Genomic DNA, 41233 nt, shown 5'->3' with positions numbered 1-41233 from the left:
GAGCCGCTCGGGCAGGTCGGGCAGATAGGTGGCGAGATCGGCCGGGATCGCGAGGTCGGCATAGCGGTCGCGCACCCGCTCGATATCCTCTTCGCGGCACTGCTGGGTAACCTGCATCCGGCGGCGGAAGGACAGCGGTAGCAGCGCCAGCCCGTCGGGCACGACCTGCGAAAGGACGCTCGCGCCCTGGCTCCCGCCGGTGACGAGCACCCGGAATATGCCGTCTTCGCTGAGCGCGGGGAAGGGCTGGGACCGGAGGGCCGCCACCTCGTCGCGAACCGGATTGCCGATCAGGTGCGTCTTGGCGAGATGCCGCTCCCTGAGCCGGCCGACCTGCTTGTAGGCGGTCGCGATCGCGTCGACCCGCCCTGCGAGCAGCCGGTTGACCCGGCCGAGCACGGCATTCTGCTCATGGATCGCGCAGGGGATATCGTCCGCCAGCGCCCCGAGCAGCGCGGGCAGCGCCGGATAACCGCCGAACCCGATCACCGCCTCCGGATGGAAGCTTTCGTACAGCCGCCGCGCCATCGCCCGGCCGCGCCAGATATTCTTGGCCGCACCGAACCAGCCGAGCGGGTTCCGGGTGATCCGGCCCGCCGGCAGGATATGCTTTTCGTCCCCCTCGAATGTGCCGGGGATCGCCGCGCCCCGTTCGTCGGTGATCAGCGCGACGTAATGGCCGCGCTTCTTGAGCTCGGTCGCCAGCGCGAAGGCCGGGATGATGTGCCCGCCCGTGCCGCCGGCCGCGAGAACGAAGTGCCGCGCGCCCATCTACAGCCTCCGGTCCAGCGCCGGAAGGTGCGGGTTGCGCCGGGTAAAGGCGAGCAGCAGACCGAAGCCGATCGACAAGGCGATGATCGACGAGCCGCCATAGGAAATGAAGGGCAATGTCATCCCCTTCGACGGTGCCATATCGAGATTTACTGCCATATTAATGAGCGCCTGAATTGCGAACTGCGTGGCGAGCCCGGCCGAGGCGAGCAGGTAGAAGATGTTCTCCTCGTTGATGAGCTTGACGAAAACCCGGACGACGATCGCGCCGAAGATCAGCGCGATGGCGAGACAGGCGACCAGCCCGAACTCCTCGCCGATCACCGAGAAGATATAGTCGGTGTGCGGTTCGGGCAGGCGGTATTTCATTTCGCCATCGCCCGGCCCGGTGCCGAAAAAGCCGCCATTGGTCAGCGTGCGCATGGCATTGTCGACCTGATAGCTGTCGCCCTCGGCGAACAGGAAATTGTTGATCCGCGTCGTCGCGACCGGATAGAAAAAATAGGCCGACCCGATGCCCGCGATCCCGAGCGCCGACAGCCCGCCCAGAATCTTCGCCGACACGCCCGAGATCATCAGCATGACGATCCAGACCGAGCCGAAGATGACGGTCTGACCGAAATCGGGCTGGCGCATCAGCAGCAGCGCGATCACGCCGGTCAGGATCGCCGTCGCCCAGACCACCGGAAGGGTGGGATCCTGCGTCACCCGCAGCGAGAGCAGCCAGGCCGTGGCGACGATGAAGAAGGGCTTGAGAAATTCCGACGGCTGGAGCGTGGCCATGCCGTAGCCGATCCAGCGCCTCGCCCCGTTCACCTCGTTGCCGAGAAACGGCACGAGCAGCAAAAGGACGAAGCAGCAGACGGCGCCGGCAAGCGCGAAGCGCTTCGCGAATTCCTTGGGCATCGTCGAGATGACGAGCATGACCGGCACGCCGACGCTGAACCAGACGATCTGGCGATAGAAATAATGGAGCTGCTGGAACTGCAGGCTGTCGCCCGAATAGCGCCCGGCAGCGGCCGGCGACGCCGCGGCGACGGCGATCAGGCCGATCGAGATCAGGATCGTGACGAGCAGCAGGAGAACGCGGTCGATCTCCCAGAACCATTCGCCGAGCGGCCCCTTGTGCGACCGGCCGATATAATCGCCAAAGGCCCGGCGCTGGGCTTTCGGCGCGGCGGTTTTGGCGATGGCGGATTCCATGTTCATGACAGGCTCCCCACGGCAGAGCGGAAATCGTCGCCGCGTTCCTCGAAATCGCGATACTGGTCGAAGGACGCGCAAGCCGGAGAGAGCAGCACGGTTTCGCCGGACCTGGCGGCCAGCGCGGCCAGCTTCACGGCCTTGCGCATCGTTCCGCAATTGCTGACCGGCATTTTCGGCGCGAGCAGTTTTTCGAACATGTCCGCCGTCTCGCCGATCGTATAGGCCGCCTGGACGTGATCGAAATACGGTTCGCACGCATCGAGATCGTCGGACTTGGCGCGGCCGCCCAGGATCCAGTGAATCGCCGGATAGGCGGCCAGCGCCGGAGCGGCGGACGTCGGGTTGGTCGCCTTGCTGTCGTTGACGAAGAGGACGCCGTTCCTGTCGGCCACGCGTTCCATGCGGTGCGGCAATCCGGGGAAGGTCCGCAGTCCCTGTTCGATCGCCTCTTCGCCGATACCGAGGCGGCGCGCGGCGCTCATCGCGGCGATCGCATTCTGGGCGTTATGCGGCCCCTGCAAGGCGGGCCATTCGGACTGGTCCAAGCAGCCGCCGGCCGAAATCTGGATGACGACGCCATCGGCCTCGGCGGCGATCTTCCGGCTCGGCTCGTCATCGATCGCGATGATTTTCGCATGATCGGCAGACTGCATTTCGAAGAGCCGCGCCTTGGCCGCCGCATAGGCGTCGAAATTCTCGTAGCGGTCGAGATGGTCGGGCGTGATGTTGAGGAGGATCGCGACGTCGCAATCCAGGCGCTGCGTCAGGTCGATCTGAAAGGAGGAGAGTTCGAGCACATAGACGCCGCCCGCTTCCAGCTCGCGCTCGCCCAGGATCGGCTTGCCGATATTGCCGCCGAGCCGCGCGGGAATCCCGGCGGTCTCGATGATGTGATGGATCAGCGCGGTCGTCGTCGACTTGCCGTTGGTGCCGGTGATCCCGACCACCTTGTGCGGCGGCAGCTCGGGACGCGCCTGGGCGAACAGCTCGATATCGCCGATCAGCGGCACCTCCGCTTCGCGCGCCTTGTCGGCGATCGGATGGCGGTTGATCGGCACGCCGGGCGAAACCACCACGCCGGCGAATTTCGACAAGTCCAGTTCCAGCGGATCGGCCAGCGTGGCCTTGCCCGCGACCTGCTCGCGCGCTTCCTCGCGATCGTCCCAGGCGGTTACGCTCGCGCTCGACCGCCACAGATAGTCGACGACCGAAAGCCCGGTCCGCGCGAGACCGAGCACCGCATAGCGTTTACCGGCAAAGGCGCGGGCGGGCTTCATCTGAGCTTCAACGTCGACAGGCCGGCGAGCGCCAGCACGAAGGAGATGATCCAGAAGCGGATGACGACGGTCGGCTCCGACCAGCCCATCTGCTCGAAATGATGGTGGATCGGCGCCATCTTGAACACGCGCCGGCCGGTCCGCTTGTAGAAGAAGACCTGGATGATCACGGACAGCGCCTCGAGGACGAACAGCCCGCCGACGATGCCGAGCACGACTTCATGATGCGCGGTCACGGCGATCGCGCCGAGCGCGCCGCCGAGCGCCAGGCTGCCGGTGTCGCCCATGAACACGGCGGCCGGCGGCGCGTTGAACCAGAGAAAGGCGAGCCCCGAGCCGACGATCGCCGCGCAGATGATGGCGAGATCGCCGGCGCCCGGCACGTGCGGAATGCCGAGATAGGTCGCATAATCCTCGCGGCCCACAAGGTAGATGATCATCATGAAGGCGACCGAGGCGATGATCACCGGCATCGTCGCGAGGCCGTCGAGCCCGTCCGTGAGGTTCACGGCATTGCCCGCCCCCACGATCACGAGCATCGCGAATATGTAATAGGCATAGCCGATATCGGCCACCGGGCCGTTGACGAAGGGCAGATAGAGGTCGGTGCCCGTCTCGCCGAGGATGATCCAGCAGGCGATGCCGGCGATCGCGAACTCGGCCAGCAATCGCAGCTTGCCCGAAATTCCCGCATGATGGCGCTTGGTGATCTTGTCGTAATCGTCGAGAAAGCCGATCAGGCCGAAGCCCAGCGTCACGAACAGCGCCGCCCAGACCAGCCGGTTCGAGAGATCCATCCAGAGCAGCAGCGAGATGGAGAGCGAGGCGAGGATCATCAGGCCGCCCATGGTCGGCGTGCCGGCCTTTTTCATGTGCGTGATCGGCCCGTCCTCGCGGATCGGCTGGCCTTTACCCTGCTTGATGCGGAGCCAGCCGATGAAGCGCGGCCCGATCAGCAGGCCGATGAGCAGCGCGGTCGCCGTCGCCCCGCCGGCGCGGAAGCTGAGATAGCGGAACAGGTTGAACGGTCCCGCATAGTCGAAATAGCTGGCGATCAGGTCGAACATGCTGTCTTTCCGCCGGCCAGCGCCTCGACGAGACGGGCCAGACCAATATAGTTGCTTCCCTTGACGAGTACCGCGTCGCCCGGCCGAATCTCGCCTTCGAGACTCTCCAGCGCCGCCGCGGCGTCGGGCACATGGACGATGGCGATCATATTGCCAAGCGCGTCCGCCAACACTTTCATCGGCTCGCCGACAAGCACGGCCAGTTCGACGCCCGCATCGCCGAGCGGGCCCGCCAGTTCGGCATGATAGCGATCGCTGTCTTCCCCCAGTTCCCCCATCGCGCCGAGCACCGCGATGCGCCGCTCCGCCCGTTCCTCGCCGAGCGTCTTGAGCGCCGCGCGCATCGAGACCGGGTTGGCGTTGTAGCTTTCGTCGATGAGGAGCGCCTCGCCATCTCCGGCCGGGATGGCGGACCGCGCGCCGCGGCCCGGCAGGCCCGCCATCTCGGCGAGCGCGAGCCCGGCCGCCGCGAGATCGCCGCCGACCGCCTCCACCGCGCCGATCACCGCCAGCGAATTGGACACCCAATGTTCGCCGGGAAGGCCGATCGTATAAGTCAGTTCCCCGGCCGGCAGTAAGGCGCTGACGATCGTGCCCGCGATCTCGGGAGAGACTTCGCAGGCCCGGATATCCGCGCCCTCGCCCCGGCCGAAGGTCCAGATGCGCGCCGCATGCGGCTCGGCCCATCCGATCAGCCGGTCGCGATGCGGACTGTCGAAGGGGATCAAGGCCGTGCCGCCCGGCTCGAGTCCCTCGAAAATCTCGCCCTTGGCGTCGGCGATACCCTCGATGCTGTCGAAGAACTCGATATGGGCGGGCGCGATGGCGGTGACGATCGCGACGTGCGGCCGGACCAGCTGCGTCAGCGCGGACAGTTCGCCGGCATGGTTCATGCCCATCTCGAACACGCCGTATCGCGCGCCCCGCGGCATGCGCGCCAGGCTGAGCGGGACGCCCGTATGATTGTTGTAGCTCTTGACCGAGCGATGCGCCTGGCCTTCGGCCGGCCGGTCGAGCGCAGCGAACAGCGCTTCCTTGACGCCCGTCTTGCCGACCGATCCGGTGACGCCGACGATCTTCGCTCCGGTTCGCGCCCGCGACGCCGCGCCCAGCGCGTTGAGCGCATCCATCGTGTCGGCGACGCGGACATGCGGATGCGCGCAATTCCCGCTGACGATCGCGCCGGCCGCACCGTTGCCGAACGCGCCGTCGAGAAAGCGATGGCCGTCGGTCGTCTCACCCTTCAGCGCGATGAACAGATCGCCGGTGCCGACTTCGCGGCTGTCGAACGCAACGCCCTGAACGCTGAATTCACCCGACGCTTCGCCGCCGACGGCCTCGGCGATCTCGGCCGATGTCCAGAGCGCGCTCATGCCGCGCATTCCCTGGCGACTTCGACATCGTCGAAGGGCAGGATCCGGTCGCCGATCTCCTGGCCCTGTTCATGGCCCTTGCCCGCCACCAGGACGATATCCTCGGCTTTCGCCGTTTCGATCGCGGCGGCGATGGCCGCCCGGCGGTCGGCGACCTCTGCCGCATCGTCCGTGCCCGCCAGGATGGCGGCGCGGATCTTCGCCGGCTCTTCGGACCGCGGATTGTCGTCGGTCACGATCACCCTGTCGGACAGGCGCGAGGCGACGGCGCCCATCAGCGGGCGCTTGCCCGTATCCCGGTCGCCGCCCGCACCGAACACGGTGATCAGCCGTCCCCTGGTGTGCCAGCGCAGCGCATCGATCGCCGCTTCGAGCGCATCGGGCGTATGGGCATAGTCTACGTATACGGGCGCGCCGGCCTTGGTGATGACCGCGCGTTCGAGCCGCCCGCGCACGGGCTGGACCCGCGAGAGATTGTCGAGCGTGGCTTCGGGATCGCCGTCCGTGGCCCAGACGAGCCCGGCCGCGACCAGCGCGTTGTTCGCCTGATAGGCCCCGATCAGCGGCAGTTTGATCGTGTACGCCCTGCCCTCCGCTTCGACCGCGAGAGTCTGACCGAGCTGGCTGGGCGTGCGATCGACCAGCCGGATCGCGTCGCCATGCGCGCCGACCGACAGCGTACGCAGTCTCCGCGCCTCGACCGTGGCCAGCACCTCCGCGCTCGCCGGATCGTCCGCCCAGACGACGGCGGTGCCGTCGCCGTCGACGACTTCGGAAAACAGCCGCATCTTGGCCGCGAGATAGGCCTCCATCGTCCCGTGATAGTCGAGATGGTCGCGGCTCAGATTGGTGAAGGCCGCCGCCGCGACGGGCAGCCCCTCGGTACGGTACTGGGAGAGGCCGTGGCTCCACGCCTCGAAGGCGAGATGGGTCACGCCCTCGCGTTTCAGGCCGGCGGCGTTGGAGAGGAAGGTGACGATATCGGGCGTCGTCAGACCGGTCTTCACCTGGTCGTCGGCCGTCGTCACGCCGAGCGTTCCGATGGACGCCGCATGATGGCCGGCGATCCGCCACAGCTGGCGCGTCAGTTCCACGGTCGAGGTCTTGCCGTTGGTGCCGGTGACCGCGACGCAGGTTTCGGGAAAGGGCGCGAAGAATTTGGCCGCGAGCTGGGCAAAGGCGCGGCGCGGCTCTTCGTCGGCGATGCGCGGCACGCCCTCGACCCGGGCTTCGGGACGGGAGACGATGGCGATCGCGCCCGAACCAATGGCCTCGTCGATAAAGTCCTCGCCGTTGAAACGCGCGCCGCGGAACGCGCCGAAGATCGTGCCCGGAGCCACCTTGCGATGGTCGATCGCAAAGCCCGTCACGACCGGGCCGTCGCCCGCGCCGGATCCGATGAGCGTACCGAGCTTCATGACCGCTCCGAGGGCGGGCGCCACAGCATCGCGCGCAGACGGGCGGTGTCGATGTCGCGATGTTCGCTGGGGATGACGCCGAGCAGCGGCCCGATCCGCGAGACGACCCGGCGCACGACGGGCGCCGCGGTCCAGCCCGCCGACGACGCACCGCCGGTGCCCGCATCGCCGCGCGGTTCGTCGAGCATGATCACGATGACATATTGGGGATCGTCCATCGGAAAGGCCGCCGCGAAAGTCGTTACCAGCGCATTGCGCCGATAACCGCCGCCCCCGGCTTTCTCCGCCGTACCCGTCTTGCCGCCGACGCGATAGCCCTCGGCATCCGCGTTGCGGCCCGTACCTTCCTGCACGATCAGCCGCAGCAGCCCGCGCATCTCCCGGCTCGTCGACTCGCTGAACACGCGCTCGCCGGCCGGCACGTCCTCCGGCGACAGACGCATGAGCGTCAGCGGGCGGTAGAGACCGCCATTGACGAGCGTCGCATAGCTGTTCGCCAGATGGAGCGGCGTCACCGCGATGCCATGGCCATAGCCCGCGGTCATGATCGTCGTGCGCGCCCAGTAATCGGGCCAGATCGGCCGGCCGCGCACCGGCAGTTCGAAATCGACCGGATCGTCGAAATGAAGATCGCGGAACACCGCTTGCATCCGCTCCGCGCCGAGCTGGTCGGCAATGCGCGCGGTGACGATGTTCGAGCTGTGGACGAGCGTTTCGGGCACGTTGAGATAGCGGCGCTGCGGGTGATCGTCGTTGATCGTGAACCGGCCCACTTCGAGCGGTTCTTCCGCATTATAGCGCCGCGAGATATCGGTGACCACGCCCTCTTCGATCGCCGCCGCGATCGTGATCGGCTTGAAGGTAGAGCCGAGCTCGTAAAACCCCATCGTCGCCTGATTGAACCGCGCCCGGTCGCTCGACCGGTTGGCGGCGTTGGGGTTGAAATTGGGCAGCGACGTCAGCGCGAGCAATTCCCCGGTATCCACATCGAGGACGATCCCGGCGGCGCCGATCGCATTGAAGCGGCGCATCGCGGTCGCGAGTTCGCTCTGCACCGCGGCCTGGACGCGGCTGTCGATCGAGAGCGCGACGGGCTCGGTGCGTAGGGCGGGATCCATGAGCCGCTCCTCCAGCACGGCTTCCATGCCCGTGACGCCTTCGCCGTCGAGATTCACCCAGCCGAGCGCATGCGCGGCGAGATTGGTTTGCGGGTAGAGGCGCTCGGGTTCGCGCAGATATTCCATCGCCGGTTCGCCGAGCGCGTTCACCTGAGCCACGAGTTCGGGCAGCGCGCGGCGGCGGAGATAGGAGAAGGTGCGGCCGGACGTCAGGATATCGATATATTCCTGCGTGCTGCGTTCGGGCATCAGTTCGTGGAGACGCGGCGCCAGCTCTTCGGGATCGCTGATGATCCGCTCGGGATGGATGGCGATCGACCAGGCGTCGATCGTCCGCGCCAGGGTGACGCCGTTGCGATCCACGATATCGGCGCGCGGCGGCAGGTTGACGTCGGTGCCCGCCGCATAGGCCTCGCCGCCGCTCGTCATCGTCAGCCACCCGATGCGCACGGTGACCGCGACGACGCCGAACAACAGCAGCAGCATGACGATCATCAGCCGCTGCTGGACGATGGGCTGCATTTGCCGCCGCAGGCTTACCTTGCGCACTTCAGCCGGTTTGGCGACGGGCGGCCTCATCGATCCGTGTCGTCCTCCCCGGCCTGCTCGCGCTCCGCCTCGCCGGCGATCGCGCCGCGCAACTGATCGTCGAGAAAGGCGATCCGCTCGCCCCGGGCCGCTTCCGCAACACCGCCGGGCACGAGATAGGCGGCCTGCTGGATCTGCGGCCCATCATCGGCGTCGGGCGCCTCGAAGATGTCGGGGTCAATCCGCCCTTCGGCCGGCGGCTCCTCGGTCGCCGACGCCTGCCGGACCGGCGCCTCGATCGCCGGCGCGTCGAGCAGGCTGGCGAGCGCCAGCTCGCCTTCCAGGAACTGGCGGGCATCGGGTGCGATCAAGACGAAATCACGCCGGTTCCACAGCTCGATCTGGCTCATCCGGCTGCGCGTCTGGAATTCGGTGTTCAGCGCGAGGATATCCTCGCGCGCCTGCTGGATATCGCGCTCGACCGCCTCCAGCGCGTTGCGCTCGGCGGCGACGCGGTGCGAGATCAGATAGCAGCTGAGCGCCGCCGTCGCGACCGTCGCGGCCCAGGCAACGGAGCGGAATTTGCGGGTGATCGTCATGCGGTTGCCCTCCTCGTGAGCGGCCAGGGCGGCGCGTCGTTGCGGCGCGCGCTGCGCAGGGTCGCCGAGCGCGCACGCGGGTTGCGGGCGAGTTCGGCCTGGCCGGCGCGCTGCGCCTTGGCCGGCTTGTCGAAACTGGCCGCCGGGCCGGCCGGGCCGGCATCGGGCAGGTGGCGCGAACCGCCCGGCGTGCGGCCGCTGCGCTCGCGCAGAAACTGTTTGACGATCCGGTCTTCCAGGCTGTGAAAGGTCACGACCGCCAGCCGCCCGCCCGGGGCGAGCACGGCCTCCGCCGCCGCGAGCCCGTCGCGCAGTTCGTCGAGTTCGCGGTTGAGATGGATGCGGATCGCCTGGAAGGTTCGGGTCGCCGGATCCTTGGGCGCGCCGGGCCGATAGCCGACGGCCTTGCGGACCACGGCCGCCAGCTCGCCCGTCGTCGCGATCGGCCGCGCGGCGACGATCGCGCGTGCGATCCGGCGCGAACGATGCTCGTCGGCATAGGCGTAGAGCGTATCGGCGATCAGGCTCTCGTCCGCATTGTTGACGAAATCGGCGGCGCTTTCGCCCTCCTGCTCCATCCGCATGTCGAGCGGCCCGTCGGCCTGGAACGAGAAACCGCGTTCGGCGCGATCGAGCTGCATCGAGGAGACGCCGATATCCATCGCGACGCCGTCGACCTGCTCCACACCCTGTTCGGCAAGCGCGTCGCGCATTTCGGAAAAACGGCGCGGCAGCAGATGCAGCTGGCCGCCGCTTTCCTCGACCAGCGCCGCGCCCTCGGCGATCGCATCGGGATCGCGGTCGAACGCGTACACCTCCGCGCCACAGGCGAGCATCGCCCGCGTATAGCCCCCGGCGCCGAAGGTCGCGTCGACATGGATCTCGTCCGGCGCGATCTCGAGCGCGGCGATCACCTCGTCGAGCAGGACGGGTTCGTGACGCGGATCTGGCCGGGGGTCGGTCGCGACGGTCATAACGTCACGCCTTTTTCGCGGCACAGATGCTCGAGCACCCGGAGCAGCCGCTTGTCGCCCATCGCCATGTAATGGGAATAGGCGCGACCCGGCGACCAGATGTCGAAATAGGGGCCGTTGCCGGTAAAGAAGGCGAAATCCTCGATCCCGCCGATCTCGCGCAGCAGCCCGGACAGCACCATCCGCCCGGCCTTGTCGAACACGACGCGCTGGAGCGGCGCGAAGGTCTCGGTGCCGCCGCCGTCGCGCCGGATCAGGCTCCTGCGGCCGCCCTGGGCGGTTTCGCGCGCGCGCTGCTCGCGCAACTCGCCGGCCAACGCAAAATACTCGGTCTCGTCGAAGCCCGTGAGGCAGGGCAGCTCTTCGTCTTCGGCGATATAGAGTAGTTTGTCGTCGACCGGCATGTTGGCGGCCTTCGCCTGTACGGCACGGCGTTCGACGGTGGCGCGCAGATCGGCGGGCAGCGATACGCGGCCTTTCGCGTCGACCGCGTTCAGCGCCTGTCCGCCAAAGGGAATAGAAAATTCCACGCCGATCCTCTCTCGCGGCGCAAAGCAGCCCCTTCGCCGAATCCCCTGAATTCAGCGCGCATAATCAGATGCGGGGAACGCCCTGCCCCGTGTCTCCAAGGCATTTTGCGTATCAAGGTTAAGACGGGGTATCAATACCATTTCATGGGTATTTTATGGGATTTTATACCATAAGATGGATGTTGCGCGCACTAAAGCCGCGCATTTGCCCCGATGTTCTTCTTTTGTTTTACTTGAAGAGGGACATCCCGGTCTCGGCGCGATCATGGGTCGCCAAGCGCGAATCCCCGCCGGAAGGCGTGCCTGGCCGGCGATATCGTCGAATCGCGGACGCCGCGGCGCCCGATTCGCGCGAATCAGTTGTCGGGAGAATCCCCGGCGGGGAACTCCGGAACGGGCTCCACCTCGCTATCGTCGACCGGCCCGGTGCCGGGTGCGACGCCCAGTTCGGCGAGCGGCTCCTGCGGCTGCTCGGGTTCCGCGGTCAGGTCGGCCTGGTCCTGATCGGCCTGTTCGGCGATCGCCTCCGGCGTCAGTTCGGGCTCGTTGCTCGCCGTGCCCGAAAAGCTCGCGGCCAGCAGCACGATGACCACGATGGTGGCGAGGCCCGTGGCGCCGATGCGAATCCGGTTCGCCCGCTCCTGGCGGGCGTCGGACAGAGTATCAGCAGGCTTGTCGGTCAACGCTAGGCTCCTGGACCAGCCATGGCGGCACGGTCAGTCCCTTTTCGGTCAGCCAGTCGGCATTGTACAGAGTCGAGAGATAGCGCAGCCCGCTGTCGCAGAGGATCGTGACGATCGTCTTGCCGGGGCCCAATTCCCTGGCCAGCGCCATCGCCCCGGCCACGTTGATCCCCGAGGAAAGGCCGAGACACAGTCCTTCTTCGGACAGCAGCCGGTGCACCCATTCGAGGCCCTCGGCATCGGAGATGCGGAACTGCGTATCGACGGGAGCCCCTTCGAGATTGGCGGTCACCCGGCCCTGGCCGATCCCCTCGGCGACCGACGATCCTTCCGACTTGAGTTCGCCATGCGCATAATATTCGTAGAGCGCCGCCCCATGGGGGTCGCTGAGCGCGATCTGCACATCCTCGGAATATTCCTTGAGGCCCATGCCGACTCCGGCCAGCGTTCCGCCGGTGCCGACCGCGCAGGTGAAACCGTCCACTTTGCCCCCGGTCTGTTCCCAGATTTCCTTCGCCGTCGTTTTGATATGGGCGCGTCGGTTGGCGATATTGTCGAACTGGTTGGCCCAGAGCGCGTTCTCGGTTTCCTCGGCGATCCGGCGCGACTGGTGGACGAAATGGCAGGGGCTCGAATAGGGCGCGGCGGGCACCAGCACGAGCTCGGCGCCGAGCGCGCGCAGCGTATCCATCTTTTCCTTGCTCTGCGTGTCGGGCATCACGATGATCGACCTGTAGCCCTTGGCATTGGCGACCAGCGCGAGGCCGATCCCGGTATTGCCGGCCGTGCCTTCGACGATCGTGCCGCCGGGCCGGATCTGCCCCTGCTCTTCCGCCTCTTCGACGATATACAGCGCCGGCCGGTCTTTCACCGAACCACCCGGATTGGCGAATTCGCACTTGCCGAGAATTTCGCAGCCGCTGTCGTCGGACGGACCCGTGAGGCGAACGAGCGGCGTATTGCCGATGAGCGCGAGGGGATGGGATATGATGGTCATGATGGAGGACTTACCCCAGCCGGGTTTCGCCGGGCAAGCAATCTTGGCTTGGGCGGCGGATAGCCGGGGCTTGGCGGATGGGGACGGCCGCGCCTATCGAGGGAGCGCATGACTCGCAAAGCCTCCTTCCCCCCAGTGGTGGACGGGCATGTCCGCCTGCTGATCCTCGGCAGCCTGCCGGGCGAGGAATCGCTGCGCCGGGCGCAATATTACGCGCATCCCCAGAACCGCTTCTGGGAGCTGCTGGGCGCCGCGATCGGCGTCGAATTGCGGGCACAGGCCTATCCGGACCGCCTCGCGGCGCTGCTGCGCCATCGCATCGGGCTCTGGGACGTCATCGCCGATGCGCGCCGGACGGGCAGTCTCGACAGCGCGATCCGCGACGCGCGGGAAAACGACCTCGTCGATCTGGCCGGATCGCTGCCGAAGCTCGAAGCGATCGCCTTCAACGGCCGAAAGGCGGCGGCGACCGGGCGGAAACGGCTGGGCGAAGGCGGCGCGCGCTACCGGCTGATCGACCTTCCCTCGTCGAGTCCGGCCTATGCCGCGATGCCTTTTGCGGAGAAGCTTTCGCACTGGGCTGTGATCGGCAGCATAGCGGGGCGGCCCGAAAAGGCCGAAAACTGACGGCCTAACGGAATGGGTGTATGATGATGAGCACCCGCGGAGAAAGGCCATGACCGACGTCTTCATTTCCTATGCGCGCAAGAATCGCGACCGCGTCGGGACGCTCGCCGACGGACTGACCGATGACGGCTACTCCATATGGTGGGACACCGCCCTCAAGGCGAGCGACAATTATGCGATCAAGATCGAAAAGGCGCTCGAGGCGACGAAGAGCGTCGTCGTCTGCTGGTCCCAGGAGGCCAAGGAATCGCTGTGGGTCCGCGCCGAGGCGACCGAAGCGCTCGACAATGACAAGCTGATCCAGCTCAAGCTCGACGAGAGCCGGATGCCGCTGCCGTTCAACATACTCAACATGATCGCGTTCGACGGCTGGAACGGCGAACGCACGGCACCCGAATGGACCGAGCTGGAACGCGCGGTCGGCGAAAAGGCCGGACGCCACACCTGCCATACGGGCGGCGCAGCGGACCGGACACATGAAGCGCCGGCCGAACTCGGACAGCGGCTGCAGGGCCTCGGCCCGGTCGCGACGATCGGGTTCGGGCTGGTCGTGTTGACCGTACTGGTCTCGGCCATGACCGTCATGCTCGGCGAGGATCTCGTCGAGCTCGGCCTCTACCGCAGCCTGACCCTGGCCGGCTTCGGCGCCGCCTGTCTCGGCGCGTTCCTGATTTTCTGGCGCTTCACGCGCACCGCAATCGCAACGAGGCGATCATGACCGAAACACGCACGCATCCGATGGGACCCAATGTCCGGCGATTCGTCCGCAGCGCCTGGCTGCTCCTCTTCGCCCAGCTGATCGCGGCGCTCTTCGCCGTCGGTGCGACCGGATGGGCCGCCTTCTATGTCGCCGACCTCCGCGCCGAACGCGATGCCCTGCGCGCACAGCTGGACGAATTCACCGGCGGCGAGGTCGTCGATCCCGTCTATCGCGATCCGCCGGCGGATATCGTCGAGACCGTCGACGAAGAAGCGGTCGGCGGGGATTCAAGCGGCGTCGCAGACGAACCGCCCGTCGCACCTCCGCCGACTCGCAGCCCCGCCTCCGACCGCGCATCCGGGCCCACGGTCCAGCGCGTGCCCGCAACGACAGCGCGTCCGGCTCCGCCGCGACCTGACCGACCCGAGACCGAGCAGCCCGGACCGTCGACCCAGGCGCCGCCGCGCCGCAACCGCACCTATCCCGGCGGGCTGCCCGGCGATGGCAGCGGCAATGCCGAACCGCCCATCGTTCCGGGGCGCTATCTTCCCGAGGCGCCCCGCGGACGCGCGCCCGCAATTCCGGATGTCGACCTGGACGGTCTGGTCGGCCGGCCGGATCGGCGCGAGCCCGCGCAACGGCCCAACGAACCGGACACGACCCCGGTCGACCGGAACAATCGGACCCCCCAGATCCAGCGCCTGAGATGACGACGTTCGTCGAAGCGGGCGGCGCGATCATGGAATTGTCACAAAAACACGGTTGACGAACCATACTGCAATCGCGAGAAGCCGCGCCACTATGCAGAAAATCATACCCCCCCTCGCGGTCGCACCGCTCGCCGCCATTTTCGCTCTCGCTGCCTGCGGAGAGGCTGAACCCGAAATCGTGGGCGGCATGGCCGACCCCAATGCCGAAGAGATCGAGGAACTCGATCCCGCCGAGCTGCCGCCGATGCGGACGCGCGAAGCCAGCTTCCGCTGCGCCGACAACAGCGTCGTCTATGTCAGCTTCTACACCAACGACACCCAGGTCGGCGTTGCCACGGAACAGGACGCCATTCAGACGATCCTGCCGAACGAAGCGCTGGCTGCGGCCGACGAGGCCACCGAAGGCGATGCCGAAGAGCCGGCGGAAGAGGGCGGCACGCCGCGCTATTCGGGCGAAGGATACACGCTGGTCGGCAACAGCGATGCTTCGAGCATCCAGTTCGCTCGCCCCGGCGGCAGTCTGCAGACCTGCAACAGCTAAGCCTACGCTTTCCCAGCATTCACAAGGGCCGGTGGCTATGATGCCGCCGGCCCTTTTTTATCGTCCGGTCCGCGCTATGACGGGATTTTTGGGCGCAAGCGGGGGATCGAGTTGACATGTTCATAGGCCATTTCGCCCCGGCGCTCGTTGCCGCTGCGCATCCCAAGGCGCCCAATCTCGGCCTTCTGTTCGTCGGCGCACAGCTCGTCGATTTCGGCTTCTTCGCCTTCGTACTCGCCGGGATCGAACATCTGCGGATCGTCCCCGGCATCACCGCGATGAACGGCCTCGATCTCTATCATATGCCCTATACGCACAGCCTGGCCGGCAGCCTCGTATGGGGGGCGGCATTCGCGCTGCTGATCCATGCGCCGACGAAAAACGCGGTTGGCGCCTGGATCGCGGGCGCCGTCGTCGTCAGCCACTGGCCGCTCGACCTGCTTGTCCATCGTCCCGATCTGACGCTCGCCGGCAGTCCGCCGATGCTCGGCTTCGGATTGTGGAATCATCCCGCGATCGCGATGCCGCTCGAGATCCTGGTGATCGGCGGGGCTGTTCTGTTCTACCTGTCGCGGACGCAGGCGAAGGCCGGAAGCGGTCGTCTTCCGCTTGTCCTGCTCGTCGTGCTGCTGGCCGCTTTCCAGGCGATCGACTGGTTCGGTCCGCCGCCGGAAGAATTCGATCCGAGCATCGCGGTCATGGCGCTGCTGTCCTATTCGATCGCCGCGCTCGCCGCATGGTGGCTGGGCCGCAGTCGCGAACCGCGCAAAGATGCCCAGCAAAGCGCCGCAACACTCTAGCGGGATCGTGTCGCCGCCGCTAAGGCGCTTCGCATGTCCGATACCGCCCCAGAACCGCATCAGGCAATCACGCCCGAAATCGTCGCCGAGCACGGTCTCAACGACGAAGAATATCAGCGCATCCTCGCCGCGCTCGGCCGCGAGCCGAACCTCGTCGAGCTCGGCATTTTCTCGGTCATGTGGTCCGAGCATTGCAGCTACAAGAGCTCGCGCCGCCACCTGAAGAAGCTGCCCACCGAAGGCCCGCAGGTGATCTGCGGCCCGGGCGAAAATGCCGGCGTCATCGACATCGGAGACGGGCAGGCGGCGATCTTCAAGATGGAGAGCCACAACCACCCGTCCTACATCGAGCCCTATCAGGGCGCGGCGACGGGCGTCGGGGGCATCCTGCGCGACGTCTTCACAATGGGCGCGCGGCCGGTCGCGAACATGAACGCGCTGCGCTTCGGACGACCCGATCATCCCAAGACGCGCCATCTGGTGTCCGGCGTCGTCGCGGGAATCGGCGGCTATGGCAATTGCGTCGGCGTGCCGACGGTCGGCGGCGAGGTGAATTTCCATTCGGCCTATGACACGAATATCCTCGTCAATGCGATGACGGTGGGCATCGCCGATACGGACAAGATCTTCTATTCGGCCGCCTCGGGCGTCGGCAATCCGATCGTCTATGTCGGCTCGAAGACGGGCCGCGACGGCATCCACGGCGCAACCATGGCGTCCGCCGAGTTCGGCGAGGATAGTGAGGAAAAGCGCCCGACCGTGCAGGTCGGCGACCCGTTCACCGAGAAGCTGCTCATCGAGGCCTGTCTCGAGCTGATGGCCTCGGACGCGATCGTTGCGATCCAGGACATGGGCGCGGCGGGGCTGACCAGTTCCTCGGTCGAAATGGCGACCAATGGCGAGGTCGGCATCGTCCTCGACATGGACAAGGTGCCGTGCCGCGAAGAGGGCATGACGCCGTACGAGATGATGCTGTCCGAAAGCCAGGAGCGGATGCTCATGGTGCTCAAGCCCGGCCGCGAGGATATGGCGCGGGCGATCTTCGAGAAATGGGAACTGGATTTCGCGGTGATCGGCGAGGTGACCGACACCCGCCACATGGTGCTGACATGGCAGGGCGAAACGGTGTGCGATATTCCGCTTGGCCCCCTCGCCGCCGATGCGCCCAATTACGACCGGCCCTATGTGCCGACGCCGAAACCCGAACCGCTGACCGATATTCCCGAGAGCGAGGATATCGGCGCGGATCTTCTGAAGCTCATGGCCTGCCCCGACCTCGCCTCGCGCCGCTGGGTCTGGGAGCAGTATGACCACATGGTGATGGCCGATACCGTGCAGCGCCCAGGCGGCGATGCGGCGGTGGTCCGCATACACGGCACGAAGAAGGGCCTGGCCATATCGACCGATTGCACGCCGCGCTATTGCAAGGCCGATCCGGTCGAGGGCGGCAAGCAGGCCATCGCCGAATGCTATCGCAACCTCACCGCGGTCGGCGCCAAGCCGCTGGCGACGACCGACTGCATGAATTTCGGCAACCCCGAAAAGCCCGAGATCATGGGGCAGTTCGTCGGCTGTATCGAGGGCATGGCCGAGGCCTGCGCGGCGCTCGACATGCCGATTGTGAGCGGCAACGTCTCGCTCTACAACGAAACCACCGGCGCGGACGGCAAGGCGACGCCCGTGCTGCCGACACCCGCCATCGGCGGCGTGGGCCTGCTCGACGATATCGAAAAGATGGCGACGATCGGATTCAAGGCGGAAGGCGATTGCCTCGCGGTAATCGGCCCCAACTATCCGGAGATCGGCCAGTCGCTCTGGCTGCGTGAAATCCATGGCCGCGAAGACGGCCCGCCGCCGCGCGTCGATCTGAAAGCGGAAAAGCTCCATGGCGATATCGTCCGTCGGCTGATCCGCGACGGTGCCGTGACCGCCGTTCACGACATTTCCGATGGCGGTCTTCTCGTCGCAGTCGCGGAAATGGCGCTCGCGGGCGATCTGGGCGTCGAACTCGACGCGATGGACGCCGCCTTCGCCTTCAACGAAACGCAGGCACGCTATCTCGTGACCTATCGCGCCGACGCGCCGCTCGATCGGGAGGCGGTTCCTTTCGAGAAAATCGGGACCGTCGGAGGGAATGCGATCCGCGTGAACGGCGCGAGCATCCCCCTCGCCGACTTGCGCGAGGCCAATGAGCGCTTCTTCCCCGATCTGATGGACCGCTAGCGAGCTTTCCGCCCGGCATGTCGCCATCGATGGATATCCTCCAGCCGCTGCTCCACATCAGCGGGCACGCGATCGTCCCCTTCCTGCTAGGCTGGATATTCTGGCGGGAGAATTGGTGGCGGGCCGGGCTGATCATGGCGGCGACGATCCTTATCGATATCGATCATCTGCTCGCCGATCCGATCTACGACCCGAACCGCTGCAGCATCGGTTTCCATCCGCTGCATACGATTTGGGCAGCGCTCGCCTATCTCGCGATGCTGGCGATCCCGAACTGGAGGATACGCGCCGTGGCGGTCGGATGCCTGCTCCACCTCGCCACCGATGGCGGCGACTGCCTGATGCAGGGATATGGTTGAGAGCCCCTCTAAAAAGTACGATCTAGTTTTAATGGACCGTCATTGCGAGGAGCCGAAGGCGACGACGCAATCCAGAGCTGCAAGCGCTTATCGCCAACCGCTCTGGATTGCTTCGCTGCGCTCGCAATGACGGTGTTTCGATCTGATATGATAATGGCCTAAGCGGGCTGCGCAGCTTCGGCTCCGTCCTGCGCGGCATTCCTGCCGAGTATGTCATAGGGATCGCGCCCCTCTTCGCGCAGGATCCGATGCGCTTCGTGATAGTGGGACGGCGTCCCGATGCCGAGCCGCGCCCGCGCCGCATCGAGCGGCTCGGCCAGCAGATCGGTAATCGGCATTTCCCAGATGCGCGGGCCGGCCTTGCCGTGCCGCTTCGCCTCGTTGATCGCGCGGAAGATCGGCGCTTTCGTCCCCGTCACCTTCTTCATGTTCATGCCACCGGCATAGGCGATGAACAGATGCGCGAGCGAGGGATCCTGGCCGTAGGTGAAGGCGAGCACGCATTGTTCGCCCAGCCCGTCCCGGCCATAGCCGGTGAGCACGTGCAGCAGGTCGTGCGTGTCCCGGTTCCGGTTGCCATACCATTGGATCAGGTCGTCATAGCGCGGCTTGCCCATCTTCTCGCCTTCGGCGACGAGGCCCGCGGCAGTCAGCCCCTCTTTCTCCATGAAATCGCAATAGGCATGGGCGACGCTTCCTTCAGGCATCGCACGGAGCCGCTCGTGATCGTCGAGAATGGCGGGAAGGTAGGGCTCGCGCGCATAGATGGCGCGCCCCTGCTCGCTCGTCCCGAAACGCAGGGCATCGTCGCGGAAAGACTGGCGCGGCAGCGCTTCGAAGATCCAGAAGACCTGTTCGGTATCTTCCTTGTCCTTCAGCAACTCGCGGAAATGATGCAGCGCCTTGAACGGCCGCTTGCGGAGCCTGGGCCGATCGGGATGCACGGCTATCGGCATCTCGGAACTCTGTGCAACGCTCGCCATGAAGAAGAACTGCTATCTGCTGACATTCATGTCAATAGCGAGCGCCCCTTTGCGCGCCCCGAAACGAACGGCTAAGGCGCGCGGCATGACCGATCATGACACCGTCCCCTATACCGATTTGCCCGACTATTCCGACGACGAGCGGATAGCGCGCGCCAAGGCCTTTTACGACGCGATCAGGACGCGGCGCACCTGCCGACAGTTCAGCGATGCGCCGGTGCCCCGCGCCGTGATCGAACAGGCGATCCTCGCCGCCGGCTCCGCGCCCAATGGCGCCAACCACCAGCCCTGGCATTTCGCCGTCATCGCCTCGCCGGACCGCAAAAAGGCCGTGCGCGAGGCCGCCGAGGCCGAGGAGAAGGAATTCTACGAAAACAAGGCGAGCGACGAATGGCTCGAAGCGCTCGCGCCGCTCGGCACGGACGAGGTAAAGCCCTATCTCGAAACCGCGCCCTGGCTGATCGTGATCTTCGGGCAGCGGCGCGGCGGGCCCAAACCGGGCGACGACAAGCAGAATTATTATGTCACGGAATCGGTCGGCATCGCGACGGGTTTCCTGATCGCGGCGCTGCACGACGCGGGCCTCGCGACGCTCACCCATACCCCCAACCCGATGAAATTCCTTAACCAAGTGTGCGAGCGGCCGGCCAACGAAAAACCGATGATGATCGTTGTCGCGGGAAAGCCGGCTCCGGATGCGACAGTCCCGGTGCACGCGTTCAACAAGAAGCCCCTCGACGCGATCAGCTCCTGGCTGTAATGGCGCCCTAACACACGAGGGGGGAGGAACATGGCGACACCGGCACCGATGGACAGTCGTTTCGTCAGTCTCGATGTCGTTCGCGGGATCGCCGTCATGGGCATATTGCTCATGAATATCGTCGCGTTTGCCATGCCGATGACGGCCTATTTCACGCCGATCGCCTTTGGCGGCGAAAGCCCGGCCGACATCGCCGTCTGGGCGACCAATTTCGTGCTGGCGGACGGCAAGATGCGCGGGCTGTTTTCCGTCCTGTTCGGCGCGTCGATGCTGCTCGTCATCCAGCGCGCCGAGGCCAAGGAGCGGAGCGCCGCCCTCACCCATTATTCGCGCATGACCTGGCTGCTCTTTTTCGGCGCGATCCACGCCTATGCGATCTGGCATGGCGACATATTGATGCTCTACGCGGTGATCGGATCGATCGCCTTTTTCTTCCGCAAGATGGAGACCCACAAGCTCGTGGTGCTCGGCCTGATCCTGATCGTCGCGCAGGCCGTGCTTCTCGGCCTTCTCGCCGGATCGGTCTGGATGCTGCGCGAAGCGGCGGCCGCGCCGGACGCGGACGCCGAGATCGTCCGGCAATGGCGGGAATTCGCGGTCGAATTCGGTCCCATTCCGCCCGACAAGCTCGCCGAGGACTTCGCACGATATCGCGGCGACTATGCCGGCATTCTCGCCCATCGGCTCGGGCCCGGTTTCTGGGATCCGATCGTCGCCAACCTTACCGCCGCGCTCGACACGCTGGGCCTGATGCTGCTCGGCATGGCGGGGCTCAAAAGCGGTTTCCTGACGGGCCAGTGGGAGCGCGCGACCTATGCCCGCTACGCCCGCAACGGCTATCTGATCGGCCTCCCGCTGCTGACCGCGCTGGCCATCGCCATCATGGCCAGCGGATTCGAGCCGGCCACGCTGTTCCTGCTCGATTTCGCGGGACAGGTTCTCGTCAATCCGCCGGTGATCCTCGCCCATGCGGCGCTCATCCTCTATTGGGTGAAATCGTCCGCGGGCAGCGCCGTCATGGACCGGGTCGCCGCCACCGGGCGCGCCGCCTTCACCAACTATCTCGGCACCAGCCTGGTCTGCACGACGATCTTCTACGGCTATGGCTTCGGGCTGTACGGCGAACTCAGCCGCGCCGCGCTCTATATCGTCGTCCTCGGCGTCTGGGCATTGATGCTGCTCTGGTCGAAGCCATGGCTCGACCGGTTCCGCTATGGCCCGCTCGAATGGCTGTGGCGCAGCCTCGCCCGCCGCGAGTTCCAGCCGATCCGCAAATAGCGCCGGGCGTCATTTTCACTATTGCGAATTAGTCTCAATAGCCTTATCTAATCCGCATGGTTGTCTGCATCTGCAACGCGATTCGCGAAAAAGACCTCCGCGCGGCTGCCCAGAAGGGCGCATCGACCCCCTCGTCCGCCTATGCGCAGATGGGATGCAAGGCCCGCTGCGGACAATGCGTATCGTTTGCACGGCAGATCATCCGCTCCGAAACTGCGACTGCATAGCAGAATCATCTGAAAAGCCTGGAAAACTGGGGTTTTCGGGCTTCTCCCCCGCCCCTTCTGCGACTATAGTGACCGGATCAGAACAGGGAGATCCGGTATGAAGGGCGACGAGAAAGTCATCGAATTCCTCAACGAAGCGCTGAAGAATGAGTTGACGGCGATCAACCAATATTTCCTGCATTACCGGATGCTCGACAATTGGGGCATCACGAAGCTCGCCAAGTTCGAATATGAAGAATCGATCGACGAGATGAAGCATGCGGACCAGTTGACGGAACGCATTCTGTTTCTCGACGGACTGCCCAATTTTCAGCTGCTCGGCCGGCTTCGCATCGGCGAAAGCGTCGAGGAGATCCTCAAGGCGGACCTGGAACTCGAACATGAAGCGATTCCGTTGCTGAAGGACGCGATCGAGCATTGCGAGAAGGTCCGCGACTATGTCAGCCGCGACCTGCTCGCCAGCATCCTCGACAGCGAGGAGGACCATGTCGACACCCTCGAACAGCAATTCGACATGATCGAGCGGATGGGGATCGAAAATTACTGCCAGCTCCAGTCGGAACCGGCGGAAGAGGGCTAGTTCCGGCGGTTACAGCCGGCCGAACTTCTGGTTGGCGACTTCCGGCTCCGCGCCAGCGCCGCGGCGCTGGACCAGCGGGTTGGTCGCCTTTTCGAGGCTGGCCATCGTCGCCTCGAACATCGGCCGGAGCCGCACCGCCTCGGGAACCAGTTCTTCGGGCGTCTGCTGGATCTCGACGAGATGACGCGCGGTCATTTCGATCTTCTCGGCGATGGCGCTCAGCGGCCGGGCGCCGAACTGGAGCGATTCACCCTTGAGCGTATGCGCGGGCACGATCAGCGCGACGCTGACCTTGTCGCGCATCGCCTGCTCGATCGCCTCGACCGATTTGATCCCGTCTTCGCTGAAATAGCGCAAGATGCGAGCGAAGTTCGCGCCCAACTGTTCGCGAACCGCATCGAACTCGGCCCAGTCTACCAGTTCTTCATCCTGGAACGACACCATGCGCTCCCTTTCCAACTACCCATCAAAGCCCTTACGCGCGGACTGTAAACAAGAGGTTTACCGGAAACGATAATCACGCTTGATGCGGGGTATTCTGCGGCGAACTGACGCGGAACCGGGGCTTTAGCGGGATATCAGCCACCCCGGTCCGAGCGGCGTTTCGAGCGTTTCGACCGTCCAGTCCCGATCGTCCGCCAAAGCCGCGATTTCCGCGGGCGCGACCGGATCGTCGGCGACGATTACCGCGCGATCGGCGGCCCGCATGAACCGGGCGAGACGGAGCGCCGGCCAGGGGCAGCGAAGCCCCCGCGCATCGATATCGACATCGGGAGCCGCTTCAGGACCGTTCATCCCCGCCATCCTTGTACGGATTGCGCGGCGACCGCATGGTCAGCCGCACGGGCACGGCGCCGAAGCCCAGCTCGTTGCGGATACCGTTCAGCAGATAGCGCTGATAGCTCATCGGCAGCTGGTCGACCCGGGTGCCGAACAGCACGAAGCTCGGCGGCCGGGTTCGCGCCTGGGTCATGTAGCGCAGCTTGATGCGCTTGCCCTTGGGCGCGGGCGGGGGGTTGCGTTCGACGGCGGCCCGGAACCAGCGGTTGAGTTCGCCGGTCGGTACGCGGCGCGACCAGGCGTCGCGCGTCGCGAAGGCGGTCTCCATCAGCTGGCCGATCCCCTTGCCCGTGACCGCCGAGATCGCCACCAGCGGCACGCCGCGGACCTGCGCGAGCCCCTCGCCGAGCGCCGTCTCGATCCCCTCGAACAGCGCCTTCCGATCCTCGGCAACGTCCCATTTGTTGATCGCGATCACGATCGCCCGGCCCTCGTCGATCACATGGTCGGCGATCTTCAGGTCCTGCACCTCCAGCCCTTTCGTGGCATCGAGCAGCAGCACGACGACTTCGGCGAAATCCACCGCGCGCAACCCGTCGGCGACCGAGAGCTTTTCGAGCTTGTCCTGCACCTTGGCGCGTTTGCGCATCCCCGCCGTGTCGATCAGCTCCACCGGCCGCCCCTGCCATTCCCAGGGCACGGCGATCGAATCGCGGGTGATCCCCGCCTCCGGACCCGTGATCAGGCGATCGTCGCCCAGCATCTTGTTGATCAGGGTGGATTTGCCGGCATTGGGGCGGCCGACGATGGCGAGCTTGAGCGGACCGTCCGCCGCCTCGTCCTCCTCCGTTTCGTCGATGTCCTCGCGCTCGACATGCGGCTGGACCGCTGCGAACAGATCGGCCAATCCCTCGCCATGTTCGGCGCTGAGCGGCACGGGATCGCCAAGCCCCAGGCCATAGCTTTCATACAGGCCCGCTTCGCCGGCGCGGCCTTCGGCCTTGTTGCCGACAAGGATGATCGGCGTCTCGGTGCCGCGCAGCCAACGTGCGATTTCCTCGTCGAGCGGCGTCACGCCGGCGCGGGCGTCGAACAGGAACAGCGCCGCATCGGCCTCGGCGACCGCGCGTTCGGTCTGCTGGCGCATCCGGCCCGGCAGGCTCTTCGGATCCTCGTCCTCATAGCCGGCGGTATCGATGACGCGGAAATCGAGACCGAACAGATGGGCCTCGCCCTCCCGCCGGTCTCGCGTCACGCCCGGGCGATCGTCGACGAGCGCGAGCTTCTTGCCCACGAGCCGGTTGAACAGCGTCGACTTGCCGACATTGGGGCGGCCGATAATCGCGATAACGGGCAGCCGCGCCATGGCTTATGTGCCTTTCCTTGCCGCTAGCGCCAGGCGCTCAGCCGGCCTTCGCTGTCGAGCAGATACAGCGTGTTGTTGGCGACGACCGGCGGCAGCTCGACGCCCTCGTCAAGCTCCTCCAGCCGGTTCACGGCGCCGGTCGCCGGATCGAGAAAGGCGAGATGACCGCGGCTCGATGCGAGCACCAGCTGGCCGCCCGCCAGAACGGGGCCGCGCCAGAAGATCGGGCCCTTGCGGTCTTCCTCGTCGCGATAGCGCTGCAACTGGCTGATCCAGCGGATGCGGCCATTGGTGCGCGCGATGGCCAGCACCCGCGCATCGTCGGTCACCGCGAACATCCAGTCGCCCGCAATCCAGGGGGTGGAGAGACCGCCCGCATTGACTTCCCAGATGCGTTCGCCGGTGATGAGCCGCAGCGCGACCATCCGCCCGCCCTGGCCGACGGCGTAGACGAAGCCGCTGTCGATGACGGGGCTCGCATCGATATCGGACAGGGTCGAGACCGAAGTCGAGATGCTCGTCCGGTTGAGCCCGTCCTGCCAGACGATCTGGCCGTTCTCGTAGCGATAGGCGATCAGCTCGCCCGAGGAGAAGCCCGCGACGAGCGTTCCCTGCGCCGATGCCGGAGCCGCGACGCCGAACACGCCGGAGACCTCGAGCGTGCCGGACACGCTCCAGCGCGTCTCGCCGTTCGCCGGGTCGAGCGCGAAAATCTGGTTGTCCTGGCTCAGCACATATACATTGTTGTTGGCGATTGTCGGAGCGCCGCGCAGCGGGCCGCCCGGGCGCACCTTCCAGACCTGCGCGCCGCTGGCCGCATCGAGCGCGCCGGCATAACCGACGCCGTTCGTGACATAGACGCGGTCGCCCGAAACGCTGACTCCGCCGCCGAACAAGGCCGGTTCGCCGCCGATCTCGGTACCGAACCGCGTCGACCAGACTTCGCCGCCGGTCTCTGCGTCGAACGCCCGAACCGTGGCATCGGCATCGATCGTAAACACGCGGCCATTGGCGACCACCGGTGCGGCGGCTAGCCGCGCGCGCGAACCGCCGCCGTCGCCGATCGACACGGACCAGGCGCGAACCGGCGTACGGCTCAGCGCCAGATGGCCGACCGATTTGCTGGCGCTGCCGCCGGGCTGCACCCAGCCGGCATTGACCGTCGCGGCGGGAAGGACGACCGGAACCGTCGCGATCTGCGGATCGGCCTGGACGTCATTTTCCGACACGAGGATCGGCGTGCGGTTGCCCACCGTGGGCGTCGCATCGCCGTCGCCGCGGAACAGGCCACAGCCACTCAGCGCGAGCGCCGCGCAAACGGGGATCAGAATACGCATCATGTAGTTGGTTCCTCCGCCGCATCCGCAGCCAAGGGCTGGCCGGGTGCGGTCTGTTCTTCCTGCAGTTCCACCGGCTCGTCGGGCACGGCATCCACTCCCAATACGCCGGCCATCTGAACCGCACGTGTCCGAAGCGTCTCGGGTACGCTTTCGTCATTGGCGATCTGCGCGAACAGCGCGCCGGCCTGTTCTTCATTGCCCTGCCGCATCATCGCGACGGCGCTCAACTCCGCGGCGCTGCCGAACCAGGGATTGCCGGGCACCGCGAGGCCGGCCATGCGGTCGATCACCGCCTGGGGCTCCATATCCTCGAATTCGATCGCCGTCTGGCGGATCAGGGCGAGATCGCGAAACTGACGCGGCAGGCCATCGTCGGCGACCATCGCGCCGAAAACCCCGATCGCGGCCGCTTCATCCTGATTCTGCAGCGCCAGCGCCGCCTGGGTCAGCATCGCCTCGGCGCGAATGATCGGGCGCGGCGATTGCGCGAGTGCCGCGAGCGTTTCGTCTGCATCGGCCGTCGTGCCGGCATTCAGGTCCTCGAGCAGCTGGGCGAGCTGTTCGGTCTCGCTTTCGGCCGCGACCGTCTGCTGATTGGACCAGTAGAGCCAGCCGCCAAAGGCCGCGAGGCCGACGATCACCAAGCCGGCGATCCACTTGCCCCAGCGCTCCCAGAACTGGACAGCCTGCTCCTTGCGGACCTCCTCGTCCACTTCGCGCATGAACGCGCTATTGTCTTGCGGCGCAATCGCCAACTCTCGTCTCCAGATCGTTATGGCGGCGGACCTTAGCGGCGCGCTTGGCCAAGGGAAAGTGATTGTGAACTACGGCTTCCCGCGGCTCCCCTATTTTTTGGGCTGGTAGGTTTGGGCCTCTTCGGGAAAGCTTCGGCTGCGGACCTCGGCGGCATAGGTTTCGACCGCCTTGCTCATCTGCGCGGCGATGTCGTCATATTTTTTCACGAAGCGCGGAACCCGGTCGAACAGGCCGAGCATGTCCTCTGTCACGAGCACCTGTCCGTCGCATTGGGCCGACGCGCCGATGCCGATCGTCGGGCAGGAGGTCGCGCGCGTCGCCTCGATGGCCACCGGTTCGATCACGCCCTCGATGACGATCGAAAAGGCGCCCGCTTCGTCGATCGCCCTGGCGTCGGCGACGACCTTGGCCGCCGTCGCGTCGTCGCGGCCCTGCACCTTGTGCCCGCCGAGGATGTTCACCGCCTGCGGCGTCAGCCCGACATGGCCCATGACCGGAATGCCGCGCGCGGTAAGAAAGGCGACGGTTTCCGCCATCGCCTCCCCGCCCTCCATCTTGATCGCCGCGGCGCCGGTTTCCTTCATCACGCGCGATGCCGCCCGGATCGCGACTTCAGGGGATTCCTCATAGGAACCGAACGGCATGTCGACGATCACGACGCTGTGATAGCTGCCCCGGACGACCGCCGCGCCATGGGCGATCATCATGTCGAGGCTGACCGGGATCGTCGAATCGAGACCGTACACGACCTGACCGAGCGAATCCCCGACCAGCAGCATGTCGCAGTGCGGATCGAGCAGTTGCGCGGTCCGCACGGTATAGGCGGTCAGCATGACCAGCGGTTCGCCGCTCATGCCGTCGGTCTTGCGTCCGCGGATCGCCGGAACCGTCAGCCGCTTCATCGGCTTGGGCGTAGGATGCGCGCGGTCCGTCTTCGTATCGAGGGTGTAGGTGGTGGACATGGGCGCGGTTTAGCTTTCCCGAAGGGAATTGGCCAGCTATCGGAACGAAGTCGTCCCTGGCGGGTTCTTCAGGGCGTAGCGGGCAAAGAGGGGCGTGCATTGACGGCATCGGGACAGGACGGCGGCTTCCCCTGGCGAAAGATCGGCATCTGGGCGCTGATCGTGATCGCCGATCTCGTCATCCTCGTCACGATCGCCAGCGCCATCCCCTCCAACCAGTGGTGGATCCGGGCGTGGGATTTCCCGCGGCTCGCGGTGCTGACGATCGGCGGGCTGACCCTGCTCGCGATGCTGTTCCTCCATTTCCGCTTTCGCTGGCCGATCGCGGCCCTTCTGGCCGCCGCGCTCGCCTATCAGGCCGGCCATATCTTTCCCTATACGATGCTCGCGAGCGTCGAGGCCGAGAAGATCGATATCGCGGGCGCCGAGCGCGAGGCGCATTGCTTCACGACGCTGAGCCTCAACGTGCTGCAGGACAATCGCGAATTCGCGCGGACCTTGGACCTGATCCGGCGCGAACAACCCGACCTGCTGCTCCTGATGGAAACCGATACCGCCTGGCTGGAGGCGATGGAGCCGGTGCTCGCCGATTTCCCGCACCGGTTCGAAGCGCCGCTCCCGAACACCTATGGCATGATCTTCGCCAGCCGGCTGCCCGTCGCCGGCGGCGCGATGGTCAATCTCACCGAGCCCGGCACGCCGTCCTTCCATGGCGAACTGCGCACCCGCGCGGGCGTCGCCTTCCGCGTCGCCGCGCTCCATCCGCGCCCGCCGCATCCGGGACAGGACACCGAGGAGCGGGACGCCGAGATCGCGATCGCCGCGATGATGACGCGCGACAGCGGCATGCCGACCTTCACCGTCGGCGATTTCAACGATGTCGGCTGGTCGGAAACCTCGCAGCTGTTCCGCCGGGTCGGACGCTATGTCGATCCGCGCGTCGGGCGCGGTTTCTACGCCACCTTCCCCGCCTCGCTCCCGGCCTTCCGCTGGCCGCTCGACCATGTCTTCTTCACCGAGGAATTCGGGCTTTACAGCCTGAGCACCGGCGATGCGGTCGGTTCGGACCATCTGCCGGTGCGCGCCGAAGTCTGTCTCGTGCCCGGCGAAGGCGATCGCCTGAACACGCCCGAGCAGACCGAAGCCGACGATGCGGGCGATCTCGAGGAAGTCATGCAGGCCTATCGCGAGGACCAGGTGATGGAGCGCGCGACGGGCGGGGAATAGCCGGCCTTATCCGACCTCGACGCCCTTCCAGAAGGCGATCCGGTCCTTGATCTCGGCCGCCGCCTCTTTGGGGTTAGGATAGAACCAGGCCGCGTCCGCGTTGGTTTCGCCGCCGACCGCGACCGAATAATAGGAAGCGACGCCCTTCCACGGACAGCCGCTCGTCGTATCGCTATCGACCAGAAACCCGCGATTGACGCTGGCTCGCGGGAAATAGTGATTGCCCTCGACGACGACCGTGTCGTCGCTCTCGGCGATCACCGCGCCGTTCCATCTCGCCGTCACCATCACTCGGGCTCCAGCCCAAGCGCCGTTTCATATTCGCCGCCCCTGAAGCCGACGATCAGCGGACCTTCGCTCTCGAGCACCGGGCGCTTGATCATCGATGGGTGCGAGAGCATCAGCGCGACCGCGATATCCTCGTCGACATCGGCCTTCATTTCGTCGGGCAGCTCGCGAAAGGTCGTTCCGCGCTTGTTGAGCAGTACGTCCCAGCCGACCTCGCCCGACCATTCGCGCAGCTTCTCCTCGGTGATGCCGGCCTTCTTGTAATCGTGAAACGCATAGTTGACCCCGCGACGTTCCAGCCATTTGCGCGCCTTCTTGATGCTGTCGCAATTCGGGATGCCATACAGAACGGGATCCATCTCATTCGTCTCCATACAGAATTCTCACGCACGCCGCCGCCTCGACCGCGGCTGAGCGCGCCTCCTCGACCGTGCCGTCGTCCACCCGCGCCAGCGCGACGCCCATGCGCCGCCAGGGCCGGGTCACCGGCTTGCCGAACAACCGGACGTCGATATGACAGCCATCGCCCGCCTTGCCCAGCGCCTCGTCCACACCCGCGAACGCGAAATCCTCCGCATCGCGATCGGCGAGGATCACCGCGCTGGCCGATGCGCCCCGAATGTCGACGGCCGGGATCGGCAGTCCGAGGATCGCGCGGGCATGGAGATCGAACTCGTTGAGATCCTGCGAGACGAGGGTCACCATCCCGGTATCATGGGGCCGGGGCGACAGTTCGGAGAAGATGACCTCGTCGCCCTTTACGAAGAATTCGACGCCGAAAATCCCGTATCCGCGCCCCGCGCCGCCCAGCGCCCCGACGACCTTCGCCGCCATATCCTGCGCCGCGTCCAGCGCGGCGTCGGACATGGCGGCGGGCTGCCAGCTCTCGCGATAGTCGCCGCGCTCTTGCCGGTGTCCGATCGGGGCGCAGAAATGGATGCCGTCCTTGGCGCTGACCGTCAGCAACGTGATCTCGTAATCGAAATCGACGAACGCCTCGGCGATCACCCGCTGCCGGTCGCCGCGCATGCCGTCCGCGGCATAGTCCCAGGCGGCGTCGATCCCGTCCATCGTCCGCACCGTGCTCTGCCCCTTGCCCGAAGAGGACATCACGGGTTTCACGACCAGCGGCACGCCGACGGCCTCGGCCGCCGCCCGCAATTCCTCCCGGCTCTCCGCATAGCGATAGGCGGATGTCCGGAGGCCCAGCTCTTCCGACGCCAGATCGCGGATCGCATCGCGGTTCATCGTCATCTGCGCCGCCCGGGCGGACGGCACGACGCGAAAACCCCTGCCTTCATAATCGGCCAGCACCTCGGTCCGGATCGCCTCGATCTCGGGCACGATGAAATCGGGCGCGTGCCGCTCGATCGCCGCGCCCAGCGCTTCGCCGTCGAGCATCGAGAACACCGCGCGCTCGTCCGCGACCTGCATCGCCGGCGCGTTGTCGTAGGAATCGCAGGCGATCACATGGCAGCCCAGGCGCTGGCAGGAGATGACGAACTCCTTGCCGAGCTCGCCCGAGCCCAGAAGCAGGATTTTGGCGGTCGGCGTCATTCCTTCTCGGCGAATTCGGAGACGATCCGCGACCCGCAGTTCAGCAGCTCGCCGCCCGCATGGTCGGCCAGGGCCTGTTCGGCCTCCGCGACCGTCGGGAAGGTGCCGAGCGTCTTCCAGCCCCAGAATCCCTTATATTGCGCCAGATACCAGTCGGTCCAGGAACGACCGCGGAGCAGCGCTTCCCAGATCGACTTGGTCTGATGCACGACACGATATTTTACCTTCATGGCGGCTGGTTACGCTCCCGCAGTTCCGGCCTCAAGCCCCGGTCTTCCCGTCGAGCCGGCGGCCGAGCGTTACCACATCCTGCCGGCCCAGCCCCAGCGCTTCGTAAAAGGCGATGACGTCCGCATTGTCGCTGCGCACCATCAGCTGGATTTTCGGCGCGCCGCGCGCGCGCAGCCAGGCCTCGGCGGCATCCATCATCCGCCGGCCGAGCCCCTTGCGGCGATGATCGGGATGGACGGCGAGATAATAGACCCAGCCGCGATGCCCGTCGAAACCGACCATTACGGCAGCGACGGGCGCGCCGCCCTCGGGCAGCAACAGGATATCGGACGCCGCAGTGCCGATGGCCGAATCGAAATCGGCGACCGGGTCGTTCCACGGCCGTGTCAGCGTACAGGCCCGCCACAATGCGATGACGGCGTCCCGATCGGCGGCGGTCGCGGATGCGATCTCCGTTTCAGGCAGGCCGGTCATGTTTCCCCGCGGCAAAGACGATGACTTTCGCGGCCAGCACCGTCGCGAGAAACGCGAACAGCGCCAGATCGCCCCGGGCGAGCAGGAAGATGGCCGCCGGATAGAGGGTGAGATGAACCGCGAGGAATCCGGTCCGCGCGCTGGGGCCGGTGCGCGCACGCCAGCGCGCCCGCGTCGCCTCGGTCGCGTTGGATACGAGACCGGCGCCGATATCGGCCGCGAGCAGCGCCAGAAGGACCGTCTGCCAGTCCCATTGTCCGGCGCGCATCGCGACGACCATGGCCATCGCGAGCCCGGCGAGCAGCGCCGATGCCATCGTGCCGGGATGCGGCTTGTCGCCCAGAATATAGTCGGAGAATCTAGCCATCCGATGCCCCCTCGCCCGCATGATATTGGCACAGATCGCCCACCGGGCAACGCCCGCATTGCGGACGACGCGACTTGCAGATGCGCTTGCCGAGCTGGATCAGCCAGAAATGGCCTTCCTCCTTGGCCCAGCCGGGTGCGCGTTCGTCCAGCACCTCGGCGATCTTGGCCTCGGTCGGCCCGCGCGCCAGCCCGATCCGCCGGCAGACCCGGCCGACATGCGTATCGACGGCGATCGCGTCATGGCCGAAGGTGAAGCTCAGCACGATATCGGCGCATTTGCGGCCGATGCCGTGCATGGCGAGCAGGCCTTTCCTTGTGTCGGGCACCACGCCGTCATGCTCGTCGAGCAGTTGCCGGCAGAATCTGCGGATCGCCCGCGCCTTGTTGTTGTAGAGACCGGCGGGCCTGATCGCGTCGATGATCTCCGCGTCGGACAAGGCGAGCATCCCGGTCGGGGTCTGCGCCAGCGCGAACAGCGCGCGGCTCGCTTTCGCCGTGTTGCTGTCGAGCGACTGGGCCGAGAGCATGCAGGAGATGCAGGAGCGAAACGCATCGGGCTGTCCCTTCGGACCCTTGGCGCGCTCCGACCGGCCCGGCATGGCCTCGGAGAGGCGGCGGAAGACGGTTTCGACATTATCGGGCGGGAGGAGGCCGGAGTCGGTCATCGACCGACCCAGTCGCATGCGCGGCAGCCGGTCGACCCGAGTCGACACGCGCCGGGGGTGTTCCCGCCCTCCTGTTCATCTTTCGGAGAGCGGAGCTGAACAAGTTTACATACTTTACACACAGCCGCCGATTCAATCGATGCCGATTCCGATATCATCGCCGTCCGCGCCCCTGTCCATGCTGCTGTGCTGCGCCTCCGGGCTATGCGAGATTTTCCAACATTTGAAGGGGGCGTTCCGGAGAAAGCCCTCCCCCTTGATGGGGGAGGGTTGGGTGGGGGTGAACCATCAGCTAGCGATCACCCCAGCCGATAGATCACCCCACCCCTGGCCCCTCCCCATCAAGGGGAGGGGGAGCTTCTATCCGTCCCCGTCCTGCATTCCGGCCGCGCGGGACAGGCGGCGCAGTGCAGTGCCTTCGGGCGGCAGAAGGTCTGGCCGACGCGTTTCACGAGCAGATGATGCTCGTCGACATCCTCGGCCGTCCAGTCCGGCGGGAGGATCGGCATCAGCGTGTCATAGGCCCGCGCCGTATCGGCCTTGGCGGGCACCAGCCCCATGCGCTGGATCACGCGGCGGTGGTTGGTGTCGATGACGAGCGCGCGGTGGGTGAACGTGCTGGCGTTCATCACCCCGGCGCTGACCTTGCGGGCGACGCCCGGCAGGCTTTCGAGCCATTCCATAGCCTCTTCGGTCGGCAGGTTGGAAAGATGCCGCAGATCGACCGCGCCGCGCCGCGCAACGATCTCGGTGAGGCACGCCTTCAATCGCTCGGCCATCAGTTCGGGAAAGGTCGCGGTTTCGAGGAACGGCAGCAGCTCCGCCTCCGACGCCGCCGCGACCGCCTCCCACGACCCGAAATGCGCGCGCATCGCGTCCGCCGAACGGTTCGAATGGATCGTCTTCGTCCGCGCCCCGATGACGCCCTGGACGAGTGTCCATTCGGGCGAACGGCGCTTCTCCGGCGGGCGGACGACCCGGCCGAAATGGGCGATCAGCCGGTCGTGGGTGCGCTGGAGGATGTCGGTGCGCGGGTCGGGGCCGAGGGGGAGTTGCATGACATTCAATATGGATTGTCTATCGATACACGCAACGAGCATATTTCCGTGAGTATAACCTTGCGAATCTGGAAGTTTGTAGCTACAATGACACTACAGAACGGAGAAAGACCATGGCAGTCGAAGAAAGCGTCCGCGCCCGGATCGATGGCGACACCAAACAGGCGGCTACCGCCGCGCTGGCGGCGATGGGATTGTCCATGTCCGATGCCATTCGCCTGATGCTGCGCCGCGTAGCGGAGGAAAAGCGCCTGCCGTTCGATGTGGCGGTTCCGAATAGCGAAAGCCGGAATGCGATGGCGGAGCTTGAAGGCGGCGGGGGCAAGAAGCTCGGCAGCGCCGAGGAACTGTTCGACGAACTCGGCATATAGCCGGTGACCATGTGCAATATCGGCGCTCACCCTGAGCTTGTCGAAGGGTCGGGCAAACACCCTTCGACAAGCTCAGGGTGAGCGCGGTTGGGTACTGACTTCATGCTGACCCCCGTCCGTTCGACGGCGTTCAAGAAGGACGTCAAGCGAATGATGAAGCGCGGCAAGAAGATGGCCAAGCTCAAGGCCGTCATCTCAATGCTGCTCGAAGGCGCGGAACTCGACCCGCGCCTGCGCGATCATCCGATGAAGGGCGAATGGGCCGGCTGGCGCGACCTGCATATCGAGCCGGACTGGCTGTTGTTGTATCGTGTGAGAGAGACGGAGCTGTTGCTGGCGCGGACTGGGACGCATTCGGATTTGTTTGGGGAGTGAGTAGCAAAAGCGTCATTGCGACCCCGGCCTTGCGCCGGGGGAAGCAATCCAGAACGGCTGGCGACGCGCTTTGTGGCTCTGGATTGCCGCGTCGCCTTCGGCTCCTCGCAATGACGTGGAGAACTGATTCAACTGCGAGGCCGGAAGCTGAAGGAAAAGCCGTATTCGATAAGCTCGAGCGTTGGAACCATCCTCGCTGCCGAAATCGCCCGTGCATCGAATTCAGGCGCAACGAGAAACCCTCTTACAGGCGCATCAGAGTCCATGCTGACATCGCCCATATATGCCAGAACCTGGGCGACGGCATCTCGGCCAGCCTTAACGGCCTTTAGCTCGATCACTACGGGCTTCGCCTCGCCATCCTTCGCAAGAATATCAATCCGTCCCGAAGGCACGGAACGCTCGACCCCGCCATCAATGATCTCAAGTCCGGTTTCGAGCTGCTCGATCGAACTTCTCAAAGCCGATTGCAGGTCGCGTTCCAGGCTAAACGTCTGCTCATTATCCTCTTCGCTCAGGTCGTCGACGCGAAGAGCGGCGATCGCTGGGCGAGCAGCCTCTGACTCTACATCCTGACGGAATCGCACATATTTCTGGACCGCCGATTTGTAGCCTGACAGACCATTTCGCAAATTTCCCTCAATGACTATTTTCGATGGATTGTCGGCGCCCAGCCGCTCATCTTCAGCGCTGTAAACCAAAGATTCCAGGACGCTCTGGAGCTCATCCTCGTCGAAATGCTCGTCGACGTCACCATATTCTCTCTCGACGCGACGCAGCTCAGACAGCTTCGTCTGCCAAGTTGATTCCGACGGAACAGCCCGGCGAAGCCAGTCGCTATAGCGCGGATCCATTGCTCACTCCCATTCAATCGTCCCCGGCGGCTTGCTGGTGTAATCATACACCACCCGGTTGATGCCCTTCACCTCGTTGACGATCCGGGTCGCGACGCGGGTCAGGAAGCTCGCGTCGAAGGGGTAGACATCGGCGGTCATGCCGTCCGTGCTGGTCACGGCGCGCAGGCCGCAGACGCTGTCATAGGTGCGCCCGTCGCCCATCACGCCGACCGTTTTCACCGGCAGCAATACCGCGAATGCCTGCCAGATGGCGTCGTAGAGGCCGGCGTTGCGGATTTCCTCGAGATAGATGGCATCGGCCTTGCGCAGGATATCGCAGCGCTCCTTGGTCACCTCGCCCGGGATACGGATGGCGAGGCCGGGACCGGGGAACGGGTGGCGGCCGACGAATGCGTCGGGAAGGCCCAGCTCGCGGCCGAGTTCGCGGACCTCGTCCTTGAACAGTTCGCGCAAAGGCTCGACGAGCTGCATGTTCATCCGCTCGGGCAGCCCGCCGACATTGTGGTGCGACTTGATCGTGACGCTCGGCCCGCCGGTGAAGGAGACGCTTTCGATCACGTCGGGGTAGAGCGTGCCCTGGGCGAGGAAATCCGCGCCGCCGATCTTCTTCGCCTCGTCCTCGAACACATCGATGAACGTCTTGCCGATGAACTTGCGCTTCTTCTCCGGATCGGTCTCGCCCTTGAGGCCGTTGAGGAACAGGGTCTCGGCGTTCACATGGACGAGCGGGATATTGTAATGGCCCTTGAAGAGGCTGACGACCTGCTCGGCCTCGCCCATCCGCATCAGGCCGTGATCGACGAAGACGCAGGTCAGCTGCTCGCCGATCGCCTCGTGGATCATCACGGCGGCGACCGCGCTGTCGACGCCGCCGGACAGCCCGCAGATGACTTTCCCGTCGCCGACCTGTTCGCGGATCTCGGCGATCTTCGTCGCCTTGAACTCGGCCATCGTCCAGTCGCCCGCGCAACCGCAGACATGGCGGACGAAATTGGCGAGCAGCTTCGCGCCGTCGGGCGTGTGGACGACTTCGGGGTGGAACTGGGTGCCGTAATAGCGGCGCTTGTCGTCGGCGATCAGCGCGAAGGGCGCACCCTCGGTCGTCGCGACGATGCGGAAGCCCTCGGCAAACTGGGTGACCTTGTCGCCATGGCTCATCCAGACCTGATGCGTCTCGCCGGTCTTCCAAAGCCCGTCGAACAGCGCGCAATCGTCCGAAATGTCGATGAAGGCGCGGCCGAACTCGCCGCTGTCCCCCGCCTCGACCTTGCCGCCGAGCTGTTCGGTCATCACCTGCTGGCCGTAGCAGATGCCGAGGATCGGCAGGCCGCTCTCGAACACGATGTCGGGCGCGCGCGGGCTGTCCGCCTCGGGCACCGAGGCCGGGCTGCCGGAGAGGATGATGCCCCTGGGTTTCAGCCGCTCGAACGCCTCGGCCGCGGCGTTGAAGGGCGCGATTTCGGAATAGACGCCGGCTTCGCGGACGCGCCGGGCGATGAGCTGCGTCACCTGACTGCCGAAATCGACGATGAGGATGGATTCGGATGGCTGGATTGTCATGGCAAGCCAATAGATTTGACGACCCCTTCTGTCCAGCAACACGCCGCCCGCCGGCGCGCCGATGGTTAACCGGGGGTTAGCATTTCCGGATTAGGGTGAGTTCGACCGAATTGTACGGGAGCGCCCATGCCGAGACGCATCAAAGCCCTGCTCGACCTTCTCGAAGAGGAGACCGGCCGCTATGCGACGGCGAGCGACAAGATCGCGCAGCAGACCAAGATGCTGGCCTTGAACGCCACCATCGAAGCGGCGCGTTCGGGCGAAGCGGGCCGCGGTTTCGCGGTCGTCGCGCAGGAGGTGAAATCGCTGGCGACCAGCGCGGCCAATGCGGCGAGCAATTTTCGCCAGACGATCATGGACCGGCTCGCGACGAGCTCGCGCATCGTCGACGAACTGGTCGACGAACTGGAAGGCGCGCGGCTCGCCGATCTCGCGCACACGATCAACGATCTGGCGCTGCGCGGCCTTTCCGCCCGCAGCATCGACCTGCGCATCCTCGCGACCGAACCCAGCATCCGTTCCTACATGCTGGACCCGGCCGACGGCGACAAAGCGGCGGCGGCGCGCGAGCGGCTGAACATGCAGTTCGCCTTTTCCGACTTCTTCCGCAACGCCTTCCTCGTTTCGAAGGACGGCACGATCCGGATGAGCATCGAGGAAAACCCGACCTTCATGGCCTTCAACCTGAAGGGCCAGCCGCAATTCGAACGCGCGATCGCCAGCCGGAGCCCGGACGAATGGTCGGCCGACGAAATCTGGCTCAATCCGCAGGGCAACGACCGGCCCTGCGTCTTCTTCGTCTGCGGCATCCGCGAAAAGGGACTGGACGGCGGCGAGGTGATCGGCGCGCTCTATCTCGAATATGACTGGGCCCGCTACGCCCAGTCGATCGTGATGACGCAGAAGATGCTGCACCAGAACGGCCGCAAGGGCGATCGCTTCCTGCTGCTCGACAAGAACGACAATATCGTCGGCAGCTCGGCGGGCGACGCCTTCGGGACCCATTATCCGCTGCCGGCGAGCGAGGAAAGACGGGGATCGTTCGTCGACGGGCGCAAGAGCGTTTCCTTTGCGCACGGCGAAATCGAAAACGGCTTCGGCGGGCTGGAACTGTGCAGCGTCATCGAGCGCGAGATGCGCAGCCAGGAAGAGATACTCGCCGTGCTCGGACTGGGCGGCGCGATCGAGGACGCCCGCACCGCGCGGCGCGACGAGGCCGCCTGAAGCGCAAAAGAAGGGCGCGGACCCATGCCTGTCCCGCGCCCTTCCCGTGCCGGCGGCTCGATCTAGTCGAGACCGCGCACTCTCAACCGGTCGATCTGGCCGTAGCGAATCCGGCAGGTGAACCGGCCGCGATCGTAATCGGCGGTGCGATAATAGCCGCGGCGGCCGTAGCGGCCCTCTTCGACGAGCAGCCGCCCTTCGACGCGGTAGCCGTCGCGTCGGCGATCGACCTCGGTGATTTCGGTGACCCGCGCCCGGCCGTAGCGGGAGGCCTCGTGGCGGGCCGCGCGGCGGCACTGGCGGACCGCCTGGCGCGGACGCAATTGGCGATAAGGCCGGTTGTAGCGGCGGTCGTAATCGTCATAGCGGCCATGGCGGCGCTCGTAGCGATCATCGTCATCGTCGTCGGTGACGGCGGCGGCGACGGCCGCGATACCGCCGAGGATCAGCGCGCCGGCGATCACGTCGCCGGCATCGATACCGTCATTGTCGCGGGCCTGGGCGGGCGCGGCGACGGCTAGCGCGGTCGCTGCGGTGGCGCCCATCAGGGTCTTTCCAAGATATTTCATCGCACGGCTCCTTTACTGCACACGGTTCGCGAAGAACCGAGTACCGTCTAGCGGAGCCGCACTGAGCGCGGTCTGAACTCGCCTGTAGGGCGGCGTTCATCTGAACGCCGATATTGGTGAACGTCCGAAACGGCCGAAACCCGGGCTATTCGGCCGCGGGCACGTCCAATCCCGTCCAGTGCGCGGTAAAGGCCCAGAGGTCCGCATATTCGGCGATCAGCTGGCTCGTCGGACGGCCCGAACCGTGGCCGGCACGGGTCTCGATACGGATCAGATGGGGCCGGTCGCCGAGATCGGCATGCTGGAGCGCGGCGGTATATTTGAAGCTGTGGCCCGGCACGACGCGGTCGTCGGTATCCGCGGTCGTCACCATGATGGCCGGGAAATCGCCGGTTTCGGGGATGTTGTGATAGGGCGAATAGGCGTAAAGCGCGCGGAAATCCTCCTCGCGGTTCGGATAGCCGTAATCGTCGACCCAGTAGCGGCCCGCGGTGAACCGGTCGAAGCGCAGCATGTCCATCACGCCCACGGCCGGAAGCCCGACGGCGAACAGGTCCGGCCGCTGGTTGACGACGGCGCCGATCAGCAGCCCGCCATTGGACCGGCCCTGCACGGCGAGCTGATCGCTGGACGTGATGCCTTCCGCGACCAGATATTCGCCGGCGGCGATCATGTCGTCGAATACATTCTGCTTGTTCCGCAGCCGGCCGGCATCGTGCCAGGCCGCGCCATATTCGCCGCCGCCGCGCAGATTGGCGAGCGCGAACACGCCGCCCATCTCCATCCATTGCAGCCGGCCCGCGCTGAAATCGGGGCTCAGCGAGATGTTGAACCCGCCATAGCCGTAAAGCAGGGTCGGGTGGCTCTCGCTCATGTCGAGATCGGCGCGATGGACGATGAAGATCGGCACGCGCGTGCCGTCGCGCGACGTGTAGAAGCGCTGTTCGACCACATAATCGGCGGGATCGAACATGACATCCGGCGCGGCGAAGACCGTGCGCTCGTTGCGCGAACTGTCATAGCGGTAGATGGTCGTGGGCTGCGCGAAACTGGTGAAGGCGAAGAAGGTTTCGGGATCGCCGAGCTCGCCGCCGAAACCCGAAAGGCTGCCGATGCCCGGCACGTCGACGGTCGCGACCCGGTTGCCCTCGAGATCGAAGACCCGCGCCTCGTTGCGCGCATCGACGAGATAATTGGCGATGATGCGGCCGCCGACGACCGACGCGCCTTCGAGCGTCGCCTCGTCCTCGGCGATGAGTTCGCTGACTACCGGCGCTTCGCCCGACACGTCCATCCGCACGATCCGCTCGCGCGGCGCGTCGCTGTTGGTGCGGAAGTAGAGGATATCGCCGAGCGAGCCGGCGAGATCCCAGTTATGCTCGAACCCGGTGACGATCGTCCGGGTCGGCACATCGTCGGCGCCGAGATCGCCGAGCACGACCTCGTAGCGGTCGTCCGTGCCTTCCGACGAATAGATCAGCACCCAGCGCTTGTCGTCGGTGACCTCGGCAAAATGGTTGAGCGCCGGACGGTCGGGCGTCGCATAGACCAGCCGGTCCTCGGACTGGTCGGTGCCGAGCGCGTGATAGTAGACGGCATGGTTCATGTTGAGCGACTGGAATTCGCCCTCGGCGTCGGGCGCCGGGAAGCGCGAATAGAAGAAACCGGCGCCGCCCGCGACCCAGCTGATATTGGTGAACTTCGCCCATTCGACGGTATCGGCCAGCGTTTCGCCGCTCTCGACGTCGAGCACGCGGATCGTCCGCCAGTCGGTGCCGCCGTCCTGGATGCCGTAGGCGATGTAGCGGCCGTCCGGCGAGGCCGCCCATTGCGCCATCGCGGTCGCATCGTCGTCCGACCATTCGTTGGGATCGATCAGCAGCCGCGGCTCGCCGTCGAGCCCCTCGCGCATATAGAGGGCGGACTGGTTCTGCAGGCCGTCGTTGCGGGTGTAGAAATAGCGGTTGCCGCGCTTTTCCGGGATGCCGACGCGTTCATAGTTCCACAGTTCGGTCAGCCGCGCCGCGATGGCGTCGCGCCCGGGCAGCGTTTCGAGATAGGCGTCGGTCACCGCATTCTGCGCGGTCACCCAGTCGCGCACGGCGCTATCGTTGCGGACGTCGTTCTCGAGCCAGCGATAGGGATCGGCGACCGCCACCCCGAACTGCTCCTCGACGACGTCGCCGCGCGCGGTTTCGGGATAGGCGAGTGGCGTTTCCATCGGTGCGGGTTCCTGGGCGACGGCCATGGCCGGAACGGCGACGGCGAGAAGCGGGAGAAGCAGGCGGGCAGCGATCATCGGGCACCTCGGACAACAAAGGGGACCGCAAGCCTAGCAGCCGCGATCCCCCGTTTAAATCCCGAATGTGAAATCCCGAACGGGACGGTGCCGGTCCGTCGTCAGGCGGCGGCCTCTTCGGCGAATTCCTCGTCCATTTCGACCGGACCGGAATCCTGGCCCCGGGCGTCTTCGTCGCGGTCGACGAATTCGATGACGGCCATCGGCGAGGAATCGGACATGCGATAGCCGGCCTTGATGACGCGCGTATAGCCGCCGTCGCGATCGGCATAGCGCTCCGCCAGCACGTCGAACAGCTTCTTGAGCTGGGTCTCGTCCATCAGCCGCGACTGGGCGAGGCGGCGGTTCGAAAGGCCGCCCTTCTTCGCCAGCGTGACGAGCTTCTCGACATAGGGCCGCAGTTCCTTCGCCTTGGGCAGGGTCGTCAGGATCTGCTCATGCTTGACGAGCCCGGCCGCCATGTTGCGGAGCATCGCCTTGCGATGGCTCGAGGTGCGGTTGAGTTTACGGTGCGCTTTTCCGTGACGCATGGTCCATTTCCTTCGTTCGTATCGGAGCCGTATCAGGTACTCCGAG

Annotated in this window: 47 protein-coding genes; 15 read left to right on the top strand and 32 right to left on the bottom strand. The window is 65.7% G+C overall.

Going from position 1 to position 41233, the window contains the following annotated elements:
- The 12 genes from ACTS1X_RS14825 to ACTS1X_RS14770 form a co-directional block, all read right to left on the bottom strand.
- Positions 1–771 (bottom strand): glycosyltransferase (locus ACTS1X_RS14825; RefSeq protein WP_442615185.1); only part of this gene is annotated, 771 nt, incomplete at its 3' end.
- Positions 772–1980 carry an FtsW/RodA/SpoVE family cell cycle protein gene (locus ACTS1X_RS14820; RefSeq protein WP_442615184.1) on the bottom strand — a complete coding sequence of 403 codons (1209 nt, stop codon included), beginning with the start codon at positions 1978–1980 and terminating at the stop codon, positions 772–774.
- Positions 1977–3254 (bottom strand): UDP-N-acetylmuramoyl-L-alanine--D-glutamate ligase, encoded by a 1278-nt coding sequence (murD, locus tag ACTS1X_RS14815; protein WP_442615183.1) that lies wholly within the window; start codon positions 3252–3254, stop codon positions 1977–1979. The genes ACTS1X_RS14820 and murD overlap by 4 nt, the downstream gene beginning before the upstream one ends.
- A complete protein-coding gene (gene mraY / locus ACTS1X_RS14810; RefSeq protein WP_442615182.1) occupies positions 3251–4321 on the bottom strand; it encodes a phospho-N-acetylmuramoyl-pentapeptide-transferase in 1071 nt (356 codons plus the stop codon). Before mraY ends, murD begins: the two co-directional genes overlap by 4 nt.
- Positions 4309–5694 carry a UDP-N-acetylmuramoyl-tripeptide--D-alanyl-D-alanine ligase gene (locus ACTS1X_RS14805; RefSeq protein ID WP_442615181.1) on the bottom strand — a complete coding sequence of 462 codons (1386 nt, stop codon included), beginning with the start codon at positions 5692–5694 and terminating at the stop codon, positions 4309–4311. Before ACTS1X_RS14805 ends, mraY begins: the two co-directional genes overlap by 13 nt.
- The gene (locus ACTS1X_RS14800; RefSeq protein ID WP_442615180.1) at positions 5691–7112 is read right to left on the bottom strand and encodes a UDP-N-acetylmuramoyl-L-alanyl-D-glutamate--2,6-diaminopimelate ligase; all 1422 of its coding nucleotides are present in this window, start codon (positions 7110–7112) and stop codon (positions 5691–5693) included. Before ACTS1X_RS14800 ends, ACTS1X_RS14805 begins: the two co-directional genes overlap by 4 nt.
- Positions 7109–8779 carry a peptidoglycan D,D-transpeptidase FtsI family protein gene (locus ACTS1X_RS14795; protein WP_442615179.1) on the bottom strand — a complete coding sequence of 557 codons (1671 nt, stop codon included), beginning with the start codon at positions 8777–8779 and terminating at the stop codon, positions 7109–7111. The genes ACTS1X_RS14800 and ACTS1X_RS14795 overlap by 4 nt, the downstream gene beginning before the upstream one ends.
- Positions 8780–8805: 26 nt before the next feature.
- Positions 8806–9357: a hypothetical protein gene (locus tag ACTS1X_RS14790; RefSeq protein ID WP_442615178.1), complete on the bottom strand. Its 552-nt coding sequence runs from the start codon at positions 9355–9357 to the stop codon at positions 8806–8808.
- Entirely contained in the window at positions 9354–10331 is a 978-nt protein-coding gene (gene rsmH / locus ACTS1X_RS14785) for a 16S rRNA (cytosine(1402)-N(4))-methyltransferase RsmH (protein ID WP_442615177.1), read from the bottom strand. Before rsmH ends, ACTS1X_RS14790 begins: the two co-directional genes overlap by 4 nt.
- Entirely contained in the window at positions 10328–10861 is a 534-nt protein-coding gene (locus ACTS1X_RS14780) for a division/cell wall cluster transcriptional repressor MraZ (RefSeq protein WP_442615176.1), read from the bottom strand. Before ACTS1X_RS14780 ends, rsmH begins: the two co-directional genes overlap by 4 nt.
- Positions 10862–11217: 356 nt before the next feature.
- Positions 11218–11544, bottom strand: a complete 327-nt coding sequence (locus ACTS1X_RS14775; protein ID WP_442615175.1) for a hypothetical protein — start codon at positions 11542–11544, stop codon at positions 11218–11220.
- Positions 11525–12541, bottom strand: coding sequence for a cysteine synthase A (locus tag ACTS1X_RS14770; protein WP_442615174.1), 1017 nt, complete (start codon positions 12539–12541; stop codon positions 11525–11527). Before ACTS1X_RS14770 ends, ACTS1X_RS14775 begins: the two co-directional genes overlap by 20 nt.
- Positions 12542–12649: 108 nt before the next feature.
- On the opposite strand from ACTS1X_RS14770, the gene ACTS1X_RS14765 reads away from it, so the two are divergent.
- The 7 genes from ACTS1X_RS14765 (at position 12650) to ACTS1X_RS14735 (ending at position 18501) form a co-directional block, all read left to right on the top strand.
- Positions 12650–13168 carry a DNA-deoxyinosine glycosylase gene (locus ACTS1X_RS14765; protein WP_442615173.1) on the top strand — a complete coding sequence of 173 codons (519 nt, stop codon included), beginning with the start codon at positions 12650–12652 and terminating at the stop codon, positions 13166–13168.
- A 49-nt stretch (positions 13169–13217) separates the two neighbouring features.
- Complete coding sequence (locus ACTS1X_RS14760) at positions 13218–13886, top strand: toll/interleukin-1 receptor domain-containing protein (protein WP_442615172.1); 669 nt, start codon at positions 13218–13220, stop codon at positions 13884–13886.
- Entirely contained in the window at positions 13883–14578 is a 696-nt protein-coding gene (locus ACTS1X_RS14755; RefSeq protein ID WP_442615171.1) for a hypothetical protein, read from the top strand. The genes ACTS1X_RS14760 and ACTS1X_RS14755 overlap by 4 nt, the downstream gene beginning before the upstream one ends.
- Before the next feature lie 187 nt (positions 14579–14765).
- Entirely contained in the window at positions 14766–15119 is a 354-nt protein-coding gene (locus ACTS1X_RS14750; RefSeq protein ID WP_442615170.1) for a hypothetical protein, read from the top strand.
- Between the two features lie 116 nt (positions 15120–15235).
- Positions 15236–15919: a hypothetical protein gene (locus ACTS1X_RS14745; RefSeq protein WP_442615169.1), complete on the top strand. Its 684-nt coding sequence runs from the start codon at positions 15236–15238 to the stop codon at positions 15917–15919.
- A 33-nt stretch (positions 15920–15952) separates the two neighbouring features.
- Positions 15953–18142 carry a phosphoribosylformylglycinamidine synthase subunit PurL gene (gene purL / locus ACTS1X_RS14740; RefSeq protein ID WP_442615168.1) on the top strand — a complete coding sequence of 730 codons (2190 nt, stop codon included), beginning with the start codon at positions 15953–15955 and terminating at the stop codon, positions 18140–18142.
- Between the two features lie 17 nt (positions 18143–18159).
- Entirely contained in the window at positions 18160–18501 is a 342-nt protein-coding gene (locus ACTS1X_RS14735; protein WP_442615167.1) for a DUF6122 family protein, read from the top strand.
- A 158-nt stretch (positions 18502–18659) separates the two neighbouring features.
- Here the strand turns inward: ACTS1X_RS14735 and ACTS1X_RS14730 are convergent, their stop codons facing one another.
- Positions 18660–19484 (bottom strand): Coq4 family protein, encoded by an 825-nt coding sequence (locus tag ACTS1X_RS14730; RefSeq protein WP_442615166.1) that lies wholly within the window; start codon positions 19482–19484, stop codon positions 18660–18662.
- A gap of 85 nt (positions 19485–19569) precedes the next feature.
- Here ACTS1X_RS14730 and ACTS1X_RS14725 point away from each other — a divergent pair, with 85 nt between their 5' ends.
- From ACTS1X_RS14725 to bfr, 4 genes are all read left to right on the top strand, one after another.
- Positions 19570–20244 (top strand): nitroreductase family protein, encoded by a 675-nt coding sequence (locus tag ACTS1X_RS14725; RefSeq protein ID WP_442615165.1) that lies wholly within the window; start codon positions 19570–19572, stop codon positions 20242–20244.
- A 30-nt stretch (positions 20245–20274) separates the two neighbouring features.
- On the top strand, positions 20275–21522 hold the full coding sequence (locus ACTS1X_RS14720) for a DUF418 domain-containing protein (protein ID WP_442615164.1): 1248 nt from the start codon (positions 20275–20277) through the stop codon (positions 21520–21522).
- A 56-nt stretch (positions 21523–21578) separates the two neighbouring features.
- Positions 21579–21749, top strand: a complete 171-nt coding sequence (locus ACTS1X_RS14715; protein WP_442615163.1) for a (2Fe-2S)-binding protein — start codon at positions 21579–21581, stop codon at positions 21747–21749.
- 97 nt (positions 21750–21846) lie between these two features.
- On the top strand, positions 21847–22329 hold the full coding sequence (gene bfr / locus ACTS1X_RS14710; protein WP_442615162.1) for a bacterioferritin: 483 nt from the start codon (positions 21847–21849) through the stop codon (positions 22327–22329).
- Positions 22330–22338: 9 nt separating this feature from the next.
- On the opposite strand, the gene ACTS1X_RS14705 is transcribed toward bfr, so the two are convergent.
- From ACTS1X_RS14705 to panB, 6 genes are all read right to left on the bottom strand, one after another.
- On the bottom strand, positions 22339–22773 hold the full coding sequence (locus ACTS1X_RS14705; RefSeq protein WP_442615161.1) for an Hpt domain-containing protein: 435 nt from the start codon (positions 22771–22773) through the stop codon (positions 22339–22341).
- A 123-nt stretch (positions 22774–22896) separates the two neighbouring features.
- On the bottom strand, positions 22897–23124 hold the full coding sequence (locus ACTS1X_RS14700; RefSeq protein ID WP_442615160.1) for a sulfurtransferase TusA family protein: 228 nt from the start codon (positions 23122–23124) through the stop codon (positions 22897–22899).
- Complete coding sequence (gene der, locus ACTS1X_RS14695; RefSeq protein ID WP_442615159.1) at positions 23111–24475, bottom strand: ribosome biogenesis GTPase Der; 1365 nt, start codon at positions 24473–24475, stop codon at positions 23111–23113. The genes ACTS1X_RS14700 and der overlap by 14 nt, the downstream gene beginning before the upstream one ends.
- Before the next feature lie 23 nt (positions 24476–24498).
- Positions 24499–25815: an outer membrane protein assembly factor BamB family protein gene (locus tag ACTS1X_RS14690; RefSeq protein ID WP_442615158.1), complete on the bottom strand. Its 1317-nt coding sequence runs from the start codon at positions 25813–25815 to the stop codon at positions 24499–24501.
- The gene (locus ACTS1X_RS14685; RefSeq protein WP_442615157.1) at positions 25812–26537 is read right to left on the bottom strand and encodes a tetratricopeptide repeat protein; all 726 of its coding nucleotides are present in this window, start codon (positions 26535–26537) and stop codon (positions 25812–25814) included. The genes ACTS1X_RS14690 and ACTS1X_RS14685 overlap by 4 nt, the downstream gene beginning before the upstream one ends.
- Positions 26538–26660: 123 nt before the next feature.
- Entirely contained in the window at positions 26661–27533 is an 873-nt protein-coding gene (gene panB, locus ACTS1X_RS14680) for a 3-methyl-2-oxobutanoate hydroxymethyltransferase (RefSeq protein ID WP_442615156.1), read from the bottom strand.
- A 99-nt stretch (positions 27534–27632) separates the two neighbouring features.
- Between panB and ACTS1X_RS14675 the strand changes: the two genes are divergently transcribed.
- Positions 27633–28760 (top strand): endonuclease/exonuclease/phosphatase family protein, encoded by a 1128-nt coding sequence (locus ACTS1X_RS14675; RefSeq protein WP_442615155.1) that lies wholly within the window; start codon positions 27633–27635, stop codon positions 28758–28760.
- A 6-nt stretch (positions 28761–28766) separates the two neighbouring features.
- On the opposite strand, the gene ACTS1X_RS14670 is transcribed toward ACTS1X_RS14675, so the two are convergent.
- The 8 genes from ACTS1X_RS14670 to ACTS1X_RS14635 form a co-directional block, all read right to left on the bottom strand.
- Positions 28767–29048, bottom strand: coding sequence for a DUF427 domain-containing protein (locus ACTS1X_RS14670; protein WP_442615154.1), 282 nt, complete (start codon positions 29046–29048; stop codon positions 28767–28769).
- A complete protein-coding gene (locus ACTS1X_RS14665) occupies positions 29048–29407 on the bottom strand; it encodes an ArsC family reductase (RefSeq protein WP_442615153.1) in 360 nt (119 codons plus the stop codon). The genes ACTS1X_RS14670 and ACTS1X_RS14665 overlap by 1 nt, the downstream gene beginning before the upstream one ends.
- A 1-nt stretch (position 29408) precedes the next feature.
- Complete coding sequence (gene purT, locus ACTS1X_RS14660; RefSeq protein WP_442615152.1) at positions 29409–30605, bottom strand: formate-dependent phosphoribosylglycinamide formyltransferase; 1197 nt, start codon at positions 30603–30605, stop codon at positions 29409–29411.
- On the bottom strand, positions 30602–30835 hold the full coding sequence (locus ACTS1X_RS14655) for a hypothetical protein (protein WP_442615151.1): 234 nt from the start codon (positions 30833–30835) through the stop codon (positions 30602–30604). The genes purT and ACTS1X_RS14655 overlap by 4 nt, the downstream gene beginning before the upstream one ends.
- A gap of 31 nt (positions 30836–30866) precedes the next feature.
- The gene (locus tag ACTS1X_RS14650; RefSeq protein ID WP_442615150.1) at positions 30867–31310 is read right to left on the bottom strand and encodes a GNAT family acetyltransferase; all 444 of its coding nucleotides are present in this window, start codon (positions 31308–31310) and stop codon (positions 30867–30869) included.
- A complete protein-coding gene (locus ACTS1X_RS14645; protein WP_442615149.1) occupies positions 31294–31677 on the bottom strand; it encodes a hypothetical protein in 384 nt (127 codons plus the stop codon). Before ACTS1X_RS14645 ends, ACTS1X_RS14650 begins: the two co-directional genes overlap by 17 nt.
- A complete protein-coding gene (locus ACTS1X_RS14640) occupies positions 31670–32344 on the bottom strand; it encodes an endonuclease III domain-containing protein (RefSeq protein WP_442615148.1) in 675 nt (224 codons plus the stop codon). Before ACTS1X_RS14640 ends, ACTS1X_RS14645 begins: the two co-directional genes overlap by 8 nt.
- Before the next feature lie 341 nt (positions 32345–32685).
- Positions 32686–33402 (bottom strand): endonuclease III domain-containing protein, encoded by a 717-nt coding sequence (locus ACTS1X_RS14635; protein WP_442615147.1) that lies wholly within the window; start codon positions 33400–33402, stop codon positions 32686–32688.
- Between the two features lie 113 nt (positions 33403–33515).
- Here ACTS1X_RS14635 and ACTS1X_RS14630 point away from each other — a divergent pair, with 113 nt between their 5' ends.
- Positions 33516–33773, top strand: coding sequence for a type II toxin-antitoxin system RelB/DinJ family antitoxin (locus tag ACTS1X_RS14630; protein WP_442615146.1), 258 nt, complete (start codon positions 33516–33518; stop codon positions 33771–33773).
- A gap of 102 nt (positions 33774–33875) precedes the next feature.
- Positions 33876–34148 carry a type II toxin-antitoxin system RelE/ParE family toxin gene (locus ACTS1X_RS14625; protein ID WP_442615145.1) on the top strand — a complete coding sequence of 91 codons (273 nt, stop codon included), beginning with the start codon at positions 33876–33878 and terminating at the stop codon, positions 34146–34148.
- 128 nt (positions 34149–34276) lie between these two features.
- On the opposite strand, the gene ACTS1X_RS14620 is transcribed toward ACTS1X_RS14625, so the two are convergent.
- On the bottom strand, positions 34277–35002 hold the full coding sequence (locus tag ACTS1X_RS14620) for an endonuclease NucS domain-containing protein (RefSeq protein WP_442615144.1): 726 nt from the start codon (positions 35000–35002) through the stop codon (positions 34277–34279).
- 3 nt (positions 35003–35005) lie between these two features.
- Complete coding sequence (guaA, locus tag ACTS1X_RS14615) at positions 35006–36565, bottom strand: glutamine-hydrolyzing GMP synthase (RefSeq protein ID WP_442615143.1); 1560 nt, start codon at positions 36563–36565, stop codon at positions 35006–35008.
- Between the two features lie 126 nt (positions 36566–36691).
- Here guaA and ACTS1X_RS14610 point away from each other — a divergent pair, with 126 nt between their 5' ends.
- Positions 36692–37789, top strand: coding sequence for a methyl-accepting chemotaxis protein (locus ACTS1X_RS14610; RefSeq protein WP_442615142.1), 1098 nt, complete (start codon positions 36692–36694; stop codon positions 37787–37789).
- 62 nt (positions 37790–37851) lie between these two features.
- Here ACTS1X_RS14610 and ACTS1X_RS14605 read toward each other — a convergent pair whose 3' ends face one another.
- From ACTS1X_RS14605 to rplQ, 3 genes are all read right to left on the bottom strand, one after another.
- Positions 37852–38358, bottom strand: a complete 507-nt coding sequence (locus ACTS1X_RS14605) for a hypothetical protein (RefSeq protein WP_442615141.1) — start codon at positions 38356–38358, stop codon at positions 37852–37854.
- 145 nt (positions 38359–38503) lie between these two features.
- Positions 38504–40657 carry a prolyl oligopeptidase family serine peptidase gene (locus ACTS1X_RS14600; protein WP_442615140.1) on the bottom strand — a complete coding sequence of 718 codons (2154 nt, stop codon included), beginning with the start codon at positions 40655–40657 and terminating at the stop codon, positions 38504–38506.
- Between the two features lie 101 nt (positions 40658–40758).
- Positions 40759–41187 carry a 50S ribosomal protein L17 gene (gene rplQ, locus ACTS1X_RS14595; RefSeq protein ID WP_442615139.1) on the bottom strand — a complete coding sequence of 143 codons (429 nt, stop codon included), beginning with the start codon at positions 41185–41187 and terminating at the stop codon, positions 40759–40761.
- Between the last annotated feature and the right edge of the window lie 46 nt (positions 41188–41233).

This window comes from Parasphingopyxis sp. (assembly GCF_052168275.1).
Classification (GTDB): Bacteria; Pseudomonadota; Alphaproteobacteria; order Sphingomonadales; family Sphingomonadaceae; genus Parasphingopyxis.
Note: the sequence above shows the minus strand (reverse complement) of the source record. Positions and strands in the feature narration are given on the sequence as shown.

What these genes read in the sequence shown, in the direction of transcription:
- ACTS1X_RS14630 (WP_442615146.1), top strand. Translation starts at nt 33,516, where the DNA reads ATGGCAGTCGAAGAAAGCGTCCGCGCCCGGATCGATGGCGACACCAAA.
- ACTS1X_RS14600 (WP_442615140.1), bottom strand. Translation starts at nt 40,657, where the DNA reads ATGATCGCTGCCCGCCTGCTTCTCCCGCTTCTCGCCGTCGCCGTTCCG.
- panB (WP_442615156.1), bottom strand. Translation starts at nt 27,533, where the DNA reads ATGTCCACCACCTACACCCTCGATACGAAGACGGACCGCGCGCATCCT.
- murD (WP_442615183.1), bottom strand. Translation starts at nt 3,254, where the DNA reads ATGAAGCCCGCCCGCGCCTTTGCCGGTAAACGCTATGCGGTGCTCGGT.
- ACTS1X_RS14735 (WP_442615167.1), top strand. Translation starts at nt 18,160, where the DNA reads ATGTCGCCATCGATGGATATCCTCCAGCCGCTGCTCCACATCAGCGGG.
- ACTS1X_RS14755 (WP_442615171.1), top strand. Translation starts at nt 13,883, where the DNA reads ATGACCGAAACACGCACGCATCCGATGGGACCCAATGTCCGGCGATTC.
- guaA (WP_442615143.1), bottom strand. Translation starts at nt 36,565, where the DNA reads ATGACAATCCAGCCATCCGAATCCATCCTCATCGTCGATTTCGGCAGT.
- ACTS1X_RS14745 (WP_442615169.1), top strand. Translation starts at nt 15,236, where the DNA reads ATGTTCATAGGCCATTTCGCCCCGGCGCTCGTTGCCGCTGCGCATCCC.
- purL (WP_442615168.1), top strand. Translation starts at nt 15,953, where the DNA reads ATGTCCGATACCGCCCCAGAACCGCATCAGGCAATCACGCCCGAAATC.
- ACTS1X_RS14725 (WP_442615165.1), top strand. Translation starts at nt 19,570, where the DNA reads ATGACCGATCATGACACCGTCCCCTATACCGATTTGCCCGACTATTCC.
- ACTS1X_RS14800 (WP_442615180.1), bottom strand. Translation starts at nt 7,112, where the DNA reads ATGAAGCTCGGTACGCTCATCGGATCCGGCGCGGGCGACGGCCCGGTC.
- ACTS1X_RS14760 (WP_442615172.1), top strand. Translation starts at nt 13,218, where the DNA reads ATGACCGACGTCTTCATTTCCTATGCGCGCAAGAATCGCGACCGCGTC.
- ACTS1X_RS14705 (WP_442615161.1), bottom strand. Translation starts at nt 22,773, where the DNA reads ATGGTGTCGTTCCAGGATGAAGAACTGGTAGACTGGGCCGAGTTCGAT.
- ACTS1X_RS14690 (WP_442615158.1), bottom strand. Translation starts at nt 25,815, where the DNA reads ATGATGCGTATTCTGATCCCCGTTTGCGCGGCGCTCGCGCTGAGTGGC.
- ACTS1X_RS14620 (WP_442615144.1), bottom strand. Translation starts at nt 35,002, where the DNA reads ATGGATCCGCGCTATAGCGACTGGCTTCGCCGGGCTGTTCCGTCGGAA.
- rplQ (WP_442615139.1), bottom strand. Translation starts at nt 41,187, where the DNA reads ATGCGTCACGGAAAAGCGCACCGTAAACTCAACCGCACCTCGAGCCAT.
- ACTS1X_RS14730 (WP_442615166.1), bottom strand. Translation starts at nt 19,484, where the DNA reads ATGGCGAGCGTTGCACAGAGTTCCGAGATGCCGATAGCCGTGCATCCC.
- ACTS1X_RS14765 (WP_442615173.1), top strand. Translation starts at nt 12,650, where the DNA reads ATGACTCGCAAAGCCTCCTTCCCCCCAGTGGTGGACGGGCATGTCCGC.
- ACTS1X_RS14655 (WP_442615151.1), bottom strand. Translation starts at nt 30,835, where the DNA reads ATGAAGGTAAAATATCGTGTCGTGCATCAGACCAAGTCGATCTGGGAA.
- ACTS1X_RS14715 (WP_442615163.1), top strand. Translation starts at nt 21,579, where the DNA reads ATGGTTGTCTGCATCTGCAACGCGATTCGCGAAAAAGACCTCCGCGCG.
- ACTS1X_RS14820 (WP_442615184.1), bottom strand. Translation starts at nt 1,980, where the DNA reads ATGAACATGGAATCCGCCATCGCCAAAACCGCCGCGCCGAAAGCCCAG.
- mraY (WP_442615182.1), bottom strand. Translation starts at nt 4,321, where the DNA reads ATGTTCGACCTGATCGCCAGCTATTTCGACTATGCGGGACCGTTCAAC.
- der (WP_442615159.1), bottom strand. Translation starts at nt 24,475, where the DNA reads ATGGCGCGGCTGCCCGTTATCGCGATTATCGGCCGCCCCAATGTCGGC.
- ACTS1X_RS14605 (WP_442615141.1), bottom strand. Translation starts at nt 38,358, where the DNA reads ATGAAATATCTTGGAAAGACCCTGATGGGCGCCACCGCAGCGACCGCG.
- ACTS1X_RS14625 (WP_442615145.1), top strand. Translation starts at nt 33,876, where the DNA reads ATGCTGACCCCCGTCCGTTCGACGGCGTTCAAGAAGGACGTCAAGCGA.
- ACTS1X_RS14665 (WP_442615153.1), bottom strand. Translation starts at nt 29,407, where the DNA reads ATGGATCCCGTTCTGTATGGCATCCCGAATTGCGACAGCATCAAGAAG.
- bfr (WP_442615162.1), top strand. Translation starts at nt 21,847, where the DNA reads ATGAAGGGCGACGAGAAAGTCATCGAATTCCTCAACGAAGCGCTGAAG.
- ACTS1X_RS14645 (WP_442615149.1), bottom strand. Translation starts at nt 31,677, where the DNA reads ATGGCTAGATTCTCCGACTATATTCTGGGCGACAAGCCGCATCCCGGC.
- ACTS1X_RS14805 (WP_442615181.1), bottom strand. Translation starts at nt 5,694, where the DNA reads ATGAGCGCGCTCTGGACATCGGCCGAGATCGCCGAGGCCGTCGGCGGC.
- ACTS1X_RS14700 (WP_442615160.1), bottom strand. Translation starts at nt 23,124, where the DNA reads ATGAACGGTCCTGAAGCGGCTCCCGATGTCGATATCGATGCGCGGGGG.
- ACTS1X_RS14650 (WP_442615150.1), bottom strand. Translation starts at nt 31,310, where the DNA reads ATGACCGGCCTGCCTGAAACGGAGATCGCATCCGCGACCGCCGCCGAT.
- ACTS1X_RS14720 (WP_442615164.1), top strand. Translation starts at nt 20,275, where the DNA reads ATGGCGACACCGGCACCGATGGACAGTCGTTTCGTCAGTCTCGATGTC.
- ACTS1X_RS14770 (WP_442615174.1), bottom strand. Translation starts at nt 12,541, where the DNA reads ATGACCATCATATCCCATCCCCTCGCGCTCATCGGCAATACGCCGCTC.
- ACTS1X_RS14750 (WP_442615170.1), top strand. Translation starts at nt 14,766, where the DNA reads ATGGCCGACCCCAATGCCGAAGAGATCGAGGAACTCGATCCCGCCGAG.
- ACTS1X_RS14635 (WP_442615147.1), bottom strand. Translation starts at nt 33,402, where the DNA reads ATGCAACTCCCCCTCGGCCCCGACCCGCGCACCGACATCCTCCAGCGC.
- ACTS1X_RS14640 (WP_442615148.1), bottom strand. Translation starts at nt 32,344, where the DNA reads ATGACCGACTCCGGCCTCCTCCCGCCCGATAATGTCGAAACCGTCTTC.
- ACTS1X_RS14670 (WP_442615154.1), bottom strand. Translation starts at nt 29,048, where the DNA reads ATGGTGACGGCGAGATGGAACGGCGCGGTGATCGCCGAGAGCGACGAC.
- purT (WP_442615152.1), bottom strand. Translation starts at nt 30,605, where the DNA reads ATGACGCCGACCGCCAAAATCCTGCTTCTGGGCTCGGGCGAGCTCGGC.
- ACTS1X_RS14610 (WP_442615142.1), top strand. Translation starts at nt 36,692, where the DNA reads ATGCCGAGACGCATCAAAGCCCTGCTCGACCTTCTCGAAGAGGAGACC.
- ACTS1X_RS14790 (WP_442615178.1), bottom strand. Translation starts at nt 9,357, where the DNA reads ATGACGATCACCCGCAAATTCCGCTCCGTTGCCTGGGCCGCGACGGTC.
- ACTS1X_RS14685 (WP_442615157.1), bottom strand. Translation starts at nt 26,537, where the DNA reads ATGCGCGAAGTGGACGAGGAGGTCCGCAAGGAGCAGGCTGTCCAGTTC.
- rsmH (WP_442615177.1), bottom strand. Translation starts at nt 10,331, where the DNA reads ATGACCGTCGCGACCGACCCCCGGCCAGATCCGCGTCACGAACCCGTC.